The sequence below is a fragment of the Thiomicrorhabdus cannonii genome (assembly GCF_013391695.1).
Lineage (GTDB): Bacteria > Pseudomonadota > Gammaproteobacteria > Thiomicrospirales > Thiomicrospiraceae > Thiomicrorhabdus > Thiomicrorhabdus cannonii.
Genome location: NZ_JACBGH010000006.1, coordinates 1 through 57,671 on the forward strand (window position 1 = coordinate 1; position 57,671 = coordinate 57,671).

Here is a 57,671-nt window from a genome sequence, read left to right on the forward strand (position 1 = left end):
AGTGTTGAGAGAGCGGTAGAATTTTCGCCCTGAAGATAGCGCTTTGCTATGGTGACTTTTGTATTGCGACTGTATTTGGACATGAAAAACCCCCAAAGTTGGTGTCCAACATTTGGGGGTCACTTCATTTGGCGGTTTTTTTTATGGCTGAATTTTTTTGCAAAAAAAATCTCAACAGGCCGGGTATCCCCGCGCTGTAAAAGATTAATTCAATCCCTTTAACAGCGCCTGCAACATCGCGCTGACGGTATCTTCCGCCAAAGCGACGCTGACGCGTTTACCCTGTTCACCCTGCAAATACACATAAGCAATCGCCTGGGCATGCTTGCCTTGCGGCGCGTTCATTTCCACCGTATGCAAGGCGTGTTCGGCATAATCGATCACATCCACGTTTTGCCCGCTGCGTTGCTGCCAGGCATCGCACAAAGCGCTCAAAGTGCCGTTGCCACTGCCCTGCCACTGCTCGCCGTTAACTTCAATAGTCAGCTGTTCCTTGCCGTTCACGCGATCCAGTTGATAATGATCCAGCGTCATCGCCGCAGTGTTCAGCCCGTAATGTTCGGCAAAGGCGTTATACAGGTCTCGGTGACTCACCACCCCGCCCTTCTCTTCGGCCAGTTTCTGCGCCACCGGCGCAAAATCCAACTGCACCCATTTGGGCAGGTTCAAGCCGTATTCCTGCGCCAACACAAACGCCGAACCCGCTTTGCCGGACTGGCTGTTGACGCGGATAATCGCCTCGTAATCGCGTCCCAAATCTTTCGGATCGATCGGTAGATAGGCGACATTCCAAGGGGCATCCGCCTGCTGTTTCAACAGACACTTGCGGATGGCATCCTGGTGGCTGCCGGAATAGGCGGTGTAGACCACCTCGCCGACCCAAGGATGGCGCGGATGGGTTTTGATCTGCGTGACCTCTTCCACCACCGGCAACCAGCTTTGCGGCTGTGACAGATCCAAGCCCGGATCAATGCCTTCGCTGTACAGGTTCATCGCTAGGGTGACAATATCCATATTGCCGGTGCGCTCGCCGTTACCCAAAAGCGTGCCTTCGATACGGTCGGCACCGGCCAACAAGGCCAGTTCCGCCGCCGCCACCGCACAACCGCGGTCGTTGTGGGTATGGATGGAGATCAACGCCGCTTCGCGGTTTTTCAAATGGGTGATGAAATACTCCACCTGGTCGGCAAAACGGTTTGGCGAGGTGCTTTCCACCGTAGCCGGCAGGTTCAGAATACATTTATTTTGCGGCGTCGGCTGCCACACCTCCATCACCGCCTCACACACTTCCACCGCATAATCGGTTTCGGTTTGCGAGAAACTCTCCGGCGAATACTGGAAGGTCCATTCGGCTTGTGGATTAGTCTGCGAGGCTTTGACCGCGTATTCCTGCACCCATTTTGCACCCTGCACCGCCATCGCCTTGATTTCGTCTTTGGTCTTCTCAAAGACGTTTTCGCGCTGCACAATCGAGGTGGTGTTATAAACGTGAATCACCGCTTTCTTGACCCCCTGCAACGCCTCATAGGTACGCGCAATCAAATGTTCACGCGCCTGCACCAAGACCTGCACGGTGACATCGTCGGGAATGCGGTTTTCTTCGATCAAACGGCGCGTGAAATCGAACTCCGGCTGGCTGGCCGACGGAAAACCGATCTCGATGGTTTTAAAGCCCATCTTCACCAACTGATGCCACAAGGCCAGTTTCTGCTCCACCGTCATCGGGTTGGCCAGCGCCTGATTACCGTCGCGCAGATCGACACTCACCCAGATCGGCGCCTGGGTCAGAAAACGGTTGGGCCACTGGCGGTTAGGCAATTCGGGCGTGGGGGTGCGGCGGTATTTGGCGGGATTGAAAGACATGGAAACAATACTCTTTATAAAATTCTATTGAACGTATTGTAATCCCTGACCCCGGAAATTTTATTGCAATCTATTCTGTTAAAAATAAATAATTAACAATTTAATTTCAAAATGTTAATATTTTTATAAATTTTATTTCAAAAAAATGCATTATGAATTTAGATCATTACGACAAAGCGATTTTAAACGCCCTCCAGGAAAACGGCCGCCTGACCAATCAGGAAATTGCCGACCAGATCGGGCTGTCGCCTTCCGCCTGCTTACGACGCTTTAAAGCCTTGGAAGAATCGGGCGTGATTGTCGGCTACCGCGCGCTGCTGGATGCCAAAAAACTCGGGCTGGATCTGATGGCGCTGATTCATATCTCCATGGACAAACACACCCAGGAACGCTTCAATCAGTTTGAAAACGCGGTGCGCGCACTGCCGAACGTGCTGGAATGCCTGCTCTTAACCGGCCAGACCGCCGATTATCAACTCAAAGTGGTGGTGAAGGATTTAGAAGCCTATCAGGATCTGCTCTTGAACCATGTAACCCAAATCGAAGGCGTCAGCGGCGTGCATACCAGTTTTGTGCTGCGCAAGGTCATTGATAAAAGTGCCGTGCCGATCAACTAACCCGGCCTGTTGAAAACCACTCAAATTTCAAAAAACGAAATAATCGCCACGGTCACCAAAGCCAGCAGTAAGGCTCTTATGCCCGCCCACAGCCAGAAAGTCTGGCTGATTTTGCCCAACAACACCCCCAGCAGAAAAATACAGACGAACGCCAAGCCGATGGCGCTCAACAGCGGCGAGAGTCCCAATGCCATCAGATTGTCGGCAAAAAACAGCGGCAATAGAATAAAAAGCGACAGAATCAAAGGCGAAAAACCATTGGAAAACGCCACCAGCAAAGGCAGAAAACGGCTGGCCTGACCATAATCGCTGCTGTCGAGGTTTCGCGCCAACGCCTGTTCCAGATGCTTCAACTCCAGGGTGCGCTCGGCTTTTTCGCTTAAATAGGCGCTGCTCAAGCCGCTGATAAACAGCGCAATCGCCGCGCCCATGCAGGCACTCAAGGCCACCGGCAGGTCGTGGAAATCGCTGAAATAAAAACCGGTCAACATCCCCAGAATCGTCAACACCCCGTCAAAACCGTTGGTAATGGCGTAACGCCGCATAATCCCGCGCGCACGGAATACGTGCAGCATCAGATGGATCGGTTTTTCAGGCAACATCTTATACCCGCCCAAACTCAGAGCGCTTCCGAACTGTGAATTTCCACTTCATCAATACTGTGAATGGACGCCCCCATTTTCTCGATAATCGCAACAACCTGATCATAGGAAATATTGTTTCCCTCGATGGTAATCACCGTGGTTTCGGTTTTTTCATCCATTTCCGCCACCATCAGATTCACCCGGTAATCCGCTCCTAAATCGGCTAAGGCGACTGAAAAATCGATGGCATTGGGTTGATGCGGTTTGAGCACGTCCAACACCAGTTTGCGAATGACTGCCATATTTTTTCACCTCATTTCACACTTTAAAACCGCTGGGCTTGATCGCCAGTACCGAACAATTCACCTGTTGCAGAATTTCCTCGGCGGTATTGCCGATCAGCCAACCGGAAATGCCGCTGCGCCCCACCGTACCCATCACCAGCAATTCGGTCTGATGCGATTTCAACCAGCCGACCACCGCCTCATCGGGTACCCCGTACGGCAGAAATGTCTGAATCTGCAAATCACCCTGCGCATAGCGGCGAATCTCCTTATGCAACACTTCGGTTCGCAAACTGCGCTCCTTTTCTTTAAAGAGCTGCAACTCCACCTCCGACCAGTCGGTGTTCCAGTGATAGACCAGGTTTTCGGCTTCCGACTCCCACGCATGGACCACTGCTATACCCTGTTGCGGCGCCAGATATTGCGCCCAAGCCAGAATCTTGGCGTTCAAAGTGGGAGCGATTCCCTCTTTTTGGGCGTTCTTTTCGATTCGCTCATTATCGAGCAGACGGTCGTAATCCATCTCCACATCGATCGCCGCCGCCACCTGGCTGTAGGGAAGCCCTGACGGCGTCTGAAACTTGTGCAGCAGCAAAGGCGCGGAACATTTACGCAACAGATGCTGATCCTGACTGCCCAACAGCACGACTTTGCTGTTGGCGTGCGGTTCGATCTGTTTAATCACCAGATCGGGCTTAAACTGCGCTACCTGCTCCATCACGCTGAAAAACAGTTTGCCGAACAACACCTCAAAACTCGCTTCAACCTGTGTTTCTTCTGCCTGTTTGCGCCACGCCGCTAAATCCTGCAACTGCACGGCTTGTTGTTCCTGCTGCAAACTCAAAGGGGTGGTATGCCGCAACCAGGCCGATAAACCCGGCGAAATGGCCGGCAAAACCCGTACAACCTTAAGCGCCGCGCCGGCGTTGGCTGCCAGCGCAAGCGCCCATTCAAACAACCCCTGTTCATCCTGCAACGGCTGTTCCGATACAAAAAGCACGCGGTTTATACCGGGGTTTATCCCGCTCTTGGAAAATTCCATCAGTTATCCCTTTTAAAATTGAGCACGCGTTCCACCGCTTCCGTCGCGGCATCCTGGTAAGGTATCAAAAGCAGATCGGCGCCGGCTTGGCGTAATACTTCGCTATCACTGGCATAATGGCTGGTCAGGGCCACCTGCGCATCCACCCCTTCGGTTTTCAGACACTTCAGCAAACCCAGATTCACTTTAGCGTCCTGCAGGCTGCTCACGATCCATTGCGTATCTTTTAATGGAAGACTCAACAAAAATTCGGGATCTTCGGCATCGCCATAACGCGTAGGCACGCCATGCAGGGCACTTTTTTGCAGCAGTTCCGGATTAAAATCCACGCCCAGCACATGCAATCCCTTTGCTTGAAACCCTTGGGCGATCTGCAAACCAAAACGTCCCAGACCAAACACAATCACATCGGTTTTGGCCTCCGTGGTTTCCTGGTCGAATTCGGTTTCGCGGAACGGATTCTGACGTTCAAACACCCCTAAAAACGGCGCAAGCCATTCATAGAGTTTTTGAGAATAGAGAATCATGTAGGTCGAAGCGGAAATGGTGATCAAACCTACCAACGTCACCAAACCTACCGTGACCTGATCGATATGCCCCAAGGTGTAACCCAGTGCCGCCAAAATCAACGAAAACTCGCTGATCTGCGCCACCGTCAAACCTGCCAAAAAGCCGGTGCGCTTGCGGTATCCCATATACCCCATAATAATCATCACAATCAACGGATTACCGATCAGAACAAACACAGACAAAACAACCGCCGCACCGATCTGCGATCCCAGAGTACTTAAATCCAGACCGGCTCCCAGGTTGATAAAGAAAAACAGCAACAAAAAATCGCGCAAACTCACCAAGCGCGCCCCGATCAGTTCGCGGTAATGGCTTGAGGCCAGCGAAATTCCCGCCAGAAAGGCCCCCACTTCCTGACTGAAACCGAGCCATTCGCCGGCGGAGGCACCCAATACCGCCCAGGCAATGGCAAACAACACCAGCAATTCGGGAGAATAGGCCAGACGCTGCAACAAGCGCGGAATCACATAGCGCATCAACAACGCGACCACCACTAACATCAGCCCGCCTTTAACCAGCACCAGCAACGCTTCCCACGTCAGATTGCCGCTTTCGGAGGCCTGACCGAAAGCGGTCAAACCGATCATCGCCAACACCACCACGATATCCTGCACAATCAGAAAACCAATCGCGATACGGCCATGCAAGGCGTCCAATTCACGTTTGTCCGATAGCAGTTTGACAATGATAATCGTACTGGAGAAGGTCAGCGCAACGGCGACATACAGCGCTCCCACCGGCGACAAGCCCAACCCCAGACCAATCACAAAACCGATAATGGAAGTGAAGATAACCTGCCCCAAACCGGTAAACAGCGAAACCGGCCCGAGCGTGCGGATAACGTGCGGATCCAACTTCAATCCCACCACAAACAGCAGGATCGAAATACCCAGATGCGCCAGCAGTTCCATCTGCTCGGTACTGATTAACAGCCCGGTTACGGAAGGCCCGACGATGATGCCCACAGCGATAAACGCCACGATCAAGGGTTGACGCAGTTGCAGGGCAATCAACCCCGCTACCGCGGAAATGCCCAACAACACGCTGAATTCGGTAAAAGTCGTTGCAAACATCGTCGGTCACCTATTTTCAAATTAAATAGAGGCTTATTTGAACTCTACCATAAAACCAACAGGCCGGGTATCTGACCGCTTGGTTACCAATCCATTACGGATTTTGCATTACCAAAAACCCAAAATTCCTCTGAAAACACGCTTTTATTGAACTATTAAAAGCAAGGCGCTTTATGCGCCTGCCCGCTTATGGTAGGCTTTTCAGGTTATAAAATACCTTTATAAAGCGGGTTTTCAACATCATGCACATTCTCGATTTCAATCTGCCGCTGGTGGTTTTGCTGCCGTTTGCCGGCGCCCTGTTGGCAGCCTATGTAGCGCGTTTCAACCGCCTGGCCGCCGCCTATACCAGCGGCGCGGTGACTCTGACCACCCTTGCCCTGCTAGCGCCGGCTCTATCCCTGCCTTTCGGCGGAGAAACCCTGATTCAAAGCTGGACATGGATTGAAAGCATCGGCCTGCATTTTGCCTTCCGCCTCGACGGCCTCGCCCTGCTGTTTGCGTTGCTGATACTGGTCATCGGCCTGCTGGTCATTATCTACGCCCGTTACTATCTCAACCCCAAGGACTGCATGGGGCGCTTCTTTGCCTATCTGCTGATGTTTATGGGCTCGATGCTCGGCATCGTGCTCTCCGAAAACCTGATTCAACTGGTGATTTTCTGGGAGTTGACCTCCATCACCTCTTTCCTGCTGATCAGCTACTGGCAGCACCGCGAAGACGCGCGCCAGGGCGCACGCATGGCGCTGGCGGTGACCGGCGCCGGCGGCCTGGCGCTGCTGGGCGGCGTTTTGTTGCTTGGCCATATCGTCGGCAGTTACCAGTTGAGCGAGGTGCTATCTGCCGGCGACGTGGTGCGTGAGCACCCGCTCTACCTGACCACGCTGGTGCTGATTCTGTTGGGCGTGTTCACCAAATCGGCACAGTTTCCGTTTCATTTCTGGCTGCCGCACGCCATGGCGGCGCCCACGCCGGTATCGGCCTATCTGCATTCGGCCACCATGGTCAAGGCGGGGATTTTCCTGCTGGCGCGTTTCTTTCCGGTTTTATCGGGCACGCCGGAATGGTCTCTGCTGGTGGGCGGAGCCGGCCTGTTGACTTTATTGATTGGCGCTTACACCGCGCTGTTCAAACACGACCTTAAGGGCTTGCTGGCCTATTCCACCATCAGCCATCTGGGGTTGATTACCCTGCTGTTCGGCTTTGGTACGCAACTTGCGGCCGTGGCGGCGATTTTCCATATCATCAACCACGCCACCTTCAAGGCATCGCTGTTTATGGTGGCCGGAATCATCGACCACGAAACCGGCACGCGCGACATGCGCAAACTCAACGGCCTGCTCAAATACATGCCACACACCGCGGCACTGGCGATTATCGCCTCGGCGGCGATGGCCGGCGTGCCGCTGTTAAACGGCTTCCTCAGCAAAGAGATGTTCTTCGACCAGGCGGTTTCGGCCTCGCACGCCTCCGCTTCGGCATGGATGATTCCGGTATTGGTGACCCTTGCGGGGATTTTCTCGGTGGCCTACTCCATCCGTTTTATCCACGATGTGTTCTTTAACGGCGAACCGATCGATCTGCCTAAAATCCCGCATGAACCGCCGCGCTTTATGAAGGTACCGGTGGATCTTTTGGTCATCGCCTGTCTGGCGGTGGGTATTCTGCCGATCTACACCGTCGCCCCGCTGCTGGATGTAGCGGTCACCGGCACGCTGCAAAGCACGCCGCCGCAATACAGTCTGGCGCTGTGGCACGGTTTTACCACGCCGTTGATCATGAGTCTGATTGCGCTGAGTGTCGGTACGTTGGTTTATTTGAAACGCCACCGTCTGTTTGCTTTCCATGAACGCTATATCGCACAGATCGACGCGCGCCGCTATTTCAACGCCCTGCTGGACGCACTTATCAGCGTGGCGCTTAAAATCACGCGCGGTTTCGACAAGGGTTCCTATCAACACGCCGCCTTTTGGGTGGTATTGGCCTCAATCGTGATGGGCGTGGCCGGTTTTATGATGGTATCCGCCCCTTTGTTCGGTCAGCGTGAACTACTGCCGGTGGATATGGTGAGCCTGCTGGCGGCCTTGACACTTGTCATTGCCGCCGTGCTGACGGTGGCCTGGCACCGCCGCCGGGTGGTCAGCCTGATTGTCATCGGCGTGGTCGGCCTGGTGGTGTCGCTTACCTTTGTGAAATTCTCGGCGCCCGATCTCGCGCTGACCCAGCTCTCGGTGGAAGTGGTCACGATTGTACTGTTGCTTTTGGCGCTCTACTTCCTGCCGCAAACCACCCCCGTTGAAACCGACCGCCTGCGTCTGGGGCGCGACGCGCTGCTGGCGATTATTTCTGGCGTGGCCGTGACGCTGTTGACGCTGATGGTGCTGACCCGTGATTTTGCGCCGATTTCGCACTACTTTATCGAAAACAGCGTACCGGGCGGCGGCGGCAGCAACGTGGTCAACGTCATTCTGGTGGATTTCCGCGGATTCGATACCTTGGGCGAAATCGTCGTACTGGCGCTCGCCGGCTTGGGGGTATTTGCGATGCTGCAGGGCCTCAAACTGCCGGCACCGACCCACAACGAACAGGGCTTGGATTGGAACAGCGACAACCATCCGCCGATTATGCAAACCTTTACGCGGCTGTTGTTGCCACTGATGCTGCTGGTGGCGGTATTTATCTTCCTGCGCGGCCACAACCTGCCCGGCGGCGGCTTTATTGCCGGTTTGATCGCCTCGGTGGCGTTGATTGTGCAGTATTTGGCCAACGGTATCGATTGGACGCAGAAGCGTCTCAAAATCGATATGCACTGGGCGATTGGATTCGGTCTCTTGATTGCGATTTCAACCGGCCTGGTCTCGATGGGATTGGGTTATCCGTTCCTCACTTCGGCCTTTACCCACCTGCACTGGCCGGTGGTCGGCGAATTTGAAGTCGCCAGCGCCATTGCCTTTGATTTGGGCGTGTTTTTAGTGGTGGTCGGTTCCACCGTGCTGAGTCTGGTGCAGTTGGGTAAACTCAGCAAGGCTTCGCATCCGGCCGAGCCGACCTCTTCAACCGATTCGTCTGCGGAGAAAATCTGATGGAAATCCTTATCGCCGCCGTTATCGGCATTCTCACCGCCACCGGCGTGTTTTTGACGCTGCGCGGCCATACCTTTCCGGTGGTACTGGGACTGACCCTGCTGGCCTATGCCGTCAACGTCTTTCTGTTTGCCATGGGACGCCTCACCAGCGGCCTGCCGGCAGTGATTAATCCGGCACAGGGCGGCTATACCGATCCGTTGCCGCAGGCGTTGGTGCTTACTGCGATTGTTATCGCCTTTGGCATGACCGCCTTTCTAATTGTGCTGGCATTGAAGGCACGCGGCGAACTGGGTAACGACCATGTCGACGGCCGCACCGACGGAGATTTGAAACCAAGAACTCGGCGAGGAGCTGAGAAATGAGCGGGATGAATATGTTGGCCTTTTTACCGGTGATTACGCCGCTATTGGCGGGCGTCATGATTCTGCTGGCGCGTGTTGGCGGATTGAATCTGCAGCGCCTGCTGAGTTTGTTGAGTGTGCTTCTGCTGCTGTTTGTGGCGCTCGATCTGATGCAAACCGCCGTACAGGGTGTACCGCAGGTGTATGCGCTGGGCAACTGGGTGGCGCCGTTTGGCATTGTGCTGGTGCTGGACGGCCTGTCGGCGCTGATGGTACTGGTCACTGCGCTGCTGGCGTTGCCGGCCCTGTGGTACGCGGTCACCACCAAAATCGATGCACGCGGGGCGCATTTTCATGTGCTCTTCCAACTGCAGCTGTTCGGTTTGAACGGCGCCTTTATGACCGGCGACGTGTTCAACCTGTTTGTGTTCTTTGAGGTGCTGCTGCTGGCCTCCTACGGCCTGTTGCTGCACGGCGGCGGCGCCCAGCGCACCAAAGCCGGTCTGCATTATGTGGCGATCAACCTGATTGGTTCGACGCTGTTCCTGTTTGCGGTGGGCGCACTTTACGGCGTGCTCGGCACCCTCAATATGGCGGACATGGCGGTCAAGGTCAGTCAGGCGCCGGCCGAAGATGTGGGGGTGATTGCCGCAGCCGGCTTGCTGCTGCTGTTGGTGTTCGGCCTCAAGGCGGCCATGTTTCCGCTCTATCTGTGGCTGCCGCAGGCTTATGCCAATACCTCCGCGCCGGTCGCCGCCCTGTTTGCGATTATGACCAAAGTGGGTCTGTATGCGATTATCCGCGTGCATGGACTGGTGTTTGGCGAAAGTGCCGGCGCCTTGGCGCATTTTTATGCGCCCTGGGTGCTCGGTTTAGGCTTAATCACGTTGCTGCTTGGCGCTTTAGGGGTCATGGCGGCGCGCGGTCTGCGCGAGCAGGTGGCTTATCTGGTGCTGGCGTCGGTGGCGACCCTGTTGATCGGTATCGGCCTGAACAGCGTTGAGGCGATGTCGGCGACGCTGTTTTATCTGATTCACTCTACCTTGATTGCAGGCGGTTTCTTCCTGCTGGCGGATCTGATCGCCCGTGGCCGCGGAGACGACCGTTTTGTTTCCATGGCGGCTATGCCGCAGGCGGTGCTGTTGGGCGCCACCTTTATGTTTGCGGCGATCGCCATGAGCGGTCTGCCGCCGCTGTCGGGCTTTATCGGCAAGGTGTTGGTGCTGATGGCGGCATTGGATCATCCGGCCTTTATGCTGGTGTTGGCAATTGTGCTCTTAGCCGGCCTGCTGATGATTATTGCCTTGGCACGAGCCGGTTCGCTGCTGTTTTACAATGTTCAAAGCGATATGCCGTCCGGCGAAGCGCTCAATAAAAGCGCCTATGCGGCTGTGGTTTGGTTATTGGCGGCGGCGGCCTTAATGGTGGTGTTTGCTCATCCTCTGACGCAACTGACCGATGCGATTGCCGGCCAATGGGCGCAGGCGCCCTTTTATGTGCAAACCGTGCTCAGTACACCCGCTGTAGGAGGAACCCGCTAATGAAACGAGGAACTCGGCAAACAGTCGAGAAAGCCAATGCTTCGACTCTGCCTCGATGGAAAAAATGGCTGCCGCATCCGCTATTAAGTCTGGTGCTGTGGGGGGTCTGGCTGTTGCTGAACAATACCCTGGCTCCCGGCCATCTGGTCTTGGGCGCGATTTTGGCGTGGTTGATTCCGCTGCTGACTTCGTCCTTCTGGCCGGAAAAGGTTTGTCTGCGCAGGCCGGGTGTGCTGTTGCGTTTTATCGGCGTTGTACTGTGGGATATCCTCGTGGCGAATGTGGTGGTGGCCAGATTGATTCTGCTGCCGAGCAAGCGCCTGCAACCGGGGTTTGTGACGATTGAGCTGGATATCCGCCACCCGCTGGGGATCAGTCTGTTGGCCAATACGATTTCGCTGACGCCGGGGACGGTATCGTGCGATCTGTCGGCCGACCGCCGCCAGCTGCTGGTTCACGGCCTGCACATTACCGATGCACACCAAACCATCGACGAGATTAAACAGCGCTACGAGCGCCCTTTACAGGAGATATTTGAATCATGCTGAGTACGGTGATTGAAATCAGTTTTGCGCTGGTATCGCTGGCGCTGCTATTGAGTCTGTTACGGCTCATTAAGGGGCCGGATCTGCCGGATCGCATCCTGGCGCTGGATACGCTTTACATCAACACCATCGCCCTGCTGATTCTGTTTGGACTTTACCAGGGCAGCGCCCTGTATTTCGAGGCGGCGCTGCTGATTGCGCTGATGGGCTTTGTGGGCACGGTGGCGCTGAGCAAATACCTGCTGCGCGGCGATATTATGGAATAAACAGGCAGTTAAGAGCGAGTAAACAGAATGTTAGAAATTATTTTGGCTGTGTTGGTATTAGTGGGCGCCGTTTTTACGCTGATCGGTTCCATCGGCCTGTATAAACTGCCGGATTTTTATATGCGCCTGCACGGCCCAACCAAAGCGACTACGCTGGGCGTGGGAGCGATTTTGGTGGCTTCGGCGCTGTATTTCAGTTTTAAGGAGGAGACCGTGAGCCTGCATGAGGTGCTGGTGACGCTGTTTTTATTTATTACCGCACCTGTGAGCGCACATTTAATGGCTAAGGCCTCCTTGCATATCAGAACGCGCATGGAGAGCCATACTCAGAACAAACCTTAATCCTACCCGGCCTGTTGAGTTTTTTTGAGGCATTTTTTGCGATGATTTAAACCCGGTTTGTTTTCAACAGGCCGGGTTTTTTGTTTAAAGGGGGAAGAAATCCGTTTTTATTCGAAATTAAAGTCGTCCAGCTTCGGCTTGGGCGCTTTACCGTCGTAAATCTGGTTGGTGCGGTATTGCAGGTAACTTTCGCGCATGAAGATGTAGGGATCCTGCTGATGGCGGATTTCGTCGATTAAAGGCGCGGCTTTGGTGTAACCCACAAACGCGTCGCCCGCCGACAGTGCCGTGCGGTTCCAGTCGTTGTCGGTTAGAGTGTAGACCGGATCGGTATAGGCATCGGTGACGTCGCCAAACAGACTGCGGGTGGTGTAAGGGCCTAGAAACGGCACCACCACAAACGAGGCTTCATTCCAAACACCCCAAACATAGAGGGTTTGCCCGAAATCTTCCTTATTGGGGGTCAATCTCGCCGGTGTGGCAATATCCAAAATACCCAGCAGACCGAAGGTGGAGTTGATGGCAAAACGCATCATCCCCGCCAGACCTTCTTCAACCTTGCCTTGCAGAAAACTGTTCGTAAAAGAGATCGGGGTGCCCAGGTTGTCGAAGAAATTGCCGATACCGTAACGCACCGGACCGGGAACGTAATTCAGGTAGGCACTGGCGACCGGTTCGCCGATGGCGTTATGAAAAGCCATATTGAACGCAAAGGCTTTACGGTTGTAATTTTCAAACGGGTCCTCGGGATTCATAATTTCTGCGGTGGCCGTTTGCGGCTGGGGCTTGTAAACCAAATCTTCTTCCCAACCCGCTAAACTGGGAGCGCTGTACAGGGTGCTGCTTATAAGTACGGAAAGGAAGAGTTTGCGGAAAATCGGTTTCATGGCAGATGAACTATTTGTATTTTAAATAGGCCTATTATATTCATTAAGACTTTTGCGTACAGGGAATTTCTATTTCTTCAAGGGAAGCAATGAAACGCTTGAGTATCTCATGTCGTGGAAAGCTCTTACGCCATGCTAGTGCCACTTTACGCTTGGGAATAGGGTGAGACAACTCTTTGATGGTAAAAAGCTCTTCATCGCGATCTGAGAGCGAACTGCATGGAAATATGGAGATGCCGGTACCCGATGCGACCATATAACGGATGGTTTCCAATGAGCTGCCTTCGAAGGTTCTCTGCAGACGGTCGCTCTGGTAATTGAGATGCATCAGATTGGGGAAGGCTTCTATGACCTGATCGCGAAAACAGTGGCCTGCGCCCAGCAGTAGGATGGTTTCATCTTCGATCTTGCGCAATACGATATCGCCTTTAGCCTGACTTAAAGGATGCTGTTTGGGCACAATCAGCTTAAAAGGCTCTTCGTAGAGCAGGTGGGTTTCGATATTGGGTTCCTGGAAAGGCAATGACAAGATGACCAGATCCAGTTCGCCTGTCTGCAATTTATCGGCGAGGACGTGAGTGTAGTTTTCTTCGATAATCAACGGAACGTTGGGGGCGTGTTTGTGAAAATTGGGAATCAGTCTGGGAATCAGATAAGGGGCGATGGTATGAATCGCGCCTATTTTTAATTCAGAACTCATGTCGCCTTGCGACTCTTTGGCAATCTGTTTGATTTCGTTGCTGCGTTCCAGAATCTCTTCGGCAATCGAGATAATCTGTTTGCCGATAGGGGTGACCAAGACATCCTGTTTGCGTCGTTCAAAAAGAATGACATCCAGTTCTTCTTCGAGTTTCTTAATTGCGACACTAAGCGTAGGTTGACTGACGAAGCAGGTTTCGGATGCTTTACGGAAATGTTTCTCGCGTGCAACGGCGACGATATATCGCAATTCATTTAGGGTCATTTTGCTGTCACTTGTGGATGTGGATGAACCTATTAAGTATATATTTTTTTATATCTTTTCTTTTTTCTTATTCTTCTTAAGAGTAACGAATCATGTTGATAAAGTCGAATTAATGAAAAATTTCAGCAAATTAGCTTGTGAGTAGGGTGTGGGTAGAGTATGAAATAACCGCAGTGGATAAATGTGTGCGTTTTGTGGATAAAAAAATCAATATTGAAAAAAATGCGAGTTATCCACAAAATTCAACATCTTATCCACTTTGTTATTGCCTTGTAGGCTAGGGGATTATTGACCATAATAGCGGCAGCCAACCGTTTTCCAGAAGGAACCTGATTATGTTTATTGCCAGCGAGTCGCTTCTAGCGCTCATTCAGTCACGCCGCACCTGCTATCAATTCGATTCGCAGGTTGAATTGAAGGCGGATGCATTGCAGCTCTGTTTGGAAGCGGCACGCTGGGCGCCCAACCATAAATTAACCCAACCGTGGCGTTATTGGGTGCTGGGTCCCAATACACAGAGCCAGCTGGCGGAGATCTATGCCGATAATCGCGCCCGCAAAAAAGCCTCAGACGAATGTAATTACGATTGTCTTTATCAAAAAGCCATCGCCAAATTTCAACGCATTCCCCAGGTGATTCTGGTTGGGCAGGTTTTAAATCCCGACCCGGTGATCCAAAAGGAGGATTATGCGGCCTGCGCCTGTGCCATTCAAAACCTGCAATTGATGGCCTGGAACCTGCAAATAGGGGTGCAATGGAGCACAGGGCCTATTTTACAGGATCATCGCACTCATGCGCTATTGAATAGCGATCCTTCTCAAATCGAATTGATCGGCGCTTTGTATATCGGTCCTATCAGCGCGCAAGACCAGAAAAATCTGAATAGCAACGCCCGCCGCAAACCGCTTGAAGAGATCGTCACCTATCTAAGCTGATATCGATTGCCGGCTTAGAAATTAAGGGCCTCTTCTTCCTCGATAAGGATTTCCCGTTCTTCACGCAGCGAGTTACGGATGCTTTTCTTGAAGAGCAGTTTGTTCTGTACCGCCTGCGGCAGGTCGGTAAAACGGATGAGTTCCTTATTGATCATTACGTCAATCAAATCCTCGATAACGCGGACCATATCCAGATCGAGTTTATCAAGCACGGTCTTGATCAACTCTTCGCTGTGCGGAGAGTGTTTTAAAAAGTCTTTTAATTGAGGATCAAATAGACTGATTTCCTCTAAATTAGGCCCGGGGGAGAAATCGATTTCGCTGATTTCGCCTTCAGTGTTGCGTCTGATAAAAATCATATCTATCCTCGTTTTTTAAGTGGATAAAACGGTGTGCTTAATCCTCAATCTCAGAGAGTACGTTGCCCAAAAGAGCGGTAAGGCGATCATTTTCCGAGTAATCCACCGGACAGTCTATAACCGTTACCGTATTGGCTTTTAAGGCGTTTTTTAAAGCCGGTAGCAGTTGATCTGCCGATTCAATGCGCACACCCTGGGCGCCGAAGGATTTCGCGTAGGCGACGAAATCGGGGTTTTTAAAATCGATATAAGCCGAGCGTCCGAAACGGCGTTGCTGTTTCCATTCGATCAGACCGTACTGACTGTCGTTCCAGATCAGAATCACCATTGGGGTATTGCAGCGCAGCGCGGTTTCGATTTCCTGGGAATTCATCATAAAGCCGGCGTCGCCGGTGACCGCCACCACGGCTTTGTCGGGATAGGCCAGTTTCGCGGCAATCGCGCCGGGAACGGCGATGCCCATGCCGGCAAAGCCGTTGGAGATAATGCAGGTATTGGGCAAATCGCAGCGGAACATGCGCGCCATCCACATCTTGTGGGCGCCGACGTCGCAGATGGCGATATCCGCTTTATTCATTGCGGTACGCAGATCCCAGATGATTTTTTGCGGCAGCATCGGCCAGGCCGTGCTGTTGGAGCAGCGGTCCATCTCTCTAACCATCGCGTCGCGTAACGGGAAATCGAGCAGGCAATTGTGTTGCGGAGTCGGCAAAAGTTCGCCCAAAGCCGCCAGATTTCGGCCGATATTACCAATCAGCTCGACTTCAGGAATATAGCTGTTATCGACCTCGGCCTTTTTGGTATCGATATGGATAATGCGATGGGTCCGTTTGGGATTCCACAAATGAGGGTGGTATTCGACCATATCGAAACCCACGCAAATCACCACGTCGGCTTTAGCAAAACCGCCGTTTTCGTAATCGCCTTTCTGCAGGCCGGCAGTACCCATCGCCATGCCGTTTTTGTAGTAGGGGATGATGCCTTTGGCCATAAAGGTATTCACCACGGGAATAGAGTGTTTTTCAACGAATGTCTGCAGATATTCGCCGGCACGGGCGCGCACCGCTCCATTGCCTACCAGAATCAGCGGGTATTTGGCCTGTTTGATCAATTCCGCCGCGGCTTCCAACAGTTCCTGATCGGCCAAGGTGAGGCGGTTGGCACTGCTAGGCAGCGGTTTTTCCAAGGTCTCCATCTCGCAGATGTTTTCCGGCAGGTCGATAAAGGTCGCGCCGGGTTTTTCCGCTTCGGCCAATTTAAAGGCTTTGCGCACCACTTCGGGAATGGTGCCCGGTTCTAGCACCTGGGCGGCGTATTTGGTGATGGGTTTGAACATGCTCACCAGATCGACCACCTGATGCGACTCTTTGTGCATGCGAGTGGTGGCGGCTTGTCCGGCAATAGCGACGAGCGGAGCGTTATCCATATTGGCATCGGCGACGCCGGTTACCAGATTGGTAGCGCCGGGTCCCAGCGTGGACAAACAAACCCCAGCACGGCCGGTCAAACGTCCGTAAACGTCGGCCATAAACGCGGCACCTTGTTCGTGGCGGGTGGTGATGAATTGAATATTGGAGTCGAGCAACGCATCCATAATATCGAGGTTTTCTTCGCCGGGAATGCCAAAGATATACTCGACGCCTTCGTTTTCAAGGCATTGGACAAAAAGATGTGCTGCTTTCATGAGATGACTCGTTTAAGTAAAAATAAGGTTGGCCGCTTACCTGCTAAAAATAACAGGCCTGCCGGGATTTTGGAATGGCTGATTGCGGCTTTTGCCAAAAATCTTTTTATACGAGAGCTTTGCACGAGGTGGTTGCACGCATAAAAATGGTTAAAAACCACCTGATTTTTGTTGAAAAACTTGCTAATAGCTGGCTATTAGCTGCATTTTCCGCCTCAATCAGGCCATTTTTTCCTCATTTTTCTTTCGCGCCCCACTCGTGCAAAGCTCTCTATACATAATAAAAAAGGGGGTAAGACCCCCTTTTTGCAAATAGCTACGGACAGTCTATTGATTGGTCAGATAATCCACGACCTGCCACATGCGCTCTTTGCTTTGCGCCATCGGCACATCCGTGAGGTATTTGCCGTTGACAACGACCGCCGGCACACCGGAAATGCCGAGAGCCTGGGTGACACGCATTGCATTGCGCACCAGTTGATCCACTTTGAAACTGTTGAAAGTCGCTTTAAAATCAGCTTCTTTCACGCCGAACTGGGTGAAATAACTCGCCAGAGCATCGACTGTAAAGAGCTGCTTGCGTTCCTTATGGATAGCGCTGAAGAAGGGCAGATGTGCCTGTTCCACTACTCCGAGTTCTTTGGCCGTGAAATAGACCTTACCCATAAAGATCCAGTTGGGATTATTCAAAACCGCCGGAATCTGCTCGAAATAAACGTCTTTCGGTTTGGTTTTGAGCCATTCGTGAATGCTCGGCTCCAGTTCGAAGCAGTGCGGACAGCCGTAATAAAAAACTTCGGTGACCTGCTTGGTATGCGGCGCAATGGATTGCGGTTGCGGCACTTTCTTGTATTCCACGCCTTCCACAAAATCAAAGTCGGCCTGCGCCCAAGAATTAGAACTCAACAGGCCGGCAAAAGCGGCGGTAACAACGGTTTTTAACCAGGTTCTGCGTAACATCTGCATTTGCTTCCTTCGTTGATTGAGCGGATTACAATTCACCGTAAGAGTGCAGTCCGGACAGGAACATATTCACGCCCAGGAAGGCAAAGGTCGTGACCAACAGGCCGATCAATGCCCACCAGGCCATCGGCTTGCCGCGCCAGCCTTTGCTCATGCGGATATGCAGCCAGGCGGCGTAGTTCAACCAGACAATCAACGCCCAGGTCTCTTTAGGGTCCCATGACCAGTAACCGCCCCAGGCTTCCGCCGCCCACATCGCGCCCAACACCGTGGCGATGGTGAAGAAGGCAAAGCCCAAAGCGATGTTTTTGTACATCAGGTCGTCCATCAACTCCAACGACGGCATACGTTTGACAAAACCGCTGTTAGGATTCTTCTCTTTGACTTTGGCGGTAATCAGGTAGGCCAGACCTACCATCGCGGCGATGGAGAAGGTGCCGTAACCGATAAAGTTGGCCGGAACGTGGATTTTCATCCACCAGCTTTTCAGAGCGGGTACCAGCGGTTGAATGACATGCGCTTCGCGATCAAAGGTGTACCACAGAATAAACCCGACCGCCGCACTGATGACCAGCATGACAAAACCGCCCAGGGTTTTGGTTTTGTATTTTTGTTCGTAGTAAAGGTAGATCAGAGCCGTCAGCACCACAAACAGAATAAACACTTCATACAGGCTACTGACCGGAATATGGCCGTATTCGACATTGATAATGTAAGACTCGCGCCAGCGCACCATCATGCCCACCAAACCGAACACCGCCGCACTCCACACCATGGTGGTGGCCACTTTGCCGGTAAATTCGGAACGCTGATACAGTGCCAGGAAGTAGGTCACCATCGCCAGAATGAAGAGGGCGTTCATCCACATAATCGCCGATTGGCTGGAGATCAGGTATTTTAAGAAAAAGGCCTGTTCATTGGCGGTAATGACATTGCCGTGTTTGGCATAGGTGTAGATGGCCAGGACACTTAGCAGGGTGACCACCACGGTAACCGGCTGGAAACTCCGCCAGAAACGGCCCAGCCAGATCAGCCCGATTGCCGCCGCACCCAAAATGGCGTCTTCATAGACATCCATATTGTGGCCGTATTGATCCCATGCCAGAAGACTGCCGATAATGACAAATGCCGCCCATACGATGTCGCGCAGTCCGAAAGACTTCGTTTCTTCGTAGTGGTTGCTTAAAGTTTCTGATTGCATCGCTAATTCCTTTTTATATGTCTAGCTTTCTGGGTTAGCTTAATGACTCGATGTCCGGAGCAGATGGACCAGACGTTCAAATTCGGTTTCGGTTTCCGGCAGTGGTTTGTTGTCTTTGCCGGCAACCGTGATGTCGGTGCCCGCTTTATCCGCTTGGTCGCCGCTGTTTTCGGCTTGACGCAGATTTACCCAAATGCGTTTTTGACGCACATAGAATAGAAAGAACACCCCGATTATAAGCATCGCGCTACCAAAATAAACCACATCTTTTCCGGGTGATTTGGTGATCTGCAGGCCGGTCGACTGGATATGTTTGAAGGATTCCAGCTCAAAATACATCGGCGGGCCGTAATGCGGAATGGTGTTGATGGCCGTCAGCGCGTCTTCAAACCACTGTTTGTCGAAATCGGAAACCTCCGCATCGCTGGCAGGTTGTGCGCCTTCCTGCTTCAGAACATCCAAAAACAGGCTCTGCAATGCAAAGCTGGTCTGGCCGAAATAGTAGTCGCCGACCTTCTGGCGCTCTTCTTCGGGCACGTTTTTGTTAATGAATTCGCTAATGCCGTCGAAACCTTTGGCGCGGAACAACGTCATCAGCTGCTGCATCAGACGAATCTGCAGGGCATAGGTCTTATCGTCGGTCTGTTCGCTTTGCGGGAAGGCCTCTTTAAAGATACGCGTGTTTTCCACCGGGTTGTTGATCAACGCCAGGAACTTGAAGAAACGCGTTTTCTGGCGCTTGGCATCCGCCGGAATGAACAGATAGCGGAAAGGTTCACTGTTCATGGTGCGCACGCCGGTCATATAGAACCAACGGTTTTCCTGCAGGCTCGGGCTCATGTAGTTTTCATATTCCCACGCCTTGCCTTGCTCGTTGCGCACCTTGAAGATAATCGAAGGGCCGTTGTTATGGAATTTCTTGCCGGTCTTGGCGTGTTCTTCCTCGGTCGTCGGTACCATATTGAATAGACGGAAGTCGTTGAATTCGACATTGAATTTGCCGATCGGCGTCTTCAAAGGTTCCACTTTATTGACTGCCGTTTGCAGCCCGATCGGATTTTCCACCGGTGAAAGCAGCGGGTGGACTTTCAGATTCAGCAGAGAACCGCCGTCACCGAACGACGACTGATAGATTGCATAGTTTTTATAGTAAAGCGGGTGGTTGACCGCGATGGTTTTGACAATCGGTTCGTCGAGTTCCGGCGAGGTCAGAACCAGGTCACTCTCGTAGTTTTTCGGCATACCGGTGTCGTAATATTCGATGCGGAAATCCTTCACCTCGACCATAAACGGCAGTTTCTGCACCAGATAGCCGTCTTCATACGGCAGGAACAGCACGTCGCTTTTCTGGCCTTCGGGTACGTTGACCGAACCGCGGAAAGAGGTGTTTTCCGGCCCCAACCAGGCGGTTTGCGGTACTTCTTTCAATGAAATGGTGCGCGTTTCCGGAATCAGATTGCCGGTCAGTTCGCGGTATTTGAGCAGCAGATTGCTGTCGAGCAGGGCGCCGATACAGATGACCACAATCGAAACATGCGTGAAGAAATAACCCAGACGGTTCCAGCGGCCTTTCAAACCGGCAACGGTCACCGAACCGTCGTCGCGCGCATGCACTTTGGTTTTGTAGCCTTGCGCCTGCAGGGTCTTCACGACCCTGGCCTGTTCGGTTTGCAGATCGTCTTTTGAAGTGAATTCGGTGTGTTGCGGCTGATGTTGCAGGGCTTTGAGCGACAGCTTCTCGCTGAACTGCTTCATATCCTTGATAAAGCCCGGCGTATTGCGGGTCACGCAGACGCTGGTGGACAACAGCAGGAACACCAGTACCAGCACAAACCAGGCGGCGCCGTAAACGTGGAACAGCCCCAGGCTGTTAAAGACCTCCGCCCAGAAAGGGCCGAATTTGATGATGTAATCCTGCGTCGCCTGGTTTTGCTGCAAGACCGTACCAATCACCGAGGCGATGGAGAGCATGACCAGCAGGGTGACGGCGAGGTTCATCGAACCTAGGAAATCGAGTAGCACGCGTTGTTTGCGTGGTGCTGCGGAGTGAACGGTTTCTTGTGTCATAAGCTTAATTTCTGGGCATTTTCACGAATTTTCAGCGCGTTTTCGCGGTTTTAGAAAGTCCGAGCCGGCCATAGGGTATTTAAAAAATAGTGTAGAGTATATACTTATGCACACCATTGATAAAGTATTAAAGAATTCTTCTATGCAACACCCTCTGTACCAAAAAGCCACCTACCTCAAAAGCGTGCCCACGCTGGCGCTGTGTCCCGAAGACAGCGGTTACGAAGTCGCCTTTGCCGGGCGCTCCAATGCGGGTAAATCGAGTGCTTTGAACGTCATCACTTCGCAAAAGTCGCTGGCGCGTACCAGTAAGACGCCGGGGCGCACGCAGATGATCAACTTTTTCGAGTGCGATGCCGAACACCGTCTGGTGGATTTGCCGGGTTACGGTTACGCCAAGGTTAATGTGAACGTCAAACGCGCCTGGGAAGCGGGGTTGAGCGAATATATCGAAAAACGCCAGTGTCTGCGCGGCATGATTCTGCTGATGGATTGCCGTATGCCGCCGACCGATATCGACATTGTCATGCTCGATTGGACCGCCTCGCTGGAACTGCCGGTGCATGTATTGCTGACCAAGTCCGACAAACTCAAAAAAGGCCCGGCCAAAGCGGCGTTGCTGGCGTTGCAGAAAACCCTGAAGGAACAGTATCCGCACGCCAGCGCGCAGCTGTTTTCGTCGCTGAAGCGCGAAGGCTTGGATCAGGTCTGGAAAAAACTTGACGGTTGGATGGAATATGAACGGCCGGTTAAGGAAAAGCCGACAGCGCAAAAACCGGCCGAAAACGCCGAAACCTCGGCAAAAGGTTAAGCCGGCATTTTTTAAAATTTGCCTTTCAAAAAACTCAACAGGCCGGGTAGCAAAAGTTTTCTACCCGGCCTGTTGAGTTTTAACGCATCTTAAATGCGTTGTAAACGGATGCCCTTATGCGATCTGTTTTCTGAGTTTCTTCGCGGCTTGCACCATATTGGTTAATGCCGGTTCGGTTTCCTTCCACCCTCTGGTCTTCAAGCCGCAGTCGGGGTTGACCCACAGACGTTCTGCCGGAATCAGCTTGGCGGCTTTTTCGATTAACCCGATCATCTGTTCAACGGTTGGAATATTCGGCGAGTGAATATCGTAAACGCCCGGGCCGATTTCATTCGGATATTCAAAGTCTACAAAAGCATCCAGCAGTTTCATATTCGATTTGGAGGTTTCGATGGTGATACAGTCGGCATCCATTGCCGCTACGGATTCAATAATGTCGTTAAACTCCGAATAACACATATGGGTGTGAATCTGGGTGTCGTTTGCCACACCGGAGGTGGTAATGTGGAAACTCTTCACCGCCCAGCGCAGATAGTCCTCCCAGTCTGATTTTTTCAACGGCAGACCTTCTCGCAAAGCCGCTTCGTCGATCTGAATCATGTGAATACCGGCCGCTTCCAAATCCAACACTTCGTCGCGTAACGCCAGTGCGATTTGGTTACAGGTTTGTTCGCGCGGCTGGTCATTGCGCACAAACGACCAGTTCAACATGGTGACGGCACCCGATAACATGCCTTTCATGGGTTTGGCGGTCTGACTTTGCGCATATTGCGACCAGAAAACGGTCATCGGTTTTTCGCGTGAAACATCGCCGTAAATAATCGGCGGCTTAACGCAACGGGAGCCATAGGATTGCACCCAGCCGAATTGTGTGAAGGCATAACCCTTGAGTTGTTCGCCGAAGTATTCGACCATGTCGTTACGTTCCGGCTCGCCGTGAACGAATACATCTATGCCGATACGCTCCTGACGTGCGCAGACATCGCGAATTTCCGCCTGCATAGCTTCAATATATTGTGCTTCGCTAATGTCGCCTTTTTTGAATTTAAGACGGGTTTGGCGAATCTCTGCCGTTTGCGGGAAAGAGCCAATGGTCGTCGTCGGGAAAAGCGGTAGCTTAAATTTGGCTTTTTGGAGCGCTGCCCGTTCTTTATAAGGAGCAGGTCGATTCAAGGCGGTTTCATCCAGCTTGGCAATGCGCGCCTGAACGGCGGCGTTGTGAACCAGCTTGGAGGCTTTTTTGTCGGTGATCGCTTTGGCGTTATCGGCAAGGGCTTTTTCATCGGGTTTGCCATTCAGGGCGTCGGCGAGCAGTTTCACTTCATCGAGTTTTTGTTTGGCAAACGACAGGTAGTTTTTCAGCTCGGGATCGAGTTTTTGTTCCACGTCCAGATTGACCGGCACATGCAATAGCGAACAACTCGGCGCGATCCATAGATTGTTAGCGAATTTGGCTTTGGCATCCGCAAGTTGCTTTAGCGCAGCGGTTATATCGGTTTTCCAGATATTACGACCTTCAACTAAACCGATAGACAGCACCTTATGCGCCGGGTATTGTTCGACCAGGCAAGCAAGCTGCTTTTCGCCACGCACGGCATCGTAATGCAGGCCTGCAACGGGTAGCTCACACGCCAGATCAAGGTTGTCGCCAAGCGTTTCAAAATAGGTCGCAACAAGCAGTTTGACCTGAATCTTGGAGAGTGCCTCATAGGCTGTCGTAAAAGCATTTTGCCATTCCGCGTTCAACTCCAGCCCTAAAATCGGTTCATCGACTTGTACCCAGCGGATGCCTTGATCCGCCAGTTTCTGTAGGATTTGCAGGTAGACCGCTAACAGTTCGGGGAGACGGCTCAGTTTTGGAATCGCATTGCCGACATTTTCGGCAAGGTATAAATAGGTTACCGGCCCGATCAGAACCGGTTTGAAGTCGATGTTCCCGTCCTGCTTCAGCGCCAGGGCTTCGGCCACTTCGTTAAATAAGCGCGTATCGGTGATCTTGAATTCGGTGTCGTCATACAACTCCGGAACAATATAGTGATAGTTGGTGTCGAACCATTTTTTCATGGCGCCGGCGAAACCCGCTCTCGATTCGCACAGATGTCCCTCGTCGCAACCAATTCCATCATCAGAAGGTGCGCGGCCTCGCGCCATGCGGAAAGCGATGTCGATATCATACTCATCTTGGCGAAAACGCTTCGGAATCACCCCCAGCAAGGTACTCATATTTAGACATTGATCATAATAAGCAAAGTCGTTCACCGGAATGAGTTCAATCCCCGCAGCAATCTGCGTTTGAAAGTTTTTGTAACGGATTTCGCGCGCTTGCGCTTCCAAGTCCGTTAAGGTTTTTTCGCCTTTCCAATAAGCCTCCAATGCAAACTTGAGTTCGCGAAAATCCCCGATGCGCGGGTAACCTAAATTATGAATAGTCATTACAAATCCTTTGGTTTCGATGGTGGTTGCGGAGTTTTAAACGCCGCTGTTTTTCTGACAGACATCATAAAAAGCCGGCAATATGAAAACAAACGAATTAAATTCATATTTACTTGAATTATTTTAATAATTAAACTTGCATGTTCTTTCAACAATCAGGTGGTTGAACCATGCTTGAAATTAAACATCTCAAAACGCTCTCTGTTTTGGCCGAGCAGGGTAATCTTGTCAAAACCGCCGAAACGCTTTTTATGACGCAATCGGCGCTCTCACACCAGATCAAACAGCTTGAAGATCACTACCAATTGAAGTTGTTCGAACGCAAAAGTCAGCCGTTACGGTTTACGCCGGCTGGCAAAACCTTGTTGCAGTTGGCGCAGGTTGTTCTGCCGGGCATACAACAAGCAGAAGTGGCCTTAAAACGTCTTGCGTCCGGTGAACAGGGAAGGTTAAAAATAGGGGTGGAGTGCCATACCTGCTTTGAATGGTTGTTGCCTCTGTTGCGGCCGTTTCAGGCGCAATGGCCCAACATTGACGTGGACATTGTCAGTCGATTTAGCGTGGATGCATTGTTGGCATTGCGTCAGGGGCAACTCGATTTGGTGATTACTTCAGATCCGATTGAGCGGGCCGATTTGGATTTTCATCCCCTTTTCAGTTATGAAATCCTATTGGTGTTACCGCCGAATCACAGATTGCTTCAAAAGGCCTGGATAGAGCCGCAGGACCTGGTGATAGAAACCCTAATTTGTTACCCGGTGGAGGAAGAGAAACTGGACATTTTCAGTCAATTTCTACGACCTAACAAACTGCGACCAAAAGCCACCGAATATACGGATATGACCTTAATGATGTTGCATCGCGTAGAAAGTGGGCATGGGGTTTGCGCTCTGCCGAAATGGTTGTTGGATACGCAGGAAGAGTTTAAACATCTGCCCAGAAAACGACTTGGTCAAAATGGACTTTGGTCCACTCTCTATGCGGCGATTCAATCGAGCCAAGCGGCGACACCTTACTTAAACGACTTTATGGATAGGATTAAACTGAGCAGACAATAAATGCACAGCTGGCAAACAAATCGTTTTGATCAATGAAAAAACTTAACAGGCCGGCTAGGAAATGTTTTCTTACCCGGCCTGTTGAGTTTTCGCGCCTTTTAAATCGCCGCTTTTTACGTGATTGCCGATAGGCGAAAAAATCCCTTATTGCTGCCTTACCTTTCATTAGGGGTTGTTTTTGTTATTTTTTTGATTACACTAACAAATGTTAGTTAGTTTATAAAATAGTCAGATCACTCAACCGGAATCCTGAAAATGAATACATTGAAAATCACGATCGCATTGGCCCTCTGCTGTGGATTTTTCCCTTTGGGAGGTGTTGCTTCCGATGCCTATACAGAAGGCTTTGAGCGCTATGCCGATGAAATGAAAAAGTTTGAAAATTACGGTCTGATGCAGGCCAGCGCCGCAACCTATGCCAAAGAGATGCAGCAGGTGTTAAGAAAACAGGGCTATATCGGCAAGCGTCTGCCGATTCCTCAGGCGGTTGAGGTGACCGATGGCGTTTATACGGTGGTCGGCAGTTTGATCTGGCACAATCCCGCCAACTTCGGCTTGAACAACAATTTGAGTTTTATGGTGTTTGAAGACGGCGTGTTTGTGTTCAACGCCGGAGCCAATCCGGCCTTGGCCTACACGTTACACCAGCAGATCAAACAGGTGACCGACAAACCGGTCAAATGGGTGGCGGTCGAGAACAGTCAGGGCCACGCCTATCTCGGCGCGGGCTATTGGGTGGATCAGGGCGTCAAACACCTCTATTCCCATTCGCTCGCCAACCGCGATTTCCATAAGGGTTTCGACGCCATCAAAGCCAGTTGGGGTAGCCGTGTCGGCCACGAATTGACCGAAAGCGCACGCGACGTATCCCCTCTTTTCACGACCTTTGACGATACCATGACCGTCGAGGTCGGCGGTGGTGAAACCGTTCAGCTTATGAATTTTGGGCCGGGGCATACGCCCGGTTCAACGGTGGTGTATGTTCCGCAGCGCAAGGTGGTTCTACCGGGCGATTTGGCTTACAACGAGCGTATGCTGGCGCTGTTTGCCTATACCGATACCCGCAAATGGGTGGAGTCTTTCGAACGCTTTATGGACGCCATTCCGCATGACGTCACCGTGATTCCGGGGCACGGCGCACCCACAACGATGCAGCAGGTCAAACAGGATACCTACGATTATCTGAAGGATATGCATCAGCAGATCGGCAAACTGATCGCCGCTGGCGGAACCGAGCGCACTCTCGAGCAGATCGACCAGAGCGCCTATGCCGACAGACCGGTGTACGAACAGACCTACCGCAACAACGCCCTGCATATCTATCTGGAATTCACCGGCGGCGATCTGGGGGTAAGCAATGAATAAAACGCTGCAAACAGGGATTTACCGAGGTTTTTGGGTTCTGAATTAGGAAAAAGATATGCATCGAATTAGCAATAAAATCTGGATTTACTGGTTTATCACCGACCTGCTGTTGATAGCCGATGTGTTTGGCTGGTTTGCCGGTTTGCAGCTGGCGCTGGCCTTAACGTTGATTCAAGTGGTGCATTTCGGCGTCGAACAGCGTTCGTTGACGGCGTTTGCCACTCAGGTGCGGATTGCCTATGCCTTGCTGTTGCTGGCGGCATTCTGGCCGCCGCTGTATTGGCTGATCTATCCGGTGATTCTCGGCACCACGGCGATGGTGCTGTTCGATTACTGCTTCCTGGCGCGTTTTATGTCGCTGATGCCGTGGAACCATAAGCAACCCTATTCGGTTGGCATGATTGTCGGCACCTTTTTCAGCAAGCCGGTGGCCGGTTCGGTTCAAAAAATCTAATATTGGGAGGGATGATGATGTCCACCTTTAAAAACACCTGGTTCCGCGACCCGAATGAAGAGGTGTTGTTTATCAATGAAACCGCAGTGCGCATCCGCGCCGGTATGATGATTGTGATTCCGCTGTTTATGGCGCTGACGCTGTTTGATGTGCTTTACACCTCGCCGTGGATAGTGGATGCCGCCACGGTCGAAGACACTTACGAAGTGACCGAAGCCTCGCAAATCATCTATAGCGGGCAGATGACGCAGCGCGTTTACGACTACACTGCACAGACGGCCCTGCTGTTCTACGGTCTGTTCGAACTGCTTGTAGGTATGACGGCGTGGTCGTCGCGGTTTTCGCCGACCATTCAGATTGCCTCCTTCCTGGCGCGCAATAAAACGCCGGTGTGGAAACCCATTGCTCCGAAACGTTTTGCCTGGGGGTTGGGGATTTCATTGGCAAGTTTCTGTCTGGTGTTTTTCAACCCCGACACCTTTGCCAATGGCGTCAACAGTCTGTTCAATGGCGAATGGCTGCCGACCACCACCAACTACATTCCCTACGAGATTCCGGTGACGCTGGTATGGGTCTGTTTGGGCATGGTCTGGCTCGAAGCGGTGCTGGGTTTCTGTTTAGGGTGTAAAATACACGCCTTACTGGTTAAATTGGGTATGATTAACGAACCCTGTTACGCCTGCAACAATATTGACTGGGACGCCATCCGCGCCCGACATGAAGCCAAATCCTGACGCAAACCCCGATGTTATGAGCCAACTAGACACCAAACAACGTATTCTGCAAACCGCGGCCGAACTCTTTGCCGCCAAGGGGTTCGACACCCTGACGATGCGCGACATTGCCGCGGCCTGCCATATCAAAGCGCCTTCGCTGTACAACCATTTCAAGGACAAACAGGCGCTCTATCAGGCCACTTTGCAATACGTTTTTGGTCAGCAGGGTGGGGAGTTGGAGGCTTGTTTGCAAGCCGCCGTGCCGGCACAGCAAAAGCTGGATAATTTTATTGCATTGGCGTGCCGGCAGATGGCCGGCGATGTGATTTTCAGACAACTGTTTATCCGCGAACTGCTGGTGCCGGACGAAGCGCATCTGCAGTTTCTCGCCCAGGTCGTCATGGCCGATACCTGCCGTGCGTTGCACGACGTCTTTGTGGAGATCAACCCAAAATGCGACCCGCATTTTCTCACCACCAGTCTGATGGCACTGCTGTTTTTCCATTTTCAGGCCAATCCGCTGCGCCCAATGCTGCCGGGCGGCAGCGAACAGGCGCAAAGCACAGAATACCTCACCGCTAATATTCAGGCAATGATGCAGAATCAATTGCAAAAATAAACCTTTGCAAAACCGAACAGGCCGGGTTTTAAAAAGATTTAATGTGGGTGAGATTAGAATAGGTTGTCTCCCTACTGTATTTTTTGTATGGTTTTCGGGTGGCTTTTTGCCTACAATTGTAGGCAATTCTTGTTTTCTGGGAGAAAATGATGACAACCAGCGTCAGAATCAACGATGAGTTTTATTTAGAGGCCAAGTCGCAAGCCAAAGCCGAGTTACGTTCGATTCCCAACCAGATTGAATATTGGGCGCGTATTGGTAAAACCGCGTTGGAAAATCCGGAGTTATCGATTGAAGCGATCAAGTCGCTGTTGCTGTCCAAACATCAAGAGTCCGAACCATTTGAATTCCGCGATGGTCAATAAACGGTAAAAGATGGTTAAAATTCTACAAAAACCGGCGTTTAAGCGGATTTACAAAAAACTGCATAACAACCAGTTAAAAGATGTTAATCAAGCGATTCAACGCATTGTCCAAACGCCTCAAATCGGTACCGAAAAGAAAGGGGATTTAGCGGGCGTGTATGTTTATAAGTTTGACTGCATCAATCAGCAATTTCTACTGGCTTATGAATGGGATGAAACCTCACGAACCCTGTTGCTGTTAGGCGTGCATGAAAATTTTTACAGGGATTTAAAAACCTGAATTCAGATAAAAAATTGGGTATGTAAATTTTGTGATTGTTTTGTCCACAATTTATATTTTTCTCAAGCAGTCAAAAGCATCCAAAATAGGAATTGTGAATACCTTGAGATGCCCCTTTTCTTTGCTTGCCCAAAGAAAAGAGGCGAAAAGAAAAGGCACCCCTACTCGTCTCGTGAAGCCGGACTAAGCCTCAGGCTCTGGCGATTTCGAACTCGCAACCAAAGGTTGCTCAGACAGCTCATCGCTTTCAGAGCCTTTCGCCAAGTCTGGCTAACACTCAACTCAAAGGGGCCGAACTTACCCCTCCTCAAGAATATTTATTAGGCGTAAAGTCTATTGATAACAATCACAAAATTTACATACCCAAAAGATTTCACCACAGAGACACAGAGGCACAGAGTTTTTTGGAAAACAAAGGCCATTTGCCAACCGCTCTTTTCTCAACTCCTCTGTGCCTCTGTGGTTCAAAACGCTCTTAACCCGGCCTGTTGAGTTTTTAAAATCCAAAACAACGCACGTTTTAATGCGCCTCATCCCAATTATTACCCTGACCGACTTCGACAATCAGCGGCACCTTCAATTCCAACGCCGATTCCATTAACGGTTTGATGTGTTCAATGGCGGCATCCAAATCCTTTTCCGCGACCTCAAACACCAGTTCATCATGCACCTGCATCAGCATCTGCACATCCAGATCGGTGTGGTTGAGCCACTCCTCGATATGAATCATCGCGGTTTTGATAATGTCCGCCGCCGTGCCCTGCATCGGCGCGTTGATGGCGGTGCGTTCGGCATACTGGCGCAGCTGGCCGTTGCTGGCGTGGATGTCGGGCAGGTACAAGCGGCGCCCCATCAGGGTTTCCACATACCCTTTGGCTTTGGCGCTCTCCTTGGTGGTTTCCATGTAGCGTAATACGCCCGGATAGCGTGCAAAATAGAGGTTGATGTACTCCTGCGCCAGATTGCGCCCCACGTTCAACTGTTTGGCCAGACCGAACGCCGACATGCCGTAGATCAGACCGAAGTTGACCGCTTTGGCGCTGCGACGCTGTTCGGTGGTGACGGCCTCCAGCGGCACGCCGAAAATCTCCGCCGCGGTGGCGCGGTGGATGTCCTGCCCGTGGGCAAAGGCGTTCAGCAGGCCGGCATCATTCGACAGATGCGCCATGATGCGCAACTCAATCTGCGAATAGTCAGCCGCGACGATCTTGTAGCCGGGGCGGGCGATAAAGGCCTGACGGATGCGGCGGCCTTCCTCGGAGCGCACCGGAATATTCTGCAGGTTCGGCTCGGTGGAGGAGAGGCGGCCGGTGGAGGCCACCGCCTGCTGATAGGAGGTGTGCACCCGGCCGGTGCGTTGATTGATCTGCTTGGGCAGCGCATCCGTGTAGGTCGATTTGAGTTTCGCGAGGCTGCGGTACTCTAAAATAAGAGTCGGCAGTTCGTGACCCTGTTCGGCCAGTTCCGCCAGCACCGGCTCGGCGGTGGAAGGCTGGCCTTTGGGGGTTTTCTTGATGACCGGCAGATCGAGGTTTTCAAACAGAATCACCTGCAGCTGCTTGGAGGAGTTGAGGTTGAAGACCTCGCCGGCGATCAGATGCGCCTGCTGTTCCAGTTTGGCGAGTTTGTGGCTGATCTCTTCGCTCTGTTCGGCGAGTTTGGCGGTGTCCAGCAGCACGCCGTTTCTTTCCATATGCGCCAGCACCGGCATCAGCGGCATTTCAATCTCAGTCAGCACCTTTGCCAGACTCGGCTCGGCCTGCAGTTGCGGCCATAGCGTCTGGTGCAGGCGCAGGGTCACGTCGGCGTCTTCGGCGGCGTAGGGCGCGGCGGTGTCGATGTCGATCTGATTGAATGTCAGCTGTTTAGCCCCTTTGCCGGCGATTTCCTCAAAATGGATGGTGCGGTGGTTGAGGTATTTCAGCGCCAGATCGTCCATATTGTGGCGCGTGGCGACGCTGTTGAGCACATAGGACTCCAGCATGGTGTCGAAACGCATGCCGCGCATGGTGATGCCGTGATTTTGCAGCACATGCCAGTCGTATTTGAGGTTTTGACCGCATTTGGCGACATTTGCGTCTTCCAGCAGTGGTTTGAGTTGGGCGAGCACGGCGTCGCGGTCAAGTTGTGGCGGCGCGCCGTCGTAGTCGTGCGCCAGCGGAATATAACAGGCTCTGTGGGTGTCGCCTTCGGCCACCGCCAAGCAGACACCGACCACCTGCGCTTCCATGGTATCCAAGGAAGTCGTTTCGGTGTCGATGGCGACCAGTTCGGCGCTTTGCAGACGTTGCAGCCAGCTTTCAAACTGCGCTTGGGTAAAGACGGTTTCGTAGCCGGAGGGGTCAATCGCGACCGTCTGGCGGTGAATCGTTTCGGCCGACTGGTTGGTTTTAGAGGCATTCGCGGCGACACTTGCTGCAACATGTGCCGGATTGCTGCCGTTCTTTTTGGTAATGGTCTGGCTGTGCGCCTTGGCGCCGTTGGATTTGGAAAAGGGCGCATGACCCGCCATGACCTGATTCAACCAGGTTTTGAATTCGTATTCGGCAAACAGTTCCTGCAAACGCGCCAGATCGGGCGGCTGGCGGTTGATGTCGTCTAGATGCACCGGCAGGTCGCAGTCGGTTTTAATGGTGGTCAGCTGGCGCGACAGCTTGAGTTGATCGAGGTTGTCGCGCAGGTTTTCGCCGATTTTGCCGCCGATCAGCGAGGCGTTTTCCATCAGACGGTCGATGGTCTGGTGCGATTGCAGCCATTTGACGGCGGTTTTGGGGCCGCATTTGGGGATGCCGGGAATATTGTCGGCGCTGTCGCCCATCAACGCGAGGTAGTCGATAATCTGGTCGGGTCGCACGCCGAATTTCTCCAGCACGGTTTCCGGCGTGGAAAGCTGGTCGTTCATGGTATTGATCAGCGTGACGTGCTCGTTGACCAACTGCGCCATGTCTTTGTCGCCGGTGGAAATCAGCGTGTCGTGTTCGCTTTCGGTCGCCTGGCGCGCCAGGGTGCCGATGACGTCGTCCGCCTCGACCCCTTCAATCACCAATAGCGGCAGACCCAGCGCCTTGACGATTTCCTGCAAGGGCGCAATCTGGCTGCCCAACTCTTCCGGCATGGGCGGACGGTGCGCCTTGTATTCCTTGTACATGTCGTGGCGGAAGGTTTTGCCCTTGGCATCGAACACTACCGCCATTTTCTCCGGCTGGTACTGTTCGATGAGTTTGCCGAGCATGTTCACCACCCCGAAAATCGCCCCGGTGGCCTGGCCTTTGGAGTTGGTCAAAGGCGGCAGCGCGTGAAAGGCGCGGAACAGGTAGGAGGAACCATCCACCAGAATAAACGGGCTTTCGGGATTGGTGGTGAGTTGCATATTCGATTCGGTCATTTTGGGGCCTGTTATGGTAAAATCCTTCGACGTATTTTAACCAAATTTTCAATTCATTGAGGGCTTTGCGCCAACCCGCTGTTAAAGCGCCACCGCAATGTCCTGTGCAAGAGACGCTTTTATGTCTGTTTATACTGTTGTTGACGAGTCCCAGCTCAAGCTTTTTTTACAAGATTATGCGGTGGGCGAACTGGAATCTTTCAGCGGCATCAGTGCCGGGATCGAAAACACCAACTATTTTGTGAATACCACCTTGAACGGCGAAATCCGCCGCTTTGTATTGACCATCTTCGAACACCACACCTTTGAAGAGCTGCCGTATTTCCTCAATATTATGGCGTTTATGGCGGAGCACCATATTCCGACGGCGCATCCGATTCCGACGCTCTCCAACGGCTATCTGAAGGAACTCTACGGTAAACCGGCCGCTTTGGTGGAAAGATTGAACGGCGGCGGGGTGGATCATCCGTCCGCCAAGCAATGCGCGGTGATGGGCGAGCAGCTGGCGCGTTTTCACCAGGCCGGTACCGATTTTGAACAGTACCGCGCCAACGACCGCGGGTTGGACTGGATGCAGGCGACCTTTGCGTTGATCGAGAAGTTCCTGCCGGAAGACGAAAAACAGCTGATTGCCAATGAACTGAATTTTCAAAGCCACATCGATTGGCAGGCCTTGCCGCAAGGGGTGATCCACGCCGATCTGTTCTGCGACAACGCCTTGTTTGACGGCGACGAACTCTCCGGCATTATCGACCTGTATTACGCCTGCAACAGTGCGCTGCTGTACGATCTGGCGGTCATGGTCAACGACTGGTGCCGCATTCCGCACGACAATCCGGCTAAGATCGAGTTCGATGCCGAGCGCATGGAGCAGATGGTCAAGGCTTACAAACAGCAGCGTCCGCTGAACGAGGCGGAACAAACCGCCTGGCCCGCGGCGTTGCGTCTGGCGGCGTTGCGTTTCTTTTTGTCGCGCCTCAAGGACAAACACATTCCGCGCGAAGGCGAAATGACCCAGATCAAAGACCCGAATGTGTTTAAACGCGTGCTGCAACTTCACCAGAAAACACCGTTTTAAAACTCAACAGGCCGGGTAGCGGGCGGCAAGGCGGCAGGTAAGCGCTAATACAGGAGTGCAGGCGCATGGATATGAAGGATAAGGTTGAACAGGCCAAGCAGATTCTCAAGCAGATCAAGCTGCACAGCATCCCGCCCGAAATTCTTGAGTTGGAGGCGATGCTGGACAATCCCAACCCCAATACCGCCGAGGTGGCGCGGGTGTTGGCGCATAATCCCGAGGTGTTGGGTGAATTTCTAAGCCTGACCAATCGCGTGCTGAACCGTCAGGAGGACGACCTGATTCTGGATGCGGCCAGCGCCGTCCATCTGCTGGGGCTTAACGACATCCGCTACCTGTTTCTGAGCGGTTACCTGATTAAAAACCTGCCCACTTCCGAAACCGATCAGAAAGTGGTGCTGCACAGCATGCGTGCCGGCATCGCGGCGGCGGAGCTTTCCCACTGGATTTACGGTCTGGGTCGCTGCGAAGCCTATCTGGCCAGTTTTATGCAGGATGTCGGCGCGCTCTACATGATGCGTTACGACCCCGAAGACTATGCGCAGACCTACTTCAGCCGCCAGCTGGATTACCCGCTGAGCGCCTACCGCGATGAGGAAAATCATTACCAGACGGCGCACACCTTTGTCGGCGGGCTGATTGCCAAACGCTGGAATCTCGGCAATTTGCTCTACCGCAGCATCGTATTTCACCACCACGACAACCTGCTGGAAGTGGCCACGTTTGACCCCAAAGCGGCGCAGATGGTCGCCGCCAACCGTATTGCCAACTATCTGGTGTTCAAACTGTTTTCCGACCATTTTATGACCAAGGAGCTGGAGCGCTTTTTTGAAGAGGCACAGGCCTTTTTGAATCTGCCCGAAAACGCGCTGCACGCCGCCGAAGCCGCTTTGCAGAAGTGGGGCTGGGGTTCCGGGTTTCATTTGAGCAGCCACTAAGATGTTACGGATGGAAGCGTAATGCCGGACACTTTTACCAACCCCGAAGCCAATCTGGCGTTACGTACGGCGGCGGAGATTTTAGGCAATGGAGGCGTCATTGCCTATCCTACCGAGGCGGTTTACGGCTTGGGATGCGATCCGTTCAACGAGGCGGCGGTGCAAACACTGTTTCACGTGAAACAGCGCCCGATGGAAAAGGGGGTGATTCTGGTGGCCGCTTCGGTGGCGCAAATCGCGGCTTATGTGCAGTTGACGGGCATGCCGTGGGAGCAGAAGGTGCTGGCGACCTGGCCGGGGCCGGTCACCTGGGTGTTGCCGTTGAAACAACCTTTGCCGGAGTGGATTACCGGCGGGCGTGATACCGTGGCGATCCGCGTGTCGGCGCATCCGCTGGTACAAGCGCTTTGCGAAGCGTTCGGCAAGCCAATCGTCTCCACCAGCGCCAATCTTTCGACCCGGCCGCCGGCCAAATCGTGCGACGAGGTCAAAGCGGTGTTTGCCGATCAGGTGTTCTGTCTTGAGGGAACGTTGGGTGAGCTGGCGCAACCCACCCAGATTTGGGATGCCAGAAGCGGCGAGCGCTTGCGCTAACCGCGCTATGACCCGGCCTGTTGAGTTTTTTCAGGCCAAAATTGCACGTTTGCTTCCTGTCTATTTCTTGGCTTTTAAATAAAGCCCTTCGACTTTTTTAGCGACTTTTTGCAAGTCTTTGATGCGGTTATCGGGTGCCGGGTGGGTGCTGAGGATTTCCGGTGTGCCGCCGTTGCCCATTTTGCTCATTTTTTGCCAGACATTTACCGCCGCATAGGGGTTGTAGCCGGCGCGCGCTGCGAGTTCCACGCCCATGCGGTCAGCTTCGGTTTCATGGGTGCGGCTGTTGGGCAGGGTCAAGGTGACATTCAGCGCCATGGCGGTGGCGTCCAGTGCCGGGCCTTGAATGCCAGTAAACACTTGCAGGGCGGTCAGGCCGATCTGCGTCAGCTGCGCTTCCGAAGCGCGTTCGCGGCCGTGCTCGCGCAGAGCGTGCGCCATCTCGTGCCCCATAATGGCGGCGATCTCATCATCCGTTAAAGCGAGTTTCTGGATAATGCCGGTGTAAAAGGCGATTTTGCCGCCGGGCATACACCAGGCGTTGAGTTGGTCGGATTTGATCAAATTGACCTGCCAATCCCACGCCGGCGCGTCCTGGCGGAACACGGCGGTTTGCGGAATCAGGCGCTGTGCGACCGTGCGGATGCGGCCGAGCATGACCGCATCGGTATTCAGGGTTTTCTTCTCTTTGGCTTCCTTCAGAATGGCGTCATAAGCCTGGCTGGCGCCCTGCGTCATCTCCTGCGAGGAGAGCAGCATCAACTGCTGGCGTTCGATGCCGACGGCGCCTTGTCGGGTGGTTTGGGTATTGACGCAGGCACTGCTGGCCAACAGCAGCGACCCGATTAAAAACGATTTAATCAATCTCATGGCGTGTGTCTTATATTCTTATTGAGTGCTACCAAATACACGTTTCAACAGTTCGGTGGTTTGTTTGGCCGGATCCTTGCGGATGGCCTGTTCCTGCTGTGCCAGATAGTAGAACAGGCCGTCCAGGCTTTTTTGGGTCACGTGGTTTTGTAAATCCGCTTTGACATCGGGCACAAACGGCAGGTTTTTGTAGTTGGCAATGGCTTTGTCATAGGCGCTGACGGCACCGACGCTATTGAGGGTTTCTTCGATGATCGGCTGCATTTTGGCCTTGAGATCATCGGAGGTTTTGGACTTTAAATACTGGGTGGCGGAATCCTGCGGGCCTTGATAGATTTTCTGCACATCCTCAAACGTCATGTTCTGAATGGCGTTCAGAAACAGGCTCTTGGCTTGCGGGGCGGCCGCTTCGGCGGCGCGGTTGAGTTTGAGTTCCACGTCATCCATCAGATTTTGCATGCCGAATTTCGACAAGACATCTTTAACGGTTTGCAGGTTCTGCGGCAGCGGAATATGGATATGGCTATCGGCGTTAAATCCATCCTCAGCACCGAGCTGTTTGACTACCGCCTCCGAACCCAGGCTGAGCGCCTGCTTAAAAGCACTGTTCATATCTTGGGTAGTGATGGCGCTGGTCGAACCGGCGGTATTTGTTTGTTCAGTTGTGTTGGAACCTTTTAACAGGTCAACCGCCTGTTCCCACCAGCTGGCCTGTGCAAAAGGGGTTGAGCAGCACAATGCGATGGCAAAAACAGTACGAAGTGTTTTGTTGGGCATAAGAAATTCGCCTTATTTTTAGAGGGTTAAGGCATTATAACCCAATTTCAGGGATGAAGGCTTTGCCGACTTTTTGGGTTTTTCGGGTTAAAATGGAGCCTTTAAAGACAATCAATTGGAATGATTATGGCGGATACACAACTGAACATCGAAGCGGTCAAAAATTACTTGTTGAGCCTGCAGGACGATATCTGTGCGCAGTTGTCGGAAGAGGACGGTTCGGCCGAGTTTATTATCGATGAATGGCAGCGCGAGCCGGATCACGGCACCATGGGGTTGACCGGCGGCGGACGCACCCGCGTGATGGAAGGCGGAGCGGTGATTGAAAAAGGCGGAGTCAATTTCTCGCACGTTTTCGGCAAGTCACTGCCGGCTTCCGCCACCGCGCACCGTCCGGAACTGGCGGGGCGTTCGTTCCAGGCGCTGGGTGTTTCGCTGGTGATTCATCCGCGTAATCCGTATGTGCCGACCTCCCACGCGAATGTGCGTCTCTTTGTGGCCGAAAAAGCCGGTGAAGAGCCGGTCTGGTGGTTTGGCGGCGGGTTTGATCTGACCCCTTACTATCCGTTTGAAGAGGATGTTTTCCACTGGCATCTGCAATCCAAAGAGGCCTGCAAACCGTTTGGCGAGGAGATTTATCCCAAATACAAAGCCTGGTGCGACGAGTATTTTTATCTCAAGCATCGCAACGAAACCCGCGGTGTGGGCGGTCTGTTTTACGATGATTTGAACACGGCGACCTACGGTTGGGATTTTGAAACCTGTTTTGCGTTTATGCGTTCGGTGGGAGATCACTATATCAAGGCCTATCGTCCGATTGTAGCGCGCCGCAAAGAGATGGAATACGGCGAACGTCAGCGCGATTTCCAGCTATATCGTCGTGGCCGCTATGCGGAGTTCAATCTGGCGTTTGACCGCGGCACGATTTTCGGTTTGCAGACCGGCGGGCGTACCGAGTCGATTCTGATGTCGATGCCGCCGCTGGCGACCTGGAAATACGATTATCATCCGGCGCCGGGCACCGAAGAAGCGGAGTTGTACGATTATCTGACGCCGCGCGACTGGCTGTAGGCTAAGCCATGCAAGAGGCGGATAAAATCCGGGTGGATAAATGGCTGTGGGCGGCGCGCTTTTTCAAAACCCGCGCTGTGGCGCTGGACGCCATTAAAGGCGGCAAAATCGAGCTTAACGGTCATAAACCCAAACCCAGTAAAACCTTGAGTGTGGGCGATAAGCTTAAAATCACCCAGCCGCACCGCCAGGTGGAAGTGACGGTGCTGGAAGTGAGCGACAAGCGTGGTTCGGCTGAGGCGGCCTGTTCACTTTATCAGCTCGACAAGGAAGTGCTTAATCAGCGCAAACCCACGATGGATATGGCCTTGGCCGGTTACCGCGAAAAGGGCGCCGGACGACCGACCAAAAGGGAGCGCCGTCAAATTGACAAATTGCAGTTCTAACTTTAAAATCCCGCCGTTTTGATAAGTATTTTTTATTAACTTATAATTAAAAAGGTAATTTAGATGAAAAAGCAGATTTTAGCGGTTATGGCTTCGAGTGCTCTGTTGGCGGGCAATGTTCAGGCGTCTTCGGTGGAAGGGCTGGGCGTGGCGGTCAACTACGGTCTGATTTCCGGTCCGGCCTTGGAGTTGACTTACCCGATTAATGAATATGTGCAGGTGCGTGGCGCGCTGTCGGCCGGTATGGGCTTGAAGGAAACCGCCAACGATACCGATATCGCCTATGACGTCAAGGCCGACGGCGGCATCCACCGTTTGAATGTCGATTACCATCCGTTTGGCGGCACTTTTTTCCTGTCGGCCGGTTATGCGTTTAATGATTTTAAATTAAAGGCGAATGGTAGTAAGACCGCGAGTGTTGCTAATCCTGTTGAAGTTGGCGATCAGACATTCACAGATGGCAGTATTAATGTTAATGGCCAGTTGGACTGGGATAGCGCGCCGATGTTGTCTTTGGGTTGGGGTCACAGCCCGGCGCAAGGCTGGGGGGCGATGGTGGAAATCGGAGCGATTTTTACCGGTGCGCCGGATGTGTCTTTGAAGGGAACGATTTCAGAACCGACTCTTCAAAGCCAACTTGATTCAGCTTTAGCAGAAGAAGAGAAAAAGCTGAAAAACGATGTAGGCGATTTCGATTTCCTACCGGTTTTGCAAGCGGGTGTGACTTACCGTTTCTAATTCGCCCATATTCGTTACTGATAAGAACCCCGGCTTAGTCCGGGGTTTTTTATTTGTGGCTGACAGAGCGTACTTTCATGCCTATAATCAGGTTACATAAGTCATCAGGGGGAGAGTGATGGACGAACAGCTGGAAATTCGCGCTAGTAGCAGCTATTGGGTGGTGTACGACGTGGCCGATCAGGAGACGTTTGAACGCGATGTGGCCCCTTTGCTGAGCGGTTACGAGCATTACGGCATCCCCTGGGATGGCGAAGGTGAGCTGGTGATTGAAGCGGACGCCCGGGTTGTGACCTATCTGGGGGATGCCCTGTTGTACCGTCTGGTGGCGCAGGCGCGTGAAGCGCATTGGCAGATCGGCATTTTGCCGCATCCCAAATTGTTAAGGGGCGCGCGTTTCTTTTTTGTGCCCAAAAAACTCGAAGAGGCCTGGAACGGCATCGTTGAGACAACCACCCCGGTGATGTCGGATCTGATGACCTGCAACGGGCGCGTCGCGTTCGGTTCGGTGATGGTGGGCAATCCGCTGACGATGCGTCCGGCGGCGCAGATAAGCAGCGATTTGTGGAGCAAGCTCAAGCACCTCTACGGTTTAGTTGTCACCCTCCCGCAAACCTTTCTGTTGCCTTACAAGATTGAAACGGCCAAGCAGACGGTAGTGAATACCGCGGCCTTGGGGATTACCGCGGTGTATCGCTCCAGCGGCAGCGAGTTCACCAAGCGCGTGGTGGGTGAGATGGAAGAGGACGAGTCCACGGTTAACGTGGTGATTTTGGCGCCGCGCAGCCTGTTGGAAATGGTGCATTTTGTGTTCTCGCGCGTCTTGCCGACCCAGGTGAAAAGCAAGCCTTTGAACGAGTATCTCGGGCATATCAAAAGCGAGTCGATCATATTAAGTTCCAAGAAGCCGATGGAGTACAGTATTGATGGCGAAGCACTGATGGCGGAGAGCCTGAAGATTGATGTGGTGCCTGATGCGCTGGCGGTGTTGACGCCCAATCTGCCGCCCAAGCGGGGCAACAAGGATATCAAGGAGTCGGTGCGTGTAGTCGGTCTTCCCAAGGGACAAGCCATCAATGAGTTGATTTACCGCCGTCTGCCGTGGATTCACCACGCCGATCAGGAGGAGGTCAAGGAGACGTTTGTGAGTTTGCGGGAAAACGCCCAGACCTCGCAGGCTTATCTGGTGCTGATGGTGTTATCCACGTTGCTGGCAACGGTCGGGTTATTCGCCAATTCGGCACCGGTGATTATCGGTGCGATGATTCTGGCACCGCTGATGGCGCCGATTATCTCGTTGGCTATGGGGGTGTTGCGCCAGAGCAGCGATTTGATGTCGAACAGTCTAAAAACCTTGTCGACCGGCATTGTGCTCGCGCTGTTCTGCGGAACCTTTCTAACCTGGCTGATGCCGTTGCAGAGCCTTAATCCCGAAATCAGCGCGCGTTTGAGTCCGACCATTCTGGATTTGGGGGTGGCGATCATTTCGGGAATTGCCGGGGCTTATGCCAACGCGCGTTCCGAAGTGGCCAAGAGTCTGGCCGGTGTGGCCATTGCGGTGGCGCTGGTGCCGCCTCTGGCGGTGTCCGGCATCGGGATTGGTTGGTGGGATTGGGCGGTGTTTTCAGGTGCCTTTTTGCTGTTTGCCACTAACTTGGTGGGCATTGTGCTGGCGGCTGCGGCCACGTTTCTGGTGATGGGGTTCAGTCCTTTCAAGCTGGCGCAACGCGGCCTGCTGCTCTCTTTGGCATTTGTGGCGGCGGTGAGTGTGCCTTTGGTGCTGTCGTTCGACTCCATGGTCAAGGAGCAGCGCATGGTGTACGCGTTGGAGCACTGGCAGTGCACCAGCCTGGCCTTTCCGGTCACTTTGCAGGAGGTAAAAATCCGCGGCGGCAGTCCGATGCTCGTGTCGGTCAAGCTATTGGCACCGCAGGCTTTGCAGGCGTCGGAAATGGATTTAATAAAAACACAGTTGGAAGGCGTGGTCGGCGAACCGATCCGTTTGGTGGCGACCACGGCGATTGTGCGTTAGCGCCGGCTATGTTGTTCATACCCGGCCTGCTGAGTTTTTCGGGTATCCGCATTTTATGATTGATTTTTTGAACCACGAAGAGCACGAAGGCTTTGTAAATTGTTTCTATTTATTGGTACCACCCCTGTTTTTATGGCAATTAAAACCATTTATATCAATAAGTTAATTTAACTTGATGTGCCTCAACACAAGAATAACTTCGTGCTCTTCGTGTGCTTCGTGGTTTAAATCATCGGTATGTGAGTCAATCACAATGGATACCCAGTTTTTCAAGCGCCTAAAAAGCAAAAAGCCCTCAAACGAGGGCTTTTTTAATAGGGCTTGAAACCGCTATTATTTGGCCATGGCAGCGCGTTTTTTAGCGATCAGGTTCTGGATGATCGGAGTCATCATCAGGTCCATCGCATCGACCATGTATTTGCCGTTACAAACCAATGTTTCCGCATTTTGCAGGAAAGCACCAGGAATCTTGTCTTTGACCGCTTCCAAGTTTACTTCTTGGTGACGCACGTGGCAGATGATCAAGGAATCTTCTGGAGCAGGTCCCATTGGCGCGTCTGGAGACATGGTTGAGAACGGATCAGACGTGTCGATCAACGGTACGCGGTGGAAGTTGATGTGCGTACGGTGGAACTGAGGAACGATCGTCTCGATGTAGTCAGGCATACGCTCAAGGATGATGTCGCGTACTTGCTGAACTGAATAAGGACGCTCTGCCGTGTCACGGTAGATTTTCTGCATCCATTCGATGTTGATAGACGGTGCTACACCGATACCCAGGTCAACATATTGTGCCACGTTGTGCATGCCTTCGGCCGGGCCGTGATCCATGCGCTTAACCATGCCGTGCAGACCTTCGTAGAACAGGATGTCAGTGCCTTCAGGAATTGCTTCCCAAGGCGTGAACTCACCTGATTTCAGGTCGTTGCGGCCCAAACGTGCGTTGTGCTCCGCCGCTTCTTCGTCGCTGTGGATGTAGTAACGACGCTTGCCGGTGCCGTTTTCTTTGTACTCTTTGAACAGCGCTTCCAAGGCAGCGAATTCGTTGGCTTTTTCAGAGAAGTGCGTCAATACCGGGCCGCCGTTGGCTTTGGATTCAGCCACTTTTTCTTTCATCTCGGCACGGCTGTATTTATGGTAGCTGTCGCCTTCAACGATAGCCACATTCAAGCTTTCACGCGCGAAGATTTTCTCAACAGCACGTTTTACAAACGAGGTACCTGCACCGGAAGAACCGGTAACGGTAACGATTGGGTGTTGTACTGACATAACACAGTCTCCTAAATTAACAAATGGTCGGGATTGACCACTAAAAGTTTAAAAATTTTATAGCTTTAGACTCATAGCGGAGTATTAAAAACTAAAAATGTTCGATTTTCAAAATTTAATCAACCGCAGAATCGGTTTGGCAATGTTATTGCGTTTAGAGTCCATTCTGCGGTTGGATTGCCAAGGCGTTAAATATCGAGGTTTTCCACCTGTAGCGCATTGGCTTCGATAAACTCGCGGCGCGGCTCGACCTCGTCACCCATCAGGGTTGTAAAGACCTGATCGGCGACAATCGCATCCTTGATAGTCACTTGTAGCAAGCGGCGCGCTTCGGCGTTCATGGTGGTTTCCCACAACTGTTCCGGGTTCATCTCACCCAGACCTTTATAGCGCTGGATGTTCTGGCCGCGCTTGGCCTCGGCAAACAGCCAGTCGACCGCCTGCTTGAAGCTCTGTACCGATTCGGTTTTCTCGCCGCGCTGAATAAACGCGCTTTCGCTCAGCAGTCCTTGCAATGCTTTACCCAGCTCAACAATCTGGCCGTACTCTTTGCAGGCAAAGAATTCGGCGTCGTAAACCTGCGAGCTCAAGGTGCCGTGTTCGCGCTGTTGCAGACGAATCTGGAACTTGGCGTCGCTGTCCACGTCGCTTGCCGGCTCCACGGTCAGCTGGTATTCAATCTTATCGCGCTCGCCGATCGCCTTGAGGTGCGGCAATACCCCGTTCACCCAGGCGTTGGCCTGGTCAAAGTCGTTCAAAATGGCGAGTGTCACCGGCGCTTCGTCAATCATCAGTTCCATCAGGGTGCGGTTATAACGGCGCGACAGACGGTTGATGGTATGGGTGGTTTTGAAATACTGTTTCGCCAGCGCTTCCAGTGCCACGCCGCTGATGCTCGGGCCCTCTTTGGCGACCCACAAAGCCGCGCCGTCGATGGCGTTTTGCAGCAGGTAGGCTTCCAGTTCGGTATCGTCCTTCAGATAGGCTTCCTGTTTGCCTTTTTTGATTTTGTACAAAGGCGGCTGGGCGATATAGATATAGCCTTTTTCGACCAGCTCAGGATACTGGCGGTAGAAGAAGGTCAACAGCAGCGTGCGGATGTGCGAGCCATCCACGTCGGCATCCGTCATGATGATGATGCGGTGGTAACGCAGTTTGTCGATATTGTAATCTTCACCGATGCCGCAACCCAGCGCGGTGATCAGCGTGCCGACTTCGGCGGAGGAAAGCATCTTGTCGAAGCGCGCTTTCTCGACGTTGAGGATCTTCCCTTTCAACGGCAGAATCGCCTGAGTACGGCGGTCACGGCCCTGTTTGGCCGACCCGCCCGCGGAGTCACCCTCCACCAGATAGAGTTCGGAAAGCGCCGGGTCTTTTTCCTGACAGTCGGCCAGCTTGCCGGGCAGGCCGGCGATATCCAAGGCGCCTTTACGGCGGGTCATTTCACGCGCTTTACGCGCCGCTTCACGCGCACGCGCCGCATCGACGATTTTGGCGAATACGGCTTGCGCGTCTTTCGGGTTTTCCAGCAGGAATTCGGCGAACTTCTCGTTCATGGCGGTTTCCACCGCCGTTTTCACTTCGGAAGAAACCAGTTTGTCTTTGGTCTGCGAGGAGAATTTAGGATCGGGCACCTTGACGGAAATGACCGCCGCCAAGCCTTCACGCGCATCGTCGCCGGAGACGTTGATTTTGTATTTCTTCATCAACCCTTCGGATTCGGCGTAGCTGTTCATGGTACGCGTCAGCGCGGCACGGAAACCGGACAGGTGGGTACCGCCGTCGCGCTGCGGGATATTGTTGGTGAAGCAGAAAATCGATTCCTGATAAGCTTCCGACCACTGCATCGCCACTTCCACGGTGATGTCGTCTTTAACCGTGGAGAAGTAGAAGGCTTTTTCGTGAATCGGCGTTTTATTGGTGTTGATGTAGTCCACAAACGCCTTGATGCCGCCTTCAAACTCAAACACTTCATGGCGATCATCGCGCTTGTCTTTGAGTTCGATGCGCACGCCGGAGTTCAGGAAGGAGAGTTCGCGCAGACGCTTCAACAGGTAGTCGAAACTGAAGTCAGTGACGTTGGTGAAGGTCTCTTTGCTTGGCAGGAAGCGCACTTCGGTGCCGGTTTCGTCGGTATCGCCCACAATCGCCAAAGGTGCGTCAGGTACGCCGTGGGTGTACGACTGTTTCCAGATATGGCCTTCACGCTTGATGGTCAGGTAGAGTTTTTCGGACAGAGCGTTGACGACCGAAACCCCCACGCCGTGCAGACCGCCGGAAACCTTGTAGGAGTTGTCGTCGAATTTACCGCCGGCGTGCAGCACGGTCATGATAACTTCAGCGGCGGAAACGCCTTCTTCCGGGTGGATGCCGACCGGAATACCACGGCCGTTGTCGGTTACCGACACCGAACCGTCGGTGTGAATGGTCACAACCACCTTGTCGCAGTGACCGGCCAACGCTTCGTCGATACCGTTATCGACGACCTCGAACACCATGTGGTGCAAACCGGTACCGTCATCGGTATCGCCGATATACATGCCGGGACGTTTACGAACGGCATCCAGCCCTTTTAAGACCTTGATGGAGGAGGAGTCGTATTGCGCAGCTTCAGTCATAGAATTCCGAATTTATATGTGTAATTTGAATGCAAAAATATTCCTGCAATTCTACCATAATTGATGATGATTTGCATAAACTAAAAATGACAACATAAGTGTTTATAAATCAAAGGATTAGAGTGTTTTTTGGGGTTTAATCCAGGCGTTTTGACAAGGTTTGAGACGCCGAAACAACCTAAATGGATCGGGGCGTTTTGCAAAGCACGGCTTTAACGGTTTTAAATTGATTTAAAACAATGAGTTAAATGGGGCTTGGGCATAAACTTGAAAGCCTGTTTCGTTCTTTGATGGCATTGGAACGGAATGGTTGCAATCTTGATAATGACGAGGAGGGACAGTCATGAGTCTTTTTTTAAGAAATTTCGATCCGTTTAAAGAGTTACGCGAACTCGAACGCCGCTGGGAAAATGCGGTACCCGCCACGACCGAAAGCAATCTGAATGCGTTTGCACCTTCGGTGAATACCCGCGAGGGCGATTATGCCTATCATATCGAAGTCGATTTGCCGGGGGTCAAGAAAGAGGATATCAAAGTCGAAGTGAAGGACAATCGACTGACGATTTGCGGTGAACGCAAGACCAAGGATGAGGTTAAAAAAGACGACTATTACCGCATGGAAAGCAGTTACGGCAAGTTCGAGCGCAGCTTCACCTTGCCGGATAATGTGGATGGCGAGAATGTCAGCGCTTCTTCAAAAGACGGCGTGCTGGAGGTGGTGCTGCCGAAAAAAGAGCGTAACGGTGCCAGCAAGCAGGTTGAAGTGAAATAACCGTTAAAACAAGGCCATAAAAACTCAACAGGCCGGGTGGGAGTGCTCCTACCCGGCCTGTTGAGTTTTAAAAGGGTGGTTTTAGGCGATTTTAACCGCCGAACAGCCAGCTGCCAGGATCAGGCACGGCCTGGTGTTTGTTGAGGTATTTGATACCGATCACGCAACGCACGATAAACCATACCAGCGTGAAGATCAGAATCAGCCAGCCGATCAGAATGGCGGTCAGAAGCGCGCCGACGATGCCGTACAGCAGGCCGATCCAGAAAGTGCGGATCTGGAAGCGGTAGTGGGTCTTCAAAAAAGCGACCGCATCGCCGCGGTTGATGTAAGCCATGACCACGCCCACCAGACTGGTGATCGGCACAATCAGGTTGAGCAGATAGAGCACGTAAATAATCAGCGGAATCGTGGTGGAAACCGGCGGCAACCCGGCATTGGGCGAAGCGGGTTGTACTTCGGCTGTTTGATGGTCGGTCATGAAATATCCTCTTGTTGTTTTTGGGGTGCAGTGTCGGCAAACCTGCCGTCATCGCCCAAAAATTATAACCATGATCCGTTAAATAAATAAAGCGCTAAGTAGAGCGGCGTAGAAGATAGCGTTGAGCGCCGCTATTTGAGCGGATAAAGAGCAACATGGCCGTGTTCGATCCGCCAGAGGCGGCTGGTATCGCTATTCAGAATCGGAATCAGGCTTTCGGAGGTGCTGGTCACCAGATGCTGGATATTGAGCATCTGCAGCAACCCCAGCAGTTTCAGACGGTGGGTTTCGTCGAGCTCCGCCGGCAGGTCGTCGATGAGCATGATGACCGGCTCGCGGGTGATCTTTTCGTGCAGGCTGGCCTGCGCCAGCAGCAGCGCGCACACAAACAGTTTCTGCTGGCCGCGCGACAGCGTATGGATGGCCTCCTGATTGCCGAACTTGAAGCGGATATCGGCACGGTGCGCACCGTATTGGGTATGGCCGACCTGCATATCCCTGGCAAAATTCTGCTCCATCAGTGCCAGCAGATCGGGGGTGTTTTTCGGCCAGCCGCTGCGGTATTGGCAGGCGACCTCTTCTTGGATTTCGGGCATGAGCGCCTGGCAGAAGGTCACCAGATAAGGGGTCAACTCTTGCAGATAGGCTTGGCGAATTTCGTCAATGCGCAGCGAGGTATCGACGAGCTGCGGATCCCACAACTGGATTTGCGCTTTGGGCAGACGTTTTTTGAGGGCGTGGTTACGCTGTTTGAGAATTTTGCGCTGCTGGCGCCACAGCTGGATGAATTCCGGCGTCTGGTAAAAGCAGCCCCAATCCATGAACTGGCGGCGTGCTTTGGGGCCTTCTTCCAGCAGACGGTGGCTTTCGGGGGTCAGCAGTTGCAGCGGCAAAAAAGCCGCCATCTGCGCCTGGCTCTGCACGGTTTCACCGTCCACGCGCAACAGTGTCTGCGCCGCACTCTTTTGCAAACCCAGGCGGTGTTTTTGCGTGCTTTGATGGCTGGAGGCGATGGCGGCAAATACCGTACATTGCGGTTGATCGTGTTGAATCAGATGCTGATTTTGCGAGGTGCGGAACGAGCGCCCGGTCGCTAAAAGCCACAGCGCCTCAATCAGCGAGGTTTTGCCGGCGGCGTTGTCGCCCACAAACAGATTGAGGCCGGGAGCGAGTTCGCACTGCGCTTGCGTGCAGTTGCGGAAGTGCTGCAACTGCAGTTGCGTCAGTTGCGTCATGCTTACTCTTTGCCCCACGTATGGTGCTGCGGGTCGTTTTTGAGGCTGACCGGCTCCTGATGGATAATGACATCCAAGCCTTCAAACCGCGCCTTGAGCGCTTGAGTCACCTCTTCGGCGATGTGGTGGGCTTCTTTCAGGGTGAGGTGGTCGTCCAATTCCAGATCGAGCTGCGCAAAACGGTTGGGACCGGACTGGTAGGTGCGCAGATCGTTAAAGCCGCGCACGCCGGCAATGCCGAGGATAATCTGCTGCATTTCGTGGCGCTGCGCTTCCGGCAATTCGCGGTCCAGCAGCTGATTGGCGGCCTCTTTGACGATCTGGATGGCGCTGCGCAGAATCCACAGGGCAATGGCCAGGGCGAGCAAAGGATCAAGCCATTCATATTGGCTCAAAATCAGGCTGGCAATGACCAGCAGGGTGCTGGCCACATCGGTCAGGTAGTGCAGCGAATCGGCTTTGATGGCGCTGGAATCGGTTTTGGCAATGACATAACGCTGGAAGCTGATGAGCCCCAAGGTCATGACCAGTGACAGCACCATATACCACACCGCGGTGTCGGCATGCTGGATAGCTTGCGGCACCAGCAGGCGGTCGACCGCGTAAATCACCAGATAGAAGGCCGAACCGGCAATGAACACGCTCTGCGCCAAGGAGGCGAGCGGTTCGGCATTGCCGTGACCGAAACGGTGTTCTTTATCGGGCGGAATTTGGGCGATATGCACCGCCACGGCGATCATCACTGAGGCGGCGATATCCAGCGCCGAGTCGAGCAGGGAGGCCAGAATACTGACGGAGTCGGTTCTGAGCCAGGCGGTGATTTTGATCAGCAATAGCAGACTGGCCACGGCCACCGAGGCGTAGGAAGCGAATTTGACTAAACGATAAGTCTTCTGCATGAAATTCCCTGAAAAACGTGCGCCGAAAACTCAACAGGCCGGGTGGTTGAACCATCTACCCGGCCTGTTGGGTTTTTTTCAAGCGGTTTTGCGCCTAGAGGCGCATCGGCATAATCACATGCTGGCATTCGCAAACGTCGGACGCCGCCTGAATCAGACAGCTGCTGTTGGCATCGTTCAACAGCAGGGTCACGCAGTCTTCCTGCATGGAGTTCAACACATCCAGAATGTAGCTGACGTTGAAGCCGATTTCCATGTGTGAACCGCTGTAATCCACCGCCATGTCTTCGTGCGATTCGTCCTGTTCGCTGTTGGAGGCGTTCACCGCCAACAGGTTGGTGCTCAATACCAGACGCACGCCCTTGAATTTGTCGTTGGACAGAATCGAAGCGCGTTGCAGCAGACTGCGCAGCAGTTCGCGGTCGGTTTGCAGCAGTTGCGTGTTGTTTTGCGGAATCACGCGGCGGTAATCCGGGAAGCGACCGTCCACCAGTTTACAGGTGAACACGGTCTCTTCAAATTGCACCGTCAGGTAGTTCTTGGCCAGTGAGAACTGAATCAGCGCATCGTCGTCACCGATCAGTTTCGACAGTTCCAACACCCCTTTGCGCGGCAGAATCGCCTGGGTCGGCGTCAGGCCGTCAATCGCCAGCTGGGTCACGCAGGTGGACAGACGGTGACCGTCGGTCGCGACCACGCGCAGCGCCTGGTTGCTGATGTCAAACAGCATGCCGTTCAAATAGAAACGCACGTCCTGGCTCGCCATGGCAAAGCCGGCGTGCTGGATCAGTTGTTTCAACTGGTGCTGCGACAACGCAAAAGAGAGCTCGGCCTGGGTCAGGTCGATGGTCGGGAAATCGTCGGCCGGCAAGGTCGAAAGCTTAAAGCGCGAACGGCCGGCGGACAGCGTGCAGCGCGACTCTTCAAAATCCAGAATGATCGTCAGGCCGTCGGGCAAGGAGCGCACGATATTGATCAGTTTGATGGCCGGCAAGGTAATGGCGAACTGCTCGGTATCGCTGCTTTCCAGCTCGGTTTGCGCACGGGTTTCGATCTCCAGATCGGAGGCGGTCACCGTCAGCGTGTTTTGAAACACCTGAAACAGTACGTTACCCAGAATCGGCATGGTCTGACGCTTTTCGACCACGCCGCCGACGGTTTGCAAGACTTTCAGTAGGTTTTCACGAGTAAGACTGATTTTCATCTTAAGCTCTCTTTTACGTTAAGAATTAGTTGGTAATGATACGAATCAAACTGTTGAAATCTTCGTCCATGCGGTGGTCGCTCTCGCGCAGCTCTTTGACCTTGCGCACGGCGTGCAGCACGGTAGTGTGGTCGCGGCCGCCAAAGGCATCGCCGATCTCGGGCAGACTGTGGTTGGTCAGCTCTTTGGCAATCGCCATGGCCAACTGGCGCGGCCGCGCGACATTGCGCGAACGGCGCTTGGAGAGAATATCCGCCACACGGATTTTGTAATAGTCGGCGACGGTTTTCTGGATGTTTTCCAGCGTGACCATCTTCTGTTGCAGTGCCAACAGATCTTTTAGCGCCTCTTTGACCAGATCGACGGTCAGCGCCTGCTGGGTGAACTGCGCAAAGGCGCCGACGCGTTTCAGCGCACCTTCCAGATCACGCACGTTGCCGCGCAGGCGTTTGGCGATAAAGAACGCCACATCATCCGGCAGAATAAAACCGAATTCGGAGGCCTTTTTCAGCAGAATCGCCACGCGCATCTCGAATTCCGGCGGTTCGACCGCAATCGTCAAACCCCAGCCAAAGCGCGATTTAAGGCGGTCTTCCAAGCCATCCACCTCTTTGGGGAAACGGTCGCTGGTCAGAATGACCTGTTTGTTGCCTTCCAGCAGAGTGTTGAAGGTATGGAAGAACTCTTCCTGCGACTGCTCTTTGTTGGCGAAAAACTGGATATCGTCGATCAGAAGTGCGTCAAGTGAACGGTAAAAGCGTTTAAATTCGTCGATCTTGTTGTGACGCAGGGCGTTGACCATGTCGGCCACGAAGCGTTCAGAATGTAGATAGACCACGCGTGCATTCGGGTTGTCTTTCATCATCTGGTTGCCGATGGCGTGCATCAAGTGGGTTTTACCCAAACCTACGCCGCCGTAGATAAAAAACGGGTTGTAGGCGCCGCCTGGATTTTCCGAAACCTGGCGTGCCGCGGCGGCCGCCAGCTGGTTGGCCTTACCTTCAACAAAGGTGTTGAAGGTGAAGTTGGCATTCAGACCGTGCTTGATCGAATTCTTGGGCGCCGCCGGCGCACTGTTCTGCTGGGCAGGCGTGCTTTCGGCGGGCTGCACGGCTTTGGCCTGTTGCAAGGGTTGCGGCACGGTCGGTTCGGGACTTTCGTAGGACTCCATGGTGTAGTCGCCGATTTCCAGTTTGACTTCTGGTGTATTCAGCGGTGCGGCCATGGCAACAGCCTGACGGATGTTGGTCATCAGTTTTTTGTTGACCCAGTCCAAGATAAACGACGAGGGGGCAAGCAGACGGATTACATTGTCTTCTTCAACGGCTTGCAACGGACGAATCCAGGTGTGGAACTGCTGGTCGTTGAGATCGTCTTCCAGATGTTTAAGGCTTTGAGCCCAGAGTTTCGACAAGAGAGTTATCCTTTAAAAATAAACACAAAAATTCCCCCGGACCCTGCTTGAGTCTCTGTTCTTTTAAAGAGGGGATTTTATTGCCAGACACACCACATGGTGCGTTAGCTTTTGAGTTTTGCAGTATGCCGTTAAGTATACCTGTGTATAACTTCAATTAACAGCCTGTTTCTGTGGATAACTCTGGGGATAGTGGGTGTGGATAACTAAAATTTTTTATAGTTTAACATCATGTTTTTATGTGGGTTTTTACAGTTATCCAAAATATTTTCAAAATTTATGAAAAAAACAGCATCTTGGCGGCCAGCACCAGCAAAAACACGCCAAAAACGCGTTTTAGCGTCTTAACCGGCAGGCGGTGCGCCAAGCGTGCGCCGATGGGTGCGGTAAAAATACTTGCCAGGACAATGCCTGCGAATGCCGGCCAGTAGATATAGCCGGTGGCCAGGGCCGGCAGGTTTTGGGCATCCATTCCACCGATCATAAAACCCAGGGTACCGGCCAACGCGACGGGCAGACTCACGGCGGTGGAAGTGGCAATCGCCTGGTGCATGGAGACATTGTTCCAGACCAGATACGGGGTGGTTAAGGTGCCGCCACCGATGCCCACCAAGGAGGAGACGCTGCCGATAACCGAACCGGCCAGCGTGTTGCCGACAGGGCCGGGTAGTTCGCGTGACGGGCTGGGCTTCATCGCCAACAGCATATTCAGCGCAATCAACACTTCGAGCACGCCGAAAATAATGCCCAACATCTTGGAGGCGAAAAATTGCGAACTCCAGCCACCGAAAAAGGCGCCGATCAACACGCCGAAGGCCAGCAGTTTGACCAAATCCCAGCGCACTGCACCGTGGCCGTGGTGCGCTCTGACCGAGGAGAGCGAGGTAATCAGAATGGTTGCTAAAGAGGTGCCGATGGCCAGATGCACGCTCTGCTCAAACTGCAGAAAAATCGCAAAAACGCTGGTGAGCACCGGCACGATAATCAGGCCGCCGCCAATTCCCAACAGGCCGGCTGCAAAGCCTACAAAGGCGCCGGTGAGCAGATAGATGGGAAGTTCCATTAGTAAGGTTTCAGTCATGGTGTCATCTTTATGGCGGCTTGCTTTTTGGGATGAATGGATGGGTTAAGTGGCCAGCAACCTTATGCGATCGGGGTGGCAATCGCAATGAATTGCGCCTCAATGCCGCCAAGATGAATCAATTGCAGTTTGATTCTGACCTTGAAGCACCGGCCGTCTTTGCGCTGGTGTAGTGTATCAAAAATAATGGACGTTTTTTCGTGGTTCAGTAAGGGGGCTACCAGGTCCAGGAACTTTCTGGCGGTAAATTCCGGTTTGAAATCATAGGGCGTGAGCCGGTAGAGCTCTTCGGGATTATAGCCAAGTTGCTGCTGCCCGCTCTTGTTGGCGTAGCAGACTTTGTAATCTTTGGACGAGAAGATATAAACCCCTTCATCCAGCAGGTCGAGGGTCATTTTGAACTCGTTGGCAGAGTGCACGGCATTGTCCATTTCGGTCAGATCGAAAAAAATACCGAGCATCAGGTGCTTGCCTGAGGTGTGATCCAGAAAAGGGATTTTAATGGTTTGGGCGCTTTTGGTCTGGCCTGCGGAGGTGAAGGTTTCGGTAAAAATGGCAACCCGTTTTTTTGCGATGACCTCACGGTCGTCCTGCTGGTATTTATTGGCCAGTTCTGCGGGAAAAAGGTCAAAGTCGGTTTTGCCGAGCAGTTGTTCGCCAGTGATGCCGAATTCCTGTGCAAAAGCCGGATTGCAGGCCAGATAGCGCGAATTTTCGTCCTTCAGAAAGGCTTTGGTGGGCAGGGCGGATTCAATGCCTGAAAAAAGATCTTCAATATTGAAGCCTTGTTCCAGCGCGACCTTGACGGTTCTCTTTTTCAATATCCAAACAAGGAAGAAAAACATCGCTGCCATATTGGTCATGAAAGCCAGGGTCAATGACGGCATGAAAACATAAACAAGATGGAAGAGGGTGATGGCGAGCATACCGTACACCAGCCAGAGCAGATTTTGAGTTATTTCCTTGCTATTCATCAATGTCGTCCTGTGTCAGGTATGAATCCGGTACTGGTTTCTGCCGCCCTCTTTGGCTTTGTAGAGGGCGTCGTCGGCCCTTTTAGTCAGGGTTTCGATGGTGTCGTCCGCGGTTACTTCCGCCAGGCCCAGGCTAATGGTAACCCTCGGCACGGGCGAGAAATCGCAAGCCGCCACTTTCTGGCGGATGGATTCGGCCACCAGAACGGCATCGTCGATCGGCGTGAGTGGCAGGTAAATCATAAACTCCTCCCCGCCCCAGCGCGCAAAGATGTCCGAGTCGCGCAGGCGTGAATGCACGACCTCGACCAGGTGGATCAGCACCTGATCGCCGACGTCGTGTCCGAAGTTGTCGTTGATGTGTTTGAAGTGGTCGACATCCAGCATAATGATGCTGAAAACGCCGCCATGGCGCCGGTAGAGCGAAAGGCTTTCCTTGAGCGCGCTTTCAAATCGGTTGCGGTTGTAGATTTGCGTCAGATAATCGATTTCAGCCATCTTTTGCAGCCGCTGTTCCAGCGCAACGCGCTCGGAGATATCTTTGCCGGTGGCCACATAGCGTTCCACGTTGCCTTTGGCATCTTTGATCGGAGAGATGGTTTTTTCTTCAAAAAAGACGTCGCCGTTTTTCTTGCGGTTGGTGAAGGTTCCCTTAAAACGCAATCCGCGTTCAATGGTATGCCAGAGTTCGTCATAGAAGCTGTCCGGATGGGCGCTGGAGTTCAACAGGGAGGTTTTGCGGCCCACAGCCTCTTCCCGGGTGTAGCCGGTATGTTTGGTAAAGGCGTCGTTGACGTAGAGGATGATACCGTCGGTATTGGAGATCATGACCAGATCGTCGATTTGCGCCATCGCCTCCGAAAGCATGGCGTTGAGTTTCATCTGCTCGTAATGAGCAGACAAATCCATGACCGAGGCGATCAGCTTGTCTTCCGTCAGGCTCGCGTTGACTTCCAGTATGAGCGATTTACCCAGTTTGGTGTTGTGCAGTTCAAGAATCTCATGGTTCAGCTTTTGCTCCGCACGGACTTTCATCAGGAACTTGACGATCTGTTTCTTGTTTTGGGGCCAGTATTCTGTATAAAAATCCTGATAGCGCTTAAGATCCAGATAGGACAGCAACGTGTGGTTCATGAAATCAAGTCGGCCGTTAGCGGAGAATTCGGCGATACCGACCGGGGAGTTCTCCATCAGATTCCGATAGTAGGCTTCAAAGTGTTTCAGCTTGGTTTCGTAATTGAGTATGCTTGAGATGTCGCGGGCGACGGACACCACCAAAGGCGTTTCATCAAGGTTGACAAGAACCGCCTTGATTTCTTGCGGGATGAGGTAGCCCTTTTGATGGCGGTGTGAAATCCGGAAGGTGAGGCTTCCTCTTTTCAACAGGTCCGGGTTTAATGTCGCCAGATTGTTTTGGTTTTCCGGCGCGTCTATGTCGGGGATGCGCAGTGACAGCAATTCGTCTTCGCTATACCCCAGCTTCTCCTGCGCGCTGCGGTTGACGTACAGAATTTTTCCCTCGGGCTCATGAACAAACACACTGTCGTCAATGGCGTTTAACACATTGGAACGCATTTCAAGATCGGTCAGGGCGTGTGACAGGAAGCGGCCGATATACCAGGCAATCAGGGTTACAAGCAGCAGCAGAAGCAGGGTTTCCGCGATTTTTCTGAGCAGAAACGGGTTGTCTGCCTGTAGCCAGAACGCGGTTGATGGACGGGCAACCAGAAAATAACTCTGCTCCGGCGTCTGCTGAAGCGAGCGGATAAAGGTGTTGTCCGGCAGCTGCTGCGCTTCATAAGCTTCAAGATGTAGCGGTGCACCTACTACCTGTGCGATCTTCAGAGGTGGTTTTCCGAGGTCTTTTGCCCAGTTCCATTGTTTGTCGGGTCCGACGATAATTTCGCCCTGTGCATTCACCAGGTAGACCTGGATGGCCTGGTTGAGGTTGAGCTGATCGACGAAACTCCTAAGGTTGAGGTTAACGATGGCGTAGCCTTTGGTTTCGTGATCGATGATGATCTGCCGGCTGATGCGCAGAGTGGGTTCAAAAGGGCGGACGACCTTGCCATGTTCAATATTCAGGTCGATTTCTGAGAGGTAGAGCTCGTTGGGCCCTAGAGCCATACTGGCCTGGTGATAATAGCGACCGGCTTTGTTCTGCAAGTCGGCATCCGCTACCTTGTAATAGCGATCGCCCTCATGGTTGATTCTTACGCGCTCTTGACCGCCGGTATCGAGAATGCGCAGTTGCAGGATATCAATATGCGATTGTGCCAGCAGGTGCAGATAGTCGCCGAGCAGAGTCTGCTGCTGCGGGTCGGGTTGGCTCCACAGGGCTTTGGTTTGCGGGAGTTCGGTTACCAGTTCCAGTATTTGCGCGGAATGTTCAATGCCTTGTTGATAGTGGCTCTGGTTCAGATCGAGAAGCGCTTCTGCCTGGATGGCAAAATTGCGGCTTGAAGATTCATTAGCGGTTTCTAATATGAGACTGGTCACGCCGACAAGGACAATCAAGGTATAGCCAAAAAAGCTTAAATTAACCAGTTTTGATTATCGACATCGCTACGACTATTTTTGCAACTTGATGCATAGTAGCACAAATGGTGGGGGTTTCAATAGCCAGCGCGAGACATGATTATGCCCGACTCTGCAAGAAGGCGTGCATTTGCAGATTGCAGCGCGGATGAGCCGCGCTGCATTGATTTTATGTTGTTTTATTGCTGGATGGTACGACCGTGCAATGGCTGCACTGGACGGTTGTTATGACCAATCACTTTAGTGAATTGCGCAACTTGGTCATGTGACGCATAAGCGGCGTTTTTCATCACTAGCCAACGCACACCTTCAGTACAAGGTGGAGTGGTCAAAGAACCGGAGAACTTGTAGTAACCTTTGGAGGCTGGCAAGAATTCCATCGCGTTGAATTTCACGCCTTCAACCGCATGGGCCGGGCCGGCGTGTTCCGGCATGTGGTTCCAGATTTTCTGGATGAAGTTGTCTTTGTCGCCTTCACGGATCATCACCGCAACCACCGCCAATTGGCCGTCGGCGCTCTTGTGAACAAAGTGTGCTTCCATCGGGTAGGAGTGGCCTTGGATGTGGTTCTCGCTTGGCGTATGGAAGTGTACTTGCAACAGGTAAAAACGGATGCCGTCCACTTCGATATAGCTGCCTTTGTCGAAGTTAGCCTGAATGGTGTGGCCGTTGTTGATAATGCCCATGTTAGAAGCTTGATAGTGGAACTTGATGGGTTCCAAATCGGCTTGTTGCATGTTGCTCAGGTTGACTGGCGATTGTTTCTGACCGGTTTTACAGGTAGCGAAATCGGCTTTCAAATCACCCCAGTATTCCGGGCCTTCGTGGCCGGCATAACCCCAGTGTACGTCGTGGCCATGTTCAGCGTGATCGCTTGCCAACGTGGTTGCGCTAAAAGCAGCCGTGAAAAGCGCGGCGCCCAAAACAGCCGACAAAGTCTTAAGTTTCATTTGTTATCCTTGGTTGAATGATTTTGTTTAAGGTTATTCAAGATGTTTACGGCCGGGCATCCGTCGTAAGATTTTCAACTTCAAAATTAAGGGACGTATTGTTGGATTTTTAAGGAACTTATGTCAATAAGATGGGTAATTTATCTTAATCAAAACTTTTTATTGATGTGATAAGCCGGAATGAAGGATGTGGGTGAGTTTGCGGCGTTCCCGGAGTATGAAGCGCCGCAGCCGATTACCACTCGCGAGTGATGTTTTCCGGCAGGGATTTAATATACAGATCGTGTTTGCTGTAGGGGATTTCGATATTCTCCGCGGCGAAGCGTTTATAGATACGGGTATTCAGGCTGTCTTTGACGCGGCCGCGGATTTCGGGGTCGTCAATCCACACCAACAGCTCGATATCCAATCCCGATGCGCCGAACTGGCGGAAGCGCACGCGCGGTTCCGGGTCTTGGCAGATTTGTTCTTCCTGTTGCGCCACATCCAGCAAAACCGCCCTGACGTGGTCGATATCCGAACCATAGGCGACACTGACAGGCACGCGAAGCCGCGATTTGACATGGCGCCCGGCCGATTCATTGGTGATTTTGCCGTTGGCGATGACCGCATTGGGAATGTTGATTTCCACATCGTCGCGCGTGAGGATGCGGGTGGAGCGCAGGCCGATTTGCGTCACTTTGCCGCGCTCCAAGCTGTCCAGCACAATATAGTCGCCGATCTTATAGGGTGAATCGGCCAGAATGAACACGCCCGAAAGCAGGTTGGCGATGGTGTCTTTGGCGGCAAAGCCCACCGCAATCCCGATAATCCCGGCCGATGCGAGCCAGGCGGTCATGTCGATGTTCCAGGCGATAAACAGCAGGTATACCATGAGCAGAATAATCAAGACGGCGGTGACGTTTTCCAGCAAAGGCAGGGTCTGCGGTTTGATAATGGAGCCTTCGCGGCGCTGCTGGCTGAGGGTCTTGAGGTAAAACTGGCTGCTGCGGTAGATGAACTGACCCCAGACGATCACATCGATACTGGTAAAAACCTTGTGGGCGCCGTTT

The 57,671-nt window shown here is 52.7% G+C and carries 52 protein-coding genes (1 of these 52 running past the window's edge); 24 read left to right on the top strand and 28 right to left on the bottom strand.

Features of this window, described 5'->3' with window-relative positions; translation table 11 throughout:
- Positions 1-204: 204 nt before the first annotated feature.
- Positions 205-1,863: a 2-isopropylmalate synthase gene (locus tag HZ297_RS07870; RefSeq protein ID WP_178862472.1), complete on the bottom strand. Its 1,659-nt coding sequence runs from the start codon at positions 1,861-1,863 to the stop codon at positions 205-207.
- 152 nt (positions 1,864-2,015) lie between these two features.
- On the opposite strand from HZ297_RS07870, the gene HZ297_RS07875 reads away from it, so the two are divergent.
- Positions 2,016-2,480: an Lrp/AsnC family transcriptional regulator gene (locus HZ297_RS07875; RefSeq protein WP_178862474.1), complete on the top strand. Its 465-nt coding sequence runs from the start codon at positions 2,016-2,018 to the stop codon at positions 2,478-2,480.
- Positions 2,481-2,500: 20 nt separating this feature from the next.
- Here the strand turns inward: HZ297_RS07875 and HZ297_RS07880 are convergent, their stop codons facing one another.
- Genes HZ297_RS07880 through HZ297_RS07895 form a run of 4 tightly spaced genes read right to left on the bottom strand, consistent with a single transcriptional unit; the run spans position 2,501 to position 6,033 of the window.
- Entirely contained in the window at positions 2,501-3,082 is a 582-nt protein-coding gene (locus HZ297_RS07880; protein ID WP_178862476.1) for a VIT1/CCC1 transporter family protein, read from the bottom strand.
- Between the two features lie 17 nt (positions 3,083-3,099).
- Entirely contained in the window at positions 3,100-3,366 is a 267-nt protein-coding gene (locus HZ297_RS07885) for a DUF211 domain-containing protein (RefSeq protein ID WP_178862478.1), read from the bottom strand.
- Between the two features lie 16 nt (positions 3,367-3,382).
- On the bottom strand, positions 3,383-4,390 hold the full coding sequence (locus tag HZ297_RS07890; RefSeq protein WP_178862480.1) for a universal stress protein: 1,008 nt from the start codon (positions 4,388-4,390) through the stop codon (positions 3,383-3,385).
- Positions 4,390-6,033: a cation:proton antiporter gene (locus HZ297_RS07895; RefSeq protein ID WP_178862481.1), complete on the bottom strand. Its 1,644-nt coding sequence runs from the start codon at positions 6,031-6,033 to the stop codon at positions 4,390-4,392. Before HZ297_RS07895 ends, HZ297_RS07890 begins: the two co-directional genes overlap by 1 nt.
- Before the next feature lie 242 nt (positions 6,034-6,275).
- Here HZ297_RS07895 and HZ297_RS07900 point away from each other — a divergent pair, with 242 nt between their 5' ends.
- Genes HZ297_RS07900 through HZ297_RS07925 form a run of 6 tightly spaced genes read left to right on the top strand, consistent with a single transcriptional unit; the run spans position 6,276 to position 12,154 of the window.
- Positions 6,276-9,116: a monovalent cation/H+ antiporter subunit A gene (locus HZ297_RS07900; protein WP_178862483.1), complete on the top strand. Its 2,841-nt coding sequence runs from the start codon at positions 6,276-6,278 to the stop codon at positions 9,114-9,116.
- Positions 9,116-9,481: a Na+/H+ antiporter subunit C gene (locus HZ297_RS07905; RefSeq protein WP_178862485.1), complete on the top strand. Its 366-nt coding sequence runs from the start codon at positions 9,116-9,118 to the stop codon at positions 9,479-9,481. The genes HZ297_RS07900 and HZ297_RS07905 overlap by 1 nt, the downstream gene beginning before the upstream one ends.
- 5 nt (positions 9,482-9,486) lie before the next feature.
- Positions 9,487-11,001: a monovalent cation/H+ antiporter subunit D gene (locus HZ297_RS07910; RefSeq protein WP_178862745.1), complete on the top strand. Its 1,515-nt coding sequence runs from the start codon at positions 9,487-9,489 to the stop codon at positions 10,999-11,001.
- Positions 11,001-11,549 (top strand): Na+/H+ antiporter subunit E, encoded by a 549-nt coding sequence (locus HZ297_RS07915; protein WP_178862487.1) that lies wholly within the window; start codon positions 11,001-11,003, stop codon positions 11,547-11,549. The genes HZ297_RS07910 and HZ297_RS07915 overlap by 1 nt, the downstream gene beginning before the upstream one ends.
- Positions 11,543-11,812, top strand: a complete 270-nt coding sequence (locus HZ297_RS07920) for a K+/H+ antiporter subunit F (protein ID WP_178862489.1) — start codon at positions 11,543-11,545, stop codon at positions 11,810-11,812. The genes HZ297_RS07915 and HZ297_RS07920 overlap by 7 nt, the downstream gene beginning before the upstream one ends.
- Positions 11,813-11,839: 27 nt before the next feature.
- Positions 11,840-12,154, top strand: coding sequence for a Na+/H+ antiporter subunit G (locus tag HZ297_RS07925; RefSeq protein ID WP_178862491.1), 315 nt, complete (start codon positions 11,840-11,842; stop codon positions 12,152-12,154).
- A 107-nt stretch (positions 12,155-12,261) separates the two neighbouring features.
- On the opposite strand, the gene HZ297_RS07930 is transcribed toward HZ297_RS07925, so the two are convergent.
- Both HZ297_RS07930 and HZ297_RS07935 read right to left on the bottom strand, forming a co-directional pair.
- Positions 12,262-13,041, bottom strand: coding sequence for an MlaA family lipoprotein (locus HZ297_RS07930; RefSeq protein ID WP_178862493.1), 780 nt, complete (start codon positions 13,039-13,041; stop codon positions 12,262-12,264).
- A gap of 43 nt (positions 13,042-13,084) precedes the next feature.
- The gene (locus tag HZ297_RS07935) at positions 13,085-14,005 is read right to left on the bottom strand and encodes a hydrogen peroxide-inducible genes activator (RefSeq protein WP_178862495.1); all 921 of its coding nucleotides are present in this window, start codon (positions 14,003-14,005) and stop codon (positions 13,085-13,087) included.
- 335 nt (positions 14,006-14,340) lie between these two features.
- On the opposite strand from HZ297_RS07935, the gene HZ297_RS07940 reads away from it, so the two are divergent.
- Positions 14,341-14,940 carry a nitroreductase family protein gene (locus tag HZ297_RS07940; protein ID WP_178862497.1) on the top strand — a complete coding sequence of 200 codons (600 nt, stop codon included), beginning with the start codon at positions 14,341-14,343 and terminating at the stop codon, positions 14,938-14,940.
- A 14-nt stretch (positions 14,941-14,954) separates the two neighbouring features.
- On the opposite strand, the gene HZ297_RS07945 is transcribed toward HZ297_RS07940, so the two are convergent.
- From HZ297_RS07945 to HZ297_RS07965, 5 genes are all read right to left on the bottom strand, one after another.
- Positions 14,955-15,299 (bottom strand): hypothetical protein, encoded by a 345-nt coding sequence (locus tag HZ297_RS07945; protein ID WP_178862499.1) that lies wholly within the window; start codon positions 15,297-15,299, stop codon positions 14,955-14,957.
- A gap of 37 nt (positions 15,300-15,336) precedes the next feature.
- Positions 15,337-16,983, bottom strand: coding sequence for an acetolactate synthase large subunit (locus tag HZ297_RS07950; RefSeq protein ID WP_178862501.1), 1,647 nt, complete (start codon positions 16,981-16,983; stop codon positions 15,337-15,339).
- Positions 16,984-17,310: 327 nt separating this feature from the next.
- A complete protein-coding gene (locus HZ297_RS07955; RefSeq protein WP_178862503.1) occupies positions 17,311-17,943 on the bottom strand; it encodes a thiol:disulfide interchange protein DsbA/DsbL in 633 nt (210 codons plus the stop codon).
- Between the two features lie 31 nt (positions 17,944-17,974).
- The gene (gene ccsB / locus HZ297_RS07960; protein WP_178862505.1) at positions 17,975-19,147 is read right to left on the bottom strand and encodes a c-type cytochrome biogenesis protein CcsB; all 1,173 of its coding nucleotides are present in this window, start codon (positions 19,145-19,147) and stop codon (positions 17,975-17,977) included.
- Positions 19,148-19,186: 39 nt separating this feature from the next.
- Positions 19,187-21,214, bottom strand: a complete 2,028-nt coding sequence (locus tag HZ297_RS07965) for a cytochrome c biogenesis protein ResB (protein ID WP_178862506.1) — start codon at positions 21,212-21,214, stop codon at positions 19,187-19,189.
- Positions 21,215-21,356: 142 nt separating this feature from the next.
- On the opposite strand from HZ297_RS07965, the gene yihA reads away from it, so the two are divergent.
- Positions 21,357-22,025 carry a ribosome biogenesis GTP-binding protein YihA/YsxC gene (gene yihA, locus HZ297_RS07970; protein ID WP_178862507.1) on the top strand — a complete coding sequence of 223 codons (669 nt, stop codon included), beginning with the start codon at positions 21,357-21,359 and terminating at the stop codon, positions 22,023-22,025.
- Positions 22,026-22,139: 114 nt separating this feature from the next.
- On the opposite strand, the gene metE is transcribed toward yihA, so the two are convergent.
- Positions 22,140-24,458, bottom strand: coding sequence for a 5-methyltetrahydropteroyltriglutamate--homocysteine S-methyltransferase (metE, locus tag HZ297_RS07975; protein WP_178862509.1), 2,319 nt, complete (start codon positions 24,456-24,458; stop codon positions 22,140-22,142).
- Between the two features lie 170 nt (positions 24,459-24,628).
- Here metE and HZ297_RS07980 point away from each other — a divergent pair, with 170 nt between their 5' ends.
- From HZ297_RS07980 to HZ297_RS08010, 7 genes are all read left to right on the top strand, one after another.
- A complete protein-coding gene (locus HZ297_RS07980; RefSeq protein ID WP_178862511.1) occupies positions 24,629-25,516 on the top strand; it encodes a LysR family transcriptional regulator in 888 nt (295 codons plus the stop codon).
- Between the two features lie 255 nt (positions 25,517-25,771).
- Positions 25,772-26,881, top strand: a complete 1,110-nt coding sequence (locus HZ297_RS07985) for an MBL fold metallo-hydrolase (RefSeq protein ID WP_178862513.1) — start codon at positions 25,772-25,774, stop codon at positions 26,879-26,881.
- A gap of 55 nt (positions 26,882-26,936) precedes the next feature.
- Positions 26,937-27,335, top strand: coding sequence for a hypothetical protein (locus tag HZ297_RS07990; protein ID WP_178862515.1), 399 nt, complete (start codon positions 26,937-26,939; stop codon positions 27,333-27,335).
- Positions 27,336-27,352: 17 nt separating this feature from the next.
- Positions 27,353-28,069, top strand: coding sequence for a DUF4395 family protein (locus HZ297_RS07995; RefSeq protein WP_343034786.1), 717 nt, complete (start codon positions 27,353-27,355; stop codon positions 28,067-28,069).
- A gap of 16 nt (positions 28,070-28,085) precedes the next feature.
- Positions 28,086-28,670, top strand: coding sequence for a TetR/AcrR family transcriptional regulator (locus HZ297_RS08000; RefSeq protein ID WP_178862519.1), 585 nt, complete (start codon positions 28,086-28,088; stop codon positions 28,668-28,670).
- 149 nt (positions 28,671-28,819) lie between these two features.
- The gene (locus HZ297_RS08005; protein ID WP_178862521.1) at positions 28,820-29,035 is read left to right on the top strand and encodes a TA system antitoxin ParD family protein; all 216 of its coding nucleotides are present in this window, start codon (positions 28,820-28,822) and stop codon (positions 29,033-29,035) included.
- Between the two features lie 10 nt (positions 29,036-29,045).
- Positions 29,046-29,315 (top strand): type II toxin-antitoxin system RelE/ParE family toxin, encoded by a 270-nt coding sequence (locus HZ297_RS08010; RefSeq protein WP_178862523.1) that lies wholly within the window; start codon positions 29,046-29,048, stop codon positions 29,313-29,315.
- A gap of 520 nt (positions 29,316-29,835) precedes the next feature.
- Here HZ297_RS08010 and polA read toward each other — a convergent pair.
- On the bottom strand, positions 29,836-32,700 hold the full coding sequence (gene polA, locus HZ297_RS08015) for a DNA polymerase I (RefSeq protein ID WP_178862525.1): 2,865 nt from the start codon (positions 32,698-32,700) through the stop codon (positions 29,836-29,838).
- Between the two features lie 121 nt (positions 32,701-32,821).
- On the opposite strand from polA, the gene HZ297_RS08020 reads away from it, so the two are divergent.
- The 3 genes from HZ297_RS08020 to tsaC all read left to right on the top strand — a co-directional run bounded on the left by HZ297_RS08020 (position 32,822) and on the right by tsaC (position 35,310).
- A complete protein-coding gene (locus HZ297_RS08020; RefSeq protein WP_178862527.1) occupies positions 32,822-33,778 on the top strand; it encodes a homoserine kinase in 957 nt (318 codons plus the stop codon).
- A 65-nt stretch (positions 33,779-33,843) separates the two neighbouring features.
- Positions 33,844-34,716, top strand: a complete 873-nt coding sequence (locus HZ297_RS08025) for an HDOD domain-containing protein (protein ID WP_178862529.1) — start codon at positions 33,844-33,846, stop codon at positions 34,714-34,716.
- 21 nt (positions 34,717-34,737) lie between these two features.
- Complete coding sequence (tsaC, locus tag HZ297_RS08030) at positions 34,738-35,310, top strand: L-threonylcarbamoyladenylate synthase type 1 TsaC (RefSeq protein WP_178862537.1); 573 nt, start codon at positions 34,738-34,740, stop codon at positions 35,308-35,310.
- Positions 35,311-35,370: 60 nt separating this feature from the next.
- On the opposite strand, the gene HZ297_RS08035 is transcribed toward tsaC, so the two are convergent.
- Both HZ297_RS08035 and HZ297_RS08040 read right to left on the bottom strand, forming a co-directional pair.
- Positions 35,371-36,180 carry a M48 family metallopeptidase gene (locus tag HZ297_RS08035; RefSeq protein ID WP_178862539.1) on the bottom strand — a complete coding sequence of 270 codons (810 nt, stop codon included), beginning with the start codon at positions 36,178-36,180 and terminating at the stop codon, positions 35,371-35,373.
- Positions 36,181-36,198: 18 nt separating this feature from the next.
- Positions 36,199-36,957, bottom strand: coding sequence for a DUF4197 domain-containing protein (locus HZ297_RS08040; protein WP_178862541.1), 759 nt, complete (start codon positions 36,955-36,957; stop codon positions 36,199-36,201).
- A 126-nt stretch (positions 36,958-37,083) separates the two neighbouring features.
- On the opposite strand from HZ297_RS08040, the gene hemF reads away from it, so the two are divergent.
- The 4 genes from hemF (at position 37,084) to HZ297_RS08060 (ending at position 41,184) form a co-directional block, all read left to right on the top strand.
- Positions 37,084-38,028, top strand: a complete 945-nt coding sequence (gene hemF, locus HZ297_RS08045) for an oxygen-dependent coproporphyrinogen oxidase (protein ID WP_178862543.1) — start codon at positions 37,084-37,086, stop codon at positions 38,026-38,028.
- A gap of 8 nt (positions 38,029-38,036) precedes the next feature.
- Complete coding sequence (locus HZ297_RS08050) at positions 38,037-38,414, top strand: RNA-binding S4 domain-containing protein (protein ID WP_178862545.1); 378 nt, start codon at positions 38,037-38,039, stop codon at positions 38,412-38,414.
- Between the two features lie 63 nt (positions 38,415-38,477).
- Entirely contained in the window at positions 38,478-39,152 is a 675-nt protein-coding gene (locus HZ297_RS08055; RefSeq protein WP_178862547.1) for a hypothetical protein, read from the top strand.
- Positions 39,153-39,270: 118 nt separating this feature from the next.
- Complete coding sequence (locus HZ297_RS08060; RefSeq protein ID WP_178862548.1) at positions 39,271-41,184, top strand: TIGR00341 family protein; 1,914 nt, start codon at positions 39,271-39,273, stop codon at positions 41,182-41,184.
- A gap of 333 nt (positions 41,185-41,517) precedes the next feature.
- Here HZ297_RS08060 and HZ297_RS08065 read toward each other — a convergent pair whose 3' ends face one another.
- Together HZ297_RS08065 and gyrB are read right to left on the bottom strand one after the other, a co-directional pair.
- Positions 41,518-42,453, bottom strand: a complete 936-nt coding sequence (locus tag HZ297_RS08065) for a phosphoribulokinase (RefSeq protein WP_178862550.1) — start codon at positions 42,451-42,453, stop codon at positions 41,518-41,520.
- Between the two features lie 188 nt (positions 42,454-42,641).
- Positions 42,642-45,071: a DNA topoisomerase (ATP-hydrolyzing) subunit B gene (gene gyrB, locus HZ297_RS08070; protein ID WP_178862552.1), complete on the bottom strand. Its 2,430-nt coding sequence runs from the start codon at positions 45,069-45,071 to the stop codon at positions 42,642-42,644.
- Between the two features lie 343 nt (positions 45,072-45,414).
- On the opposite strand from gyrB, the gene HZ297_RS08075 reads away from it, so the two are divergent.
- Positions 45,415-45,843, top strand: a complete 429-nt coding sequence (locus tag HZ297_RS08075; protein WP_178862554.1) for an Hsp20/alpha crystallin family protein — start codon at positions 45,415-45,417, stop codon at positions 45,841-45,843.
- Positions 45,844-45,934: 91 nt separating this feature from the next.
- Here HZ297_RS08075 and HZ297_RS08080 read toward each other — a convergent pair whose 3' ends face one another.
- The 10 genes from HZ297_RS08080 to HZ297_RS08125 form a co-directional block, all read right to left on the bottom strand.
- Entirely contained in the window at positions 45,935-46,324 is a 390-nt protein-coding gene (locus HZ297_RS08080) for a DUF4870 family protein (protein ID WP_246261782.1), read from the bottom strand.
- A 131-nt stretch (positions 46,325-46,455) separates the two neighbouring features.
- Complete coding sequence (gene recF, locus HZ297_RS08085) at positions 46,456-47,559, bottom strand: DNA replication/repair protein RecF (RefSeq protein WP_178862556.1); 1,104 nt, start codon at positions 47,557-47,559, stop codon at positions 46,456-46,458.
- 2 nt (positions 47,560-47,561) lie between these two features.
- Positions 47,562-48,458: a cation diffusion facilitator family transporter gene (locus tag HZ297_RS08090; RefSeq protein WP_178862558.1), complete on the bottom strand. Its 897-nt coding sequence runs from the start codon at positions 48,456-48,458 to the stop codon at positions 47,562-47,564.
- Between the two features lie 94 nt (positions 48,459-48,552).
- The gene (gene dnaN, locus HZ297_RS08095) at positions 48,553-49,662 is read right to left on the bottom strand and encodes a DNA polymerase III subunit beta (protein WP_178862560.1); all 1,110 of its coding nucleotides are present in this window, start codon (positions 49,660-49,662) and stop codon (positions 48,553-48,555) included.
- 25 nt (positions 49,663-49,687) lie between these two features.
- Positions 49,688-51,076, bottom strand: a complete 1,389-nt coding sequence (dnaA, locus tag HZ297_RS08100; protein WP_178862562.1) for a chromosomal replication initiator protein DnaA — start codon at positions 51,074-51,076, stop codon at positions 49,688-49,690.
- A gap of 277 nt (positions 51,077-51,353) precedes the next feature.
- Entirely contained in the window at positions 51,354-52,157 is an 804-nt protein-coding gene (locus tag HZ297_RS08105; protein WP_218644585.1) for a sulfite exporter TauE/SafE family protein, read from the bottom strand.
- A 62-nt stretch (positions 52,158-52,219) separates the two neighbouring features.
- Complete coding sequence (locus tag HZ297_RS08110; protein ID WP_178862571.1) at positions 52,220-53,131, bottom strand: PAS domain-containing protein; 912 nt, start codon at positions 53,129-53,131, stop codon at positions 52,220-52,222.
- A gap of 15 nt (positions 53,132-53,146) precedes the next feature.
- On the bottom strand, positions 53,147-55,648 hold the full coding sequence (locus HZ297_RS08115) for a GGDEF domain-containing protein (protein ID WP_178862578.1): 2,502 nt from the start codon (positions 55,646-55,648) through the stop codon (positions 53,147-53,149).
- 200 nt (positions 55,649-55,848) lie between these two features.
- Positions 55,849-56,619: a carbonic anhydrase gene (locus tag HZ297_RS08120; protein ID WP_178862580.1), complete on the bottom strand. Its 771-nt coding sequence runs from the start codon at positions 56,617-56,619 to the stop codon at positions 55,849-55,851.
- Between the two features lie 235 nt (positions 56,620-56,854).
- Positions 56,855-57,671, bottom strand: the 3' portion of a protein-coding gene (locus tag HZ297_RS08125; RefSeq protein WP_178862582.1) for a mechanosensitive ion channel family protein. 263 nt of this gene lie beyond the right edge of the window; only the last 817 of its 1,080 coding nucleotides appear in the window; its start codon lies beyond the right edge, outside the window; its stop codon occupies positions 56,855-56,857.

Coding starts and splice junctions, on each gene's coding strand:
- HZ297_RS07870 (WP_178862472.1), bottom strand. CDS start 1,863: ATGTCTTTCAATCCCGCCAAATACCGCCGCACCCCCACGCCCGAATTG.
- HZ297_RS07875 (WP_178862474.1), top strand. CDS start 2,016: ATGAATTTAGATCATTACGACAAAGCGATTTTAAACGCCCTCCAGGAA.
- HZ297_RS07880 (WP_178862476.1), bottom strand. CDS start 3,082: ATGTTGCCTGAAAAACCGATCCATCTGATGCTGCACGTATTCCGTGCG.
- HZ297_RS07885 (WP_178862478.1), bottom strand. CDS start 3,366: ATGGCAGTCATTCGCAAACTGGTGTTGGACGTGCTCAAACCGCATCAA.
- HZ297_RS07890 (WP_178862480.1), bottom strand. CDS start 4,390: ATGGAATTTTCCAAGAGCGGGATAAACCCCGGTATAAACCGCGTGCTT.
- HZ297_RS07895 (WP_178862481.1), bottom strand. CDS start 6,033: ATGTTTGCAACGACTTTTACCGAATTCAGCGTGTTGTTGGGCATTTCC.
- HZ297_RS07900 (WP_178862483.1), top strand. CDS start 6,276: ATGCACATTCTCGATTTCAATCTGCCGCTGGTGGTTTTGCTGCCGTTT.
- HZ297_RS07905 (WP_178862485.1), top strand. CDS start 9,116: ATGGAAATCCTTATCGCCGCCGTTATCGGCATTCTCACCGCCACCGGC.
- HZ297_RS07910 (WP_178862745.1), top strand. CDS start 9,487: ATGAATATGTTGGCCTTTTTACCGGTGATTACGCCGCTATTGGCGGGC.
- HZ297_RS07915 (WP_178862487.1), top strand. CDS start 11,001: ATGAAACGAGGAACTCGGCAAACAGTCGAGAAAGCCAATGCTTCGACT.
- HZ297_RS07920 (WP_178862489.1), top strand. CDS start 11,543: ATGCTGAGTACGGTGATTGAAATCAGTTTTGCGCTGGTATCGCTGGCG.
- HZ297_RS07925 (WP_178862491.1), top strand. CDS start 11,840: ATGTTAGAAATTATTTTGGCTGTGTTGGTATTAGTGGGCGCCGTTTTT.
- HZ297_RS07930 (WP_178862493.1), bottom strand. CDS start 13,041: ATGAAACCGATTTTCCGCAAACTCTTCCTTTCCGTACTTATAAGCAGC.
- HZ297_RS07935 (WP_178862495.1), bottom strand. CDS start 14,005: ATGACCCTAAATGAATTGCGATATATCGTCGCCGTTGCACGCGAGAAA.
- HZ297_RS07940 (WP_178862497.1), top strand. CDS start 14,341: ATGTTTATTGCCAGCGAGTCGCTTCTAGCGCTCATTCAGTCACGCCGC.
- HZ297_RS07945 (WP_178862499.1), bottom strand. CDS start 15,299: ATGATTTTTATCAGACGCAACACTGAAGGCGAAATCAGCGAAATCGAT.
- HZ297_RS07950 (WP_178862501.1), bottom strand. CDS start 16,983: ATGAAAGCAGCACATCTTTTTGTCCAATGCCTTGAAAACGAAGGCGTC.
- HZ297_RS07955 (WP_178862503.1), bottom strand. CDS start 17,943: ATGTTACGCAGAACCTGGTTAAAAACCGTTGTTACCGCCGCTTTTGCC.
- ccsB (WP_178862505.1), bottom strand. CDS start 19,147: ATGCAATCAGAAACTTTAAGCAACCACTACGAAGAAACGAAGTCTTTC.
- HZ297_RS07965 (WP_178862506.1), bottom strand. CDS start 21,214: ATGACACAAGAAACCGTTCACTCCGCAGCACCACGCAAACAACGCGTG.
- yihA (WP_178862507.1), top strand. CDS start 21,357: ATGCAACACCCTCTGTACCAAAAAGCCACCTACCTCAAAAGCGTGCCC.
- metE (WP_178862509.1), bottom strand. CDS start 24,458: ATGACTATTCATAATTTAGGTTACCCGCGCATCGGGGATTTTCGCGAA.
- HZ297_RS07980 (WP_178862511.1), top strand. CDS start 24,629: ATGCTTGAAATTAAACATCTCAAAACGCTCTCTGTTTTGGCCGAGCAG.
- HZ297_RS07985 (WP_178862513.1), top strand. CDS start 25,772: ATGAATACATTGAAAATCACGATCGCATTGGCCCTCTGCTGTGGATTT.
- HZ297_RS07990 (WP_178862515.1), top strand. CDS start 26,937: ATGCATCGAATTAGCAATAAAATCTGGATTTACTGGTTTATCACCGAC.
- HZ297_RS07995 (WP_343034786.1), top strand. CDS start 27,353: ATGTCCACCTTTAAAAACACCTGGTTCCGCGACCCGAATGAAGAGGTG.
- HZ297_RS08000 (WP_178862519.1), top strand. CDS start 28,086: ATGAGCCAACTAGACACCAAACAACGTATTCTGCAAACCGCGGCCGAA.
- HZ297_RS08005 (WP_178862521.1), top strand. CDS start 28,820: ATGACAACCAGCGTCAGAATCAACGATGAGTTTTATTTAGAGGCCAAG.
- HZ297_RS08010 (WP_178862523.1), top strand. CDS start 29,046: ATGGTTAAAATTCTACAAAAACCGGCGTTTAAGCGGATTTACAAAAAA.
- polA (WP_178862525.1), bottom strand. CDS start 32,700: ATGACCGAATCGAATATGCAACTCACCACCAATCCCGAAAGCCCGTTT.
- HZ297_RS08020 (WP_178862527.1), top strand. CDS start 32,822: ATGTCTGTTTATACTGTTGTTGACGAGTCCCAGCTCAAGCTTTTTTTA.
- HZ297_RS08025 (WP_178862529.1), top strand. CDS start 33,844: ATGGATATGAAGGATAAGGTTGAACAGGCCAAGCAGATTCTCAAGCAG.
- tsaC (WP_178862537.1), top strand. CDS start 34,738: ATGCCGGACACTTTTACCAACCCCGAAGCCAATCTGGCGTTACGTACG.
- HZ297_RS08035 (WP_178862539.1), bottom strand. CDS start 36,180: ATGAGATTGATTAAATCGTTTTTAATCGGGTCGCTGCTGTTGGCCAGC.
- HZ297_RS08040 (WP_178862541.1), bottom strand. CDS start 36,957: ATGCCCAACAAAACACTTCGTACTGTTTTTGCCATCGCATTGTGCTGC.
- hemF (WP_178862543.1), top strand. CDS start 37,084: ATGGCGGATACACAACTGAACATCGAAGCGGTCAAAAATTACTTGTTG.
- HZ297_RS08050 (WP_178862545.1), top strand. CDS start 38,037: ATGCAAGAGGCGGATAAAATCCGGGTGGATAAATGGCTGTGGGCGGCG.
- HZ297_RS08055 (WP_178862547.1), top strand. CDS start 38,478: ATGAAAAAGCAGATTTTAGCGGTTATGGCTTCGAGTGCTCTGTTGGCG.
- HZ297_RS08060 (WP_178862548.1), top strand. CDS start 39,271: ATGGACGAACAGCTGGAAATTCGCGCTAGTAGCAGCTATTGGGTGGTG.
- HZ297_RS08065 (WP_178862550.1), bottom strand. CDS start 42,453: ATGTCAGTACAACACCCAATCGTTACCGTTACCGGTTCTTCCGGTGCA.
- gyrB (WP_178862552.1), bottom strand. CDS start 45,071: ATGACTGAAGCTGCGCAATACGACTCCTCCTCCATCAAGGTCTTAAAA.
- HZ297_RS08075 (WP_178862554.1), top strand. CDS start 45,415: ATGAGTCTTTTTTTAAGAAATTTCGATCCGTTTAAAGAGTTACGCGAA.
- HZ297_RS08080 (WP_246261782.1), bottom strand. CDS start 46,324: ATGACCGACCATCAAACAGCCGAAGTACAACCCGCTTCGCCCAATGCC.
- recF (WP_178862556.1), bottom strand. CDS start 47,559: ATGACGCAACTGACGCAACTGCAGTTGCAGCACTTCCGCAACTGCACG.
- HZ297_RS08090 (WP_178862558.1), bottom strand. CDS start 48,458: ATGCAGAAGACTTATCGTTTAGTCAAATTCGCTTCCTACGCCTCGGTG.
- dnaN (WP_178862560.1), bottom strand. CDS start 49,662: ATGAAAATCAGTCTTACTCGTGAAAACCTACTGAAAGTCTTGCAAACC.
- HZ297_RS08105 (WP_218644585.1), bottom strand. CDS start 52,157: ATGACTGAAACCTTACTAATGGAACTTCCCATCTATCTGCTCACCGGC.
- HZ297_RS08110 (WP_178862571.1), bottom strand. CDS start 53,131: ATGAATAGCAAGGAAATAACTCAAAATCTGCTCTGGCTGGTGTACGGT.
- HZ297_RS08120 (WP_178862580.1), bottom strand. CDS start 56,619: ATGAAACTTAAGACTTTGTCGGCTGTTTTGGGCGCCGCGCTTTTCACG.